Here is a 55,762-nt window from a genome sequence, read left to right on the forward strand (position 1 = left end):
CCAAGGGCTTTACCGTCATCGGCATTTCCACCGACGAGGGCGGCTCGGCCCTGGTGGCGAAATTCGTCGAAAAAATGGCGATCAACTATCCCGTGGTCATGGGCGACACCAAAACCCCCATGTCCTTCGGCGGCATCATCGGCATCCCCTCCTCCTTCCTCGTCAACAAACAGGGGCTCATCGTGAAGCGTTACGACGGCTATGTGGACCACCAGACCCTGACAAACGACCTCAACAGCATCATGCGGTGAGGAAGTATAAAAAATCAGGTTGACATCCATTGTCTCTTTCGTATATTTACTGAACGACGATTCATAATGTTTATTAGCAGGAACAATTTCATATAACACCTACTAAAGGAGAGACCCATGAGCAAGAAACTTATTTCTCTGGCAATGGCAGTGGCTTTCGTAGCTGGCACCGCGGCAGTTTCCTTCGCCGGCAAGTGCACCGTAACCGCGGTTGAAGGCAACATGGTCACCGTGGATTGCGACGGCACCGTATCCCAGGTAGAAGGCACCGCAAAGGTTGGCGACAAGGTCACCGTAAAAGACGGCAAGATCGAAGCCAAGAAGAAAAAAGCCATCGAGGGTTGCTGATCCTCCGAACAGGCCTGGCCTGTGTCTAAAAACCGCCTGGCCTCCGGTCAGGCGGTTTTTTTATTTCCTCCCTCCCGCGCTCGGTATTTACTTTTCCGCCTCTCTTCCGTATAGTGCCAAACCATGAACCTTCTTGAAGCAGCCATATTCGGGATCATCCAGGGGGCCACCGAGTTTCTGCCCGTCTCCAGTTCCGGTCATCTGGCCCTGGCCCATTATTTTTTCGGCAGCAAAGACACCGGCCTCGCCTTTGACGTGGCCCTGCACCTGGGCACCCTTCTTGCCATCCTGATCTATTTCCGGGACGACTTTCTGGAAATCGCCAAAGCGCTGCTGGGGCTTAACCGCGACCCGAAGGAAGCCGGACGCCTCAAGGGCATGGCCTTTTACATCTGTATCGCCACCATCCCAGGAGCCCTGGCAGGCCTGCTCTTCGGCGAGCTGGCCGAAAAATCCTTCCGTCATCCGGCCATGGTGGCGGTGGCATTGAGCGTCGCCGGCATCCTCCTGCTCGCCGCCGACCGGCTGGGCAAGCGGCAACGTGAATTCAAGGGGATCACCCTGCGTGATGCCTTGCTCATCGGCTTCTCCCAGGCCTTTGCCATTATCCCCGGCGTTTCCCGAAGCGGCATCACCATCACCAGCAGCCTCTCCCTCGGTCTCACCCGGCAGGCCGCGGTCCGCTTCTCCTTTTTGCTCTCGGCCCCCATCATTTTCGGGGCCGGGGTGCATGAAATGCCCAAAATAATTGAGACCGGTCTTCTCACTGATCAGCTTGGCATTTACAGCACGGGTTTTGTCGCCTCCGCCGTCTCCGGCTACCTCTTCATTGCCTTTCTCATGCAATTTATCCGGGCGAGAAGCTTTGCCATCTTTGCCTATTATCGCTTTCTGCTTTCATTCCTCGTTTTCGCGGCGCTCCTGCTCTGGTGAAGACGGACCGCTGCAAATCGACCGCTTCCAACGCCTATTCAAAGAGAATCCCATGGACCCCTCGCAACTGCCTGAAAAACAGTACAACATGCTCCGGGAAATCCGGAAAAAATACAAGGTGGATTTTTCGCCCCTCCAGCTGCGGGGCAAGGAAATTCAACTTCTGCAGGTGACCGATCTGGAAACCCTGCTGGCCGGCAAGGATCCCTTCAAAAACGTGCAGGATTTCCCCTTCTGGGTCAAGCTCTGGGAGGCGGCCATGGTCCTGGCGGACCTCATGCTCACCACCCCGCCCAGGAAGGAAGGCCAGAGCCTGCTCGAACTCGGAGCCGGCCTTGGCGCCCCGGGACTTGCCGCCGCCAGCAACGGCTACGCCGTGACCTTGAGCGACTACGAGCCGCATATCCTCGATTTCCAGCGGGTCAGTGCCGCCGCCAACGGCCTGAAGGGGATAAACTGCCGGCTGATCGACTGGCTGAAGCCGCCCTCCCTGCCCCGTTTCGACACCATCATCGGCGCGGAGATCCTCTTTCGCGAAGAATTTTTCGCCCCGCTCCTGAATGTTTTCCGCTCCCTGCTGGCCGACGACGGCGTCATCTACCTGGCCCACGATGTCCGCCGCAAGAGCCTGCCGCAATTCCTTCTCCTCGCGGAAAAGGAGTATGAGATCGCCGTGAGCGCCAGAAAGATGCGCTCGGACGACAAGGAACTGACCATCATCGTCAACCGCCTCACCCGCCGCGGCTGATCGTCGCGCAACCGCCATCAGGGCACGGCATGCGGTATCAGGATATCGACTGGAACAGAATGTGGCAGGAGGCGCGGGCCACCAAATCCTGGCAGAAGAAGAAAAGCTCGGACTGGGACAAGCGGGCCGCTTCCTTTGCCCAACGCAACGTCGACTCCCCCTTTGTCAGCACCTTCCTCGCCCATCTGCGGCTCAAACCGGAGTGGAGCGTGCTCGACGTGGGCTGCGGCCCGGGCACCCTGGCCCTCCCCCTGGCCCAACGAACCCGCAAGATCACGGCCGTCGACTACTCCGCCGCCATGCTGGCCGAGCTTGCCCAACGGGCCAGGGCGGCCGGCTTGGCCAATATCGAAACCATTCAGGCCTCCTGGAGCGACGATTGGCAACAGCTCGGCATTCCCCGGCACGATGTCGTCATCGCCTCCCGTTCCCTCTCGGTGGATGATCTCGCCGGCGCCCTTGCCAAACTCGACGCCTGGGCGGACAAGGCCGTTTACCTCGCGGACCGGGTCGGGGCCGGCCCCTTTGACCCGGACCTCTTCCACGCCATCGGCCGCGCTTTTTCCCCGGGTCCGGATTACATATTCACGGTCAACATCCTCTACACCCTGGGTATCCACGCCCATGTCGACTTCATCGGCCTGGATCACCCCCGCACCTATGGCTCCCGGGAAGAGGCCCTGCAGGCCTGCGCCTGGATGGTGGACAACATTACGGCCGAGGAAGAAAAACGGCTTGCCGAATACGTGGATGCCCGCCTCTGCCGGCTCGATGAAAAAATCTGGCGGCTCAACCGGCAGACCTCCCCGCAATGGGCTCTGATCTGGTGGCGCAAGGAGGGCTGATTTGCAAATTTCCGGCAAGCTGGCTATAATGCCGAACTTTTGCGGGCGAAGAAACTCCTCGGCCGCCCATTGCCATGAATCTCCGCCTTGCCTTGCGGACAATGCAGCAGAACGGGCCCAGCGCTTTTCCTTATTCCGAAGCGCCTGATTTTTTTTAGCAGAGGTTTTCCATGCGTATCATGATCGTCGGAGCGGGAATGGTCGGGTATCACCTGAGCGAAAAGCTCTCGGTGGAAGGCCAGGAGGTTGTCCTCATCGACCAGGACGAAACCAAGCTCCGCCGCCTGGAGCGGGATCTCAACATCCTGCCGGTGCGGGGCAGCGGCGCCTCGGCCCGGGTGCTTGAGGAGGCGGGCATCGACAAGACGGACCTCTTCATCGCCGTCACCGACAGCGACGAGGTCAACCTCATCGCCTGCATCATCTCGAAAAACTACAATGTCAAAACCAGGATCGCCCGGGTCCGCAACGACGATTTCTACACCCAGGGCACCTCCCATGCCGAAAAGGCCCTGGGCATAGATCTCCTCATCAGCCCCGACCTGGCCATGGCCGAGGAGATCATGCGCCTCATCAATGTTTCCGCCGCCTTTGAGGTGGCGGAGTTCGCCCGGGGCCAGGTGGAACTGCTCGGCTACATTGCCCAGGAAGATCACCCCTGCGTCGGCTCCACCCTCCAGGATCTCCGGGAGCTGCAGGGGCTCTACGACTTTGTCATCGTCGCCATCAGCCGGGCGGAACAAACCATCATTCCCCGCGGCCAGGACAAGATCGAAGCCGGCGACAAGGTCTACCTGGTCATGCGCAAGAGCGATGTGCCGGCGGTTGAACGCCTGCTCTTCAACGCGGCAAGCCAGCTGCCGAAAAACGTCTTTATCGTGGGCGGCGGCATCATCGGCCATCTGGTCGCCCGCCAGCTTGAGCAGAAGAAAATCAATGTCCGTCTGGTGGAGCAGGATCCCCGCCGCTGCGAATACCTTTCCGAACATCTCGAAGACACCGTGGTTTTGAACTGCGACGGCCTGGAGGCGCAGGACCTCCTTGACGAAGGCATCGACCAGGCGGACCTGGTCATCTCCGTCACCAACAGCGATACCACCAATATCCTCTCAAGCCTGCTCGCCAAGCACCATGGCGCCAAAAAATGCATCACCCACATCAACAGCCCCGGTTTTGTTCCCATGCTCGGCAAGCTGGGGATCGATGTGCCCCTGAGTCCCCGCCAGGTGGCGGCCAACATGATCCTCCGCTTCGTGCGCGGCGGCGGCAAGATCGTCAACGTCGCCACCCTGATGGGCAGCGATGCCGAGGTCATCGAGATCAAGGTACCCAGACAGGATCATTTTATCGACCTCCCCCTGAAACGCCTTGATTTCCCCAAAGGCTCCATTGTCGGCGCCATCATCCGCCACAATCAGGTGATCATCCCCTCCGGCGACACCAGACTGCAGCCGGGCGACAATCTGGTGGTCTTCTTCACCCAGAAGGCCCTTTCCGCCCTGGAAAGCCTTTTCGAAGCGTAGGGACCGAGACGAACCATGCGCACCGGCGGCGTTCTCAACATCTTCGGCAAGCTGCTGATCCTGATTTCCTTCTGCCTGCTGACCCCAATTCCCTTCAGCCTCTATTTCCAGGACGGCATGACCGCGACCTTTCTCCTCTCCGCCGGCTTCGGAACAGTGCTCGGCATTATCCTGCTCGCCCTCTTCGGTCCGGAAAAGGATCTCGGCTACCGGGACGGCTTCGCGGTGGTGGTCTTGAGCTGGCTGGGCTTGGCCTTTCTCGGCGCCCTGCCCTTTTATCTCTCCGGCAAAATGCCCCTGTTCGTCGATTGCTTTTTCGAGTCCATGTCCGGCTTCACCACCACCGGCTCCACGGTGCTCACCCAGGTGGAGGTGCTGCCGGAAAGCATCCTCTTCTGGCGGGCCATGACCCACTGGCTGGGCGGCATGGGCATCATCGTCCTCTCTCTGGCCATCCTTCCCTTGCTCGGCGTGGGCGGCATGCAGCTCTTCCAGGCCGAGGTGGCCGGTCCCACCAAGGATCGCCTCACCCCCCGCATCCAGGATACGGCCCGTATCCTCTGGGGGGTTTATTTTCTTTTCACCGCTGTGGAGACGGTACTGCTCATCTGGGGCGGCCTGAACTTCTACGACGCCATCTGCCATTCCTTCGCCACCCTTTCCTCCGGCGGTTTTTCTCCACACACAGCCAGCGTGGGCTACTTTGACTCCGCCTATATCGAGGCGGTGATCATCGTCTTCATGTTTCTGGCCGGCACCAATTTTTCTCTCCACCATCAAGCCTTGAGAGGAAAATTTACCGCTTATTGGCGCAATGAGGAGTTCCGCCTTTACCTTCTGCTTGTCGCCTTATCCGTATCGCTCATCGTCATGATCAACCTCTACCATCGACTCTATACAACCACCGGAGAAACCATCAGGACCGCCCTTTTTCAGGTCACATCCATCATAACCTGCACCGGCTTTGGCACCGCGGATTTTGACCAATGGCCAGCCGCTTGCAAGATCCTTCTGGTGGCCCTGATGTTCATTGGAGGCAGCGCAGGCTCCACCAGCGGCGGCATGAAGATTGTCCGCATTCTGCTCTTCTTCAAGTATGCCCGCCTGCAACTCAAGAACCTGGTGCATCCCCGCACGATCGCCACGCTGAAATACGGCAAGGCCAAGGTGCCCCAGGAGGTCATGGTCGGCATCCTCGGCTTTCTGGCGCTCTATATAGGCGTTTTCCTCTTGGGAAGTCTCTTGGTGGCCGCTACCGGCATCGACATCGTTTCCAGCACCACCGCCGTCATCACCGCCATGGCCAATGTCGGTCCGGGGCTCAACCTGGTCGGTCCTGCTCAAAATTTCGGGCACCTGCCTCCGTTGGCCAAAGTGGTTCTGAGCTTCTGCATGCTGGCCGGCCGCCTTGAACTCTATACGGTGGCGGTGCTCCTTACCCCGGATTTCTGGCAGATGGCCAGGCGACCGATCTGGCGCTGGCAGATGGCAAAAACCTCCTCCCCGGACAATTCTTCGCCCTACAGAACATAACCATGCCAATCTCTTTTCACTACGATATCATTGTCATCGGCGCGGGACACGCCGGCTGCGAAGCGGCTTTGGCCTGCGCGCGCATGGGCTGCCGCACCGCGGTCCTCATCGCCAATGCCGACACCATCGGCGCCATGAGCTGCAATCCGGCCATCGGCGGCCTGGCCAAGGGCCATCTGGTCAAGGAGATCGACGCATTGGGCGGCGAGATGGCAAAAAACATCGACGCAACCGGCATCCAGTTCCGCAGACTGAACACCCGGAAGGGCCCGGCGGTCTGGTCTTCCCGGGCTCAGGCGGACCGGCTTCTCTACCGGCTGCGAATGAAATCGGTGCTGGAACGGCAGGCAAACCTGCATATTCGCCAGGGCCTCGCCGACCGGCTGCTCGTCAAAGGCGATACCGTGACCGGGGTGGTCACCTCCCTGGAGGAGGAGATCACCGCCCGGGCCGTGCTCATCGCCACCGGCACCTTTTTAAACGGCCTCATCCACATCGGCCTCAAGAACTTCCCGGCCGGCCGCATGGGCGACGCCCCTTCCCTGCAACTGCCCCTGCACCTGAAAGAACTGGGTTTTGCCATGGGCCGGATGAAAACCGGCACCACCCCGAGGCTGGACGGAACCACCATCGATTACGGCGAACTTGAACCCCAGTACAGCGACGAGCCGGCCAACCTCTTTTCCTATGCCAACAAGGGCAAGAAACCCCTGCTGCCGCAACGGCCCTGCCACATCACCTACACAAACCCCAGCACCCACGACATCATCCGGGCCGGCACCAGCCGTTCTCCCATGTACACCGGCATCATCGCAGGAGTGGGCGCCCGCTACTGCCCTTCCATCGAAGACAAGGTCATGCGCTTTCCGGAAAAGGAGAGGCACCAGATCTTTCTTGAACCCGAAGGGCTGGATACGGTGGAGATCTACCCCAACGGCCTGCCCACCAGCCTGCCCATGGACGTGCAACTGGCCATGCTCAGGAGCATCAAGGGCCTTGAGCAGGTGCACATCATCCGGCCCGGCTACGCCATTGAATACGACTATGTGGACCCCCTGGAACTGCAGCCGTCCCTGGAAACCAAACGGATCCGGGGCCTCTTTCTCGCCGGCCAGATCAACGGCACCTCCGGTTACGAGGAGGCGGCGGCCCAGGGCCTGATCGCCGGCATCAACGCGGTCAGATACGTTCGCCGGGAAGAGCCGCTGATCCTGGACCGCTCCCAGGCCTACACCGGGGTGCTCATCGACGATCTGGTCACCCGCGGCACCAAGGAACCGTACCGCCTCTTCACCTCGCGGGCGGAATACCGCCTGCTCCTGCGGGAAGACAACGCGGACATGCGCCTCAGCGAGATCGGCCGCTCCCTCGGCCTGTTGACTGACACCGGCTACCAGGCTTTCCAGGCCAAAAAACGGGCCATCGAAGAGACCCTCAGCCTGTTCAACGGCACGGTGGTCCGCCCCAAGCCGGAGCTGAACGAAAAGCTCCTGGCCCTGGGCACCGCCCCGCTCAAAACCGCGGTCAGCGCGGCTGACCTCTTACGCAGGCCGGAGATCTCCCTGCTCGCGGTGGCGCAACTCTGCGATCTTATCCTGCCGGCGAGCGGGGAAGAGGTGATCCAGGAAGTGGAACTCACGGTGAAATATCACGGCTACATCGAGCGGCAAAGCGAGCAGGTTGAGCGGTTCAAACGCATGGAGTCGGTCCTTCTGCCGGAGGAACTGCCCTACCGTGAACTCGCCGGGCTGTCGCGGGAGGCAGTGGAAAAGCTTTCAAAAATCCAACCGCGCACCCTGGGCCAGGCCGCCCGCATCTCCGGCATCACCCCGGCCGCCATCTCCATCCTCCAGGTGCATCTCAAGAAGGAAAAGCTCATCTGACCGCATCCGCCGCTGCTTCCCCCTTTTTCAGGGAAAGCGGAATGCCGGCCGGCGGGCCCCGCTCAAGAAGTGGCGAGATACCGGAGAAAAAGCAGGACGATCTCCCGTCGGAAAAAAAGGTAGAGAAGGGCGCCCATGGCCAGAAACGGGCCATAGGGGATCACGGTTTTGCCGCCTTTTTTTTGCTTGGCCATGGCCCAGACGCCAACCAGCGTACCCATGAGCGAGCTGCTGAAGACCACAAAGGGAAGAGACTGCCAGCCCAGGAAAGCGCCGATCATGCCGAGCAGCTTGATATCGCCGCCGCCCATGCCCTCGCGCCTGGTGAGCAGATAATAGAGGAGGGCGAGGAGAAAAAAACTACCGGCCCCGAACAGAATCCCCAACCCGGCATCCTGCCAGGAGACGAAGGGATTGACAAAGGAGAGGGCAAAGCCGAGGGCGATGCCAGGCAGGCTGATCACATCCGGGATGAGCTGGTGCTGAAAATCAATGAAGATGATGACCAGCAGGGCCGCGGCAAAGACAAAGTAGATGGGATAGAGAACGGTCGGGCCGAAATGGCGGAACAACGCCAGGGAAAGGAGGGCCATGGCAAGCTCCACCGCGGGATACTGCCAGGAGATGGCGTGCCGGCAATGGCGGCATCTCCCCCGCAGGAGCAGAAAACTCAGGAGCGGGATATTATCGTGCCAGCGGATCCGTTCTTTGCAGAACGGGCAATGGGAAGCGGGGAAAACGATGGAGGCGCCTTCCCGGGGCAGGCGCAGGATGACGACATTCAGGAAACTGCCGACCAGGGCGCCAAAGACGGCGACAAAAAGATAGACCATGCTCTCGCTCATTGCCCTGCTTCCTCCGCCCCAGGTGCCATTGTGCCCGCCGCGCCTGCTCCCCCATCGCGGGCAACAGCGGCAAAGGCATTCTCCCGCCGCAACTGCCTGTTGCCAAACAGCAGAAATTGTTGCTATAGTACTATACAAAATTTCTAGTCACAATAGGGCATTGGCCCTGTTTGCCATGAAAAGAGCCCCTACGATTTCCGTCAGGGAAAACGAAAAAACGGCGCACTGACCCTGCCCTGTGCACCCGGCAATGCCTTTCCCGCTTGCCCATGTGCGTGCCGTTTCCGAGACAAGACAAAGGTTGCGGAGTACTGCCGGTGATATTTTCCATTGAAGAGTCCATCCAGAAATTGAAGATCGAGATTCTTTCCCAGGATTGGAGCCTTTCCCAAAAGAAGATCGAGCCGCTTGAGGCCGCCTTCACCTGTCTCAAGAATCGATTCAAAACCAGAAAAAACGCCCACGCGATTCTGACCATGGCGGACAGCGTTCTGCAGTTTGCCAAGAAGCGCGAAGCCCCATTGCCCCCGGAATTCATCGATTTTCTCAAGGAAACCATGGCCCATGTGGTCAATATGTACGAAGAAAGCAAGTTTGACCCGGAAAGGGACGAGGATCTCTTCAAAAGGGTTTACGCCAAATTCAACAAGCTCAAGGAAAAGGTCCGGGAAGAAAAAAACGGGGGGGACGCATCCGCGTCGCTCCGGCCCCCTGATGAATCAGCGCAAGCCGGAGTAACGAAGAGTGCCAACGATCCTCTTCGCCACGAACGCGAAGCCGTCTCCCCGCCGCCTTCCGCCCCTGCCCGGAAAACCCCCGCCCCGACCAAGGCGGCGCCGGAGTCGAAAACCTTTCTGCCCCAGACCGGCGCCCGGGTCCACAAGGTGAGCATCGGCGACCTGAGCATCGGCGTCCTGGCCGAGGATATTGCCCTGCTCAAGCCGTTGAAACCGAAAAAAAGAAAAAACTACATCAAGAACAGCCAGATCCCGCTCAAGGATCTGGGCGGGATCTTCCGCAGCCTCTCCGGCCAGCTGCAAGGCTCCCTGGCAACGCTCAAGGAGAGCCGGCTCAAAAAACTGGTCCTCCCCCTGGTGATCCCCAGAGGCATGGGCCTGCCCGCCATTCCGGACGAAGAGGCGGCCGCGCTTCTCGTCTTAAGCCACGCACAGTGGCACGGGGTGATCCTCTGCCGGCATGCCGAGGAGAACGCCAGGGAGCTGGTTTCCTTTGCCAAGGCCAAGAACGGCGATATTGCCGGCATCGCGAAAATCGCCGGGGAAACGGAACTGCCGCTGCTCAATGCCTATCAGATGCTCGAACGGGAGGGATTTCTCTCGGTGCCGGACTAGAAGCACCCGGAAAAACGCCCGGCACCTGAACACTCAGCAGGCGGCAGGCTGCCGGAAATTAACCCAAAGAGGGCTTTCGCATGGAAAACAAACGCAAAAACAGCAGAGTGCCGTTTCAGGCGACGATCAGCCTGGATTTCCCGGACCGGAGCCATGCCGAATGCGAAACCGTCGACTTGAGCCTCAAGGGCGTTTTTGTTGTCGGCGTCACCAGCCAGAAGGTCGGCGACCGCTGCCTTGTCTCCCTCCGACTGGCCGGCTCCACCAGCCATCTTACCCTGACCATGAAAGGCACGGTTGTCCGGGTTGAAAAAAACGGTCTGGCGCTCCATTTTGAGGAGATGGATCTGGACAGCTTTTTTCACCTGAAAAATATCCTCTATTACAACTCCGGGGATCCGGATCGCCTGGACGAGGAACTCGGCGAACAACTGGAAAGCGCCCGACGCGACAGCTGAGCAGGGGCCGAAAAAACACCACCAAGGCAACGGGAACGACCATGGCCATAATGCAGCTCACCATCATCCCCCTGGGCACACAAACTCCCAGCGTCGGGCAATATGTGGCGGACGTCCAGAAAGCCCTGCTGGATCAAGGACTTGCCTTTGAACTCACCGACATGGGGACCATCGTCGAAGGAGAGGCGCAGGAGCTTCTTGCCCTGGCGGCAAAGCTGCACGCCCTGCCCTTCAGCCGGGGCGTACAACGGGTGGTGACCCAGATTTCACTTGATGAACGCCGCGACAGGCCCGTGCACCTGGGCGAGAAGAAAGCGGCGGTACAGGCCCGGCTCGGCTAAAACTTTTTCTTACCGGTCAAACCATGCGCACAACTCCGAAAGACTCCCACAACGCCCGCCGGATACGGAAAGCCCCGTTTGCCGTCCTGACCTTCTTTCTCCTGCTCTGGCTGATCGGTGTCGCCACCGGCGAACCGGGCCGGGTCATGGAACAGGCCATCCAGGTCTGCCTCAGCTGTATCGGGATCGGCTGAGATGGAAGCGGTCAGAAAATGGTTTCAGGTCGTTGTCGCTTTCCTCCTGAACAGCTCCTGGACCTTTCCCTTCACCCGAACCATCTACCAGGGGCCGCTCAAGGTTATCTGCGCCCCTGGCCTCAACTGCTATTCCTGCCCGGCCGCCACCACCTACTGCCCAATGGGTTCCATCCAGCAGTTGATGGGCAATCTCCGCTTCGCCCTGGAAAACGGCCAACACTATTTCGGCTTTTCCGTCATCGGCATCATCGGAGTGCTGGGCGGCATGTTCGGCAGAATGATCTGCGGCTGGGCCTGCCCCTTTGGCTTTATCCAGGAGGTGCTGCACAAGATCCCCACGCGGAAATTCCGCATCCCTCGCATTCTCTCCCATGGCAAGTTCATGTTTCTCGTCATGTTTGTCTTTGTCCTGCCCCTGGTGCTGGTGGATGAATTCGGCGCCGGCAACCCCTGGTTCTGCAAATTCGTCTGTCCGGCCGGAACCCTTGAGGCGGGCCTGCCGATGATCCTGCTGCAGCCCAACCTCCGCAACTCATTGGGGCTTTTATTTCTGAATAAATTTGTTATACTGATTGCATGTTTGGTGTGGGCGATCTTCTCAAGCCGCCCATTCTGTCGCACCATGTGTCCATTGGGCGCCTTTTACGCACTGTTCAGCAGGGTCAGGCTGATTCGCCTTCACCTTGACGAAACCAAGTGCACCAACTGCAAAGCGTGTCACCATGTCTGTCCGATGGGTGTTAAATTCAATGAATCCCCGGACGACACGGAGTGCATCACCTGCCTGGCATGCATGAACAAAGCCTGCAAGTTTGACGCCATCTCGCTGGAAATCGGCGGGATTCCCCTGGCAGTATCGGAAAAGAAACTGTCTTCAACCCGCTAGCCGCAAGGCTCCAAAAACAAGCACCGGGAGGCTTTCCATGATCCGGCGACTCTGTTTAGGGATCGTTTTTGTCATTTGTTTCACCGCAAACGCGCACGCCGAGATGGTGAGCATCGCCCCCCCCAAGGTCAACATGCGTTCCGGGCCCGGGGAAAACTATGCCATCCTCTGGGAGATCGGCAGGGGCTACCCCCTAAAGGTCATCGCCCGCAAGGGAAACTGGCTCAAGGTTGCCGATTTTGAAAACGATGTGGGCTGGGTTTACAAAAAACTGGTTTCCCGAGAGGCTCACCTCATCGTCAAAAAGGAACGCGTCAATATCCGCAGCGGCCCGGGCGAAAAATACCGCCTCGTCGGCAAGGCCAACTACGGGGTGGTGCTCAAGACCGTCAAACGGGGGAAGGGCTGGGTGCGGGTCAGGCACGAAAACGGCCTCACCGGCTGGGTACTCCGTGACCTGCTCTGGGGGTGGTGACCCCTGCCACCGTGTTCCGGCGGAAAATCGTCGCTTGAAACCGTGACGAGGCCCATGAATCCGCGGCCGTTTCGCATCGAATTTGTGGACACGATGCTCCCTGTTGTTTTAAAATCGTATATTGTTGCAATCAACGGCACGACAAGACTTGCGGCGGACAAGGAGAGAGGCATGGTAAGAATCATCGAATGGGATCAAAAATTCTCCGTGGGGATCAAGGAAATCGACGACCAGCACAAAGTGCTGACCGAGATTCTGGACGATCTTTACAATGCCATGCTCAAGGCCAAGGGCAGGGAGGTGGCCCAGGCCACCCTCGACCGGCTATTTACCTACACCAAAACGCACTTCACCACCGAGGAACGCCTGTTCAAAAAATATTGCTACCCCGAGGAAGAGAAACACAAGGCCGAGCACGAGGCCATGCTCAAACGGCTCAATAAATTCCAAAGGGAATCCAAGGACGGCAAAGCCATCAGCGTTGACCTGATGCTGTTCCTGAAAGGGTGGTTCATCGACCATCTGCAGACCACCGACCATCGTTATGTGGAATTTTTCAAGCAGAAAGGGGTGTCGGATCTGCACTGAATCCTCATGTTCTTTACGGCCGGGAAATTCATGCCCGGCTCAGAACTCCGCCCCCCGCTCAGAGGGGAAGCCGGTACCGTTTCAATTTTTTGAGCAGGCCCTGCCGGGTTAAGCGGAGCAGTTCGGCTGCCCTTGTCCTGTTGCCGCCGGTTTTCCGCAAAGCCTGCTCAATGAGGGAAACTTCAAGATTCCGGACGGCATCGGGCAAGGAATAGCCATGTCGCTCCCTGCTTGTTTCCCGGCCCGGCCGGCCGCCGGCGGCAAGAAGCTCCTTGGAGCACTTCTCCAGGGGAATAACCGCCCCATCGGCGGTGAGCGCCACCAACCGCTCCACCTCCCGCCGCAACTGTCGGACATTGCCGGGCCAGCCATACTCCTCAAAGGCTTGCAGCACCTCATTGGAAAACCCCGCCACCTTCTTGCGAAAATGTTTGTTGATCTGGCCGAGAAAAGAAACCGCCAGGGGGACGATATCCTCACGGCGCTCGCGCAGGGGCGGGATATTGATCTCCACGGCAAATAAACGGAAATAGAGATCCTCCCGGAAGTTGCCCTTTTCCTTTTCCGTGAGCAGATCCTTGTTGGTGGCGCTGATCACCCGGAAATCATAGGTGTGGAGCTTGCTGCTGCCCAGGCGGGCTCCTTCCCCCTCCTGCAGGGCCCGCAAAAATTTAGGCTGGATCAGCAGCGGCATATCGGCAATCTCGTCAAGAAAAAGGGTGCCGCCGTTCGCCTCTTCAAAACGCCCCTCCCTGGCCTGATCCGCCCCGGTGAAGGCACCCTTTTCATAGCCGAAAAATTCGCTTTCCACCAGCCCCTGCGGGATGGAGGCGCAGTTGACCGCGATAAAGGGTCGATTTTTTCTGCTGCTCATTTCATGGATCAGACGGGCGATCAACTCCTTGCCCGTGCCGTTTTCCCCCTGCAGGAGGACATTGACCGGCGAGGCGCTTATCTCCCTGACAAGGGCCAGAATGTCCTGCATGGCCTGGCTCTCGGCCACCAGCAGATTCTCTTTCAACAGGCGAAAATCAAGCTCCTCCACCTCCCGATTCACCTGTTTTGAGATGCGCAGGATTTCCTGATTGAGGATGATACTTTCGATGGAAATGGAGAGGTAGTCGGCCACCTCTTCAAGCAGCATCAGATCTTCGGGGCCGAAGCCTTGGCCGGCACCCTCCTTGTTCAAAACTTGGATGGCGCCGGTGACCCCATGGCCGGTTAAACTCTTGATGGGGGCGCAGACCATGTTCCTGGTGACAAAGCCGGTTTCTTCGCCGACCTGGGCATGAAAGCCCTTCTGCCCGCTGAGATTGTTCTCGATGACGCTCGCCCCGGAAGAGATGACCCGACCGACCACGCTCCCTTTTTTGGGAGGCTCGATCTCCCTCTCCTCGATGCCGGTGCCGAAAATGGAACAAATCCGCTCGGTTCCCATCTCGATGATGAAAATGGTGCACCGCTCCGCGCCAAGCAATTTGGGCAGGGTTTTCACGAAAAGCTGCACAAAGGCCCGGTAGTCTTCCACGGTCCAGGCCTGCGTGACCTGGGTCAGACGCTGCCGGAGCAGGGCCAATCTTCGGCGCGGATCAAGGGATTCGCCCAGGCGCAAGGTCTCGGTGGGCATAAAAGCAAACCTCGTTCACAGTGGAGTAAACTTTATTGACACATCCATTGCCATCATATCGCAACTACTTTCCCCTGTCAAAAGAAGATGATCCCCAGCCTCCCCGTAGAAGTACCGGCCCGGGCTCCGCAAAATCACCGTGCGTGGTGTAAACTTTATTAACATATCTTCTCCATCAATCCCAGCGACACCGAGCCGGCCACATCTTGGTAACACCCTAAAACAAAAGGGAATATTAACAAAATAAATATTATTCTCTTCCTTGGCACCATAGTTGCTTTACAGGAAGACAACAGCCGCTCACAGGAAAGGGATGAAGCGGCCCCTGAGCCACGATTTTTTTTGCAGGAGGTGATTTATGAGTTCCGCCATACGGTTTTGCCTCTTTATCGCCTTTATTTTTTTCCTCATCTCCTTGCACACACCGGAAACCCGCCATGCGATGACAGTGGGCAATGTCCCCCAGGTCCTTCAGGAAGAGGCATCCCCGGGGGGAACCATGGTGCAGGATCCGGCAGAGGTTCCCATGGGGCCCAGGTAATTTCAGGGAACCATTGGGCGGGAAGTTGCGTTAAAAAAAACATACAGTTTCATCCCGGTTTTTTTCTCCAAACGGGCTGAAAAAGGAAGAGGGACAAAGGCGTGGTGTTGGAGGGTGGGTCGGTTTTCCTCCCCAGGTTTTTCCTCCACAATAAACTTTCTCTCCAACTCGGCGCTCAATCTTTCTTCCAACCTCCACAAATTCAAGGCAAGGCCTGAGGGGGGCCTTGCCTTGAATTTTCTCCGTTTTCTCCCGGCAAACACCGCCAGCACGTCATTTCTCAAGCATTTTCCCGTCCCAGACCGGTCATGCCTAACGACAGCGGAAAAATCACCAAACCGCTCACCCGAAAACCAGTCGCTCCTGGTCTGGATAACCGGTGCAAAGGCAGACAAAAAGGAAAATGATTCCGGAAAGGGGGGACGAGGCGCCGTGGAAAGCACAGAAAAAAAGCCGTTACGCAAATCATGCATAACGGCTTTTTTTCTTATACAAAATGGCGGAGAGAGAGGGATTCGAACCCTCGGTAGAACTTGTGGTCCTACACTCGCTTAGCAGGCGAGCACCTTCGGCCTACTCGGTCATCTCTCCGAAAGTGGGTTTTCATTTTTTTTTGGCGGAGGAAGTAGGATTCGAACCCACGGTACTTTCGTACAACGGTTTTCAAGACCGCCGCCTTAAACCGCTCGGCCATTCCTCCGTAAGGTCCGTCAGTTATGTACCATTTCAAAAATGCCCTGTCAATGCCTGATGGCTTGACCGCAAGGCCAAAAAATCGCAGACCCTTCAGGGCATTGGAATCGGCACCCCGCAAAAACCGTTGGCATCCTGTTCTTTCTGGCGAGGCCACCGACAATCAGCAGCCTGTCGGCCCGTTTTTCGAGGGGCTGACAGGGAAGCAGCCGGAGAGATCCGCAAGACAGACGCTATAACAACGCGGCGTCCAGCGCATCGGCGAGCTTGGCCACCCCGATGATCTCGATCCCCTTCAGCCCTCCCTTTGGCACGTTGGCCAGAGGGATGATCGCCCTTTTAAAACCATGCTTCACCGCCTCACGCAAGCGCTCCTGCCCGCTGGGCACCGGCCGGATTTCGCCGGCAAGGCCCACCTCGCCGAAAACAACCAGCTCGGCGGACAGCGGCTTATTCCTGAGGCTGGAGAGCACTGCCAGAAGCAGGGCCAGGTCGGCGCTGGTTTCGGAAACCCGCACCCCACCGACAACATTGACGAACACATCCTGATCATAGGTGGCGATGCTGCCGTGCCGGTGCAAAACGGCCAGCAGCATCGCCAAGCGGTTCTGTTCGAGACCCACCGTGACCCGGCGCGGGTTTTCGCTGTGGCTGTCATCCACCAGGGCCTGCATCTCGACGAGCAGCGGCCGGCTGCCCTCCCAGATCACCATGACCACGCTGCCCGGCATGGCTTCGTCGTTGCGGGAAAGAAAGATGGCGGAAGGGTTCTTCACCTCCCTAAGCCCCTTGTCGGTCATGGCGAAGACTCCCAGCTCATTGACCGCTCCGTAGCGGTTTTTCACGGCCCGCATCACCCGGTACCGGGAGTCGCCCCCCCCTTCGATGTAACACACCACGTCAATGATATGCTCAAGCACCCTGGGCCCTGCCAGGTCGCCGCTCTTGGTGACATGGCCCACCAGAAAGATGGTGGTGCCGGTCTTCTTGGCGAACTGGGTGAGCATGGCCGCGGATTCCCGCACCTGGCTGACGCTGCCCGGCGCGGACTGGCTTTCCGCCATCTGCATGGTCTGGATGGAGTCGATCACCATGACCTGGGGCTTTTCCTGACTGGCCGTGGCGCAGATATCCTCCACCTGGGTCTCTGCCAGGAGCAGCAGCGCCTGGTCCGGAAGGCCGAGCCGCCTGGCCCGCATGGCGATCTGCTGCAGCGACTCCTCGCCGCTCACATAGAGCACCTTTCTGCTCAGGCTCAGGTTGCAGCAGACCTGAAGAAGCCCGGTGCTCTTGCCCACGCCGGGGTCGCCGCCGATGAGCACCACCGACCCCGGCACCAGGCCGCCGCCCAGCACCCTGTCCAGCTCGCCCAGGCCGGTGGAAAAACGCGGGGCATCCTCCATGCGCACTTCGGCCATGGTATGCACCGGCGCCAGGTTGCCGGCATAGCCCCGAAACCTGCCCGGCCTTGCCGGCATACTGTTCTCTTGCTCGCCCAAGGTATCCCAGGCGCCGCAACCGCCGCACTGACCGGCCCATTTGCCAAAGACCGCGCCGCAGGCGGAACAGAGATAGGAAATCTTTTCTTTTGCCATCATTGCGATCCGGAAAGATGATTGTTCGCTTTCGCGCCATGCTCGGACAGGGCCGCCCGCACCGTTTCCGCCAGCCCCCGCATGGTAAGAGGCTTCATGACAAACTGGCCGACGCCGAGCTCTACCGCCTTCTCCTCGCTGATCGTCGCGCTGTAGCCGGTGCAAAGAACCACCGGGAAGCCGGGCCGGACAGCACGGACCTCCTGGATAAGATCGATACCGGAAATATTCGGCATGGTCTGGTCGGTAACCAGAAGATCATAATCCTGCGGATTGCGCTGGAACTCCTCCAGGGCCTCCACCGGATCGGTTTTTGCCGTCACCCTGTACCCCAGGCCGGAGAGCATGGCCTTCCCCATTTCGGCAATGGCCTGCTCGTCGTCCACAAAAAGAATCCGTTCCTGCCCGAAGGGCAGCCCCCCCTCCTGACTGCTTTCCCAGAGGACGCCTTCCCGGGTCTGGGGCAGATAGACCTCGAAAACCGTGCCGCGCCCCACGGAACTCGCCACCTTGATCATGCCGCCATAGCTCTTGACGATACCATGCACCACGGCAAGCCCCAGCCCGGAACCCTTGCCCACCTCCTTGGTGGTGAAGTAGGGATCAAAAATCCGCTGAAGCAGCTCCGGCTCGATGCCGCAGCCGGTATCGCCGACCCGCAGCAGCACATAGCTTCCCGGACCCATTGCCGGCTCCCCGACGAGATCGGCATCGCCAAGTTCGACGTTTTTGAGGGTCACGGTCAGGATGCCTCCCTTTTCCTCCATGGCATGGAAGGCGTTGGTGCAGAGGTTGACGAGAATCTGATGGATATTGGTGGGATCCCCCAACACGGCCCCTGTTTCCGCGGCAATCTCCTGCCGGATCTCGATGGAGGTGGGCAGGGAGGCCCGCAGCAGCTTGAGGGCCTCCTTGACCAGGAGCTGCAGAAAAATGGGTTTTCTCTCCTGTTCGTTTCTCCGGCTGAAGGCGAGGATCTGCTTCACCAGCTCCTTGGCGCGCATGCCGGCTTTCAGCACCTCCTGGATATCGGCCTTGGCCTCCTCCAACCCGCTGGCCGGCAAACACCGTTTGGCGATCTCCGCGTAGCCGATGATGGCGGCGAGAATATTGTTGAAATCATGGGCAATCCCTCCGGCCAGGGTACCGATCGCCTCCATCTTCTGGGCCTGACGCAACTGCTCCTCCAGCTGCTTCTTGCCGCTCACATCCCGGCAGATGGTAATGACCTCCGGGCCGGCATCTCCCTGCACCACGGTGGCGTTGATCTCCACCGGGGTCACCTTGCCCCCGGCATCCACGTAATCGATCTGCAGATGCCGGATGGCGCCCAGGCTGTAGCATTTTTTTATCGCTTCCCGGTTGCGGCGCAGATCATGTTTCGCCGTCCACTCCGTGACACGGCGCCCCAAAATCTCGGCTTGCCGCGCATGGCCGCTCAGGCGCACATATTCATCATTGGCGTCACGCACCCGCCCCTCGCTGTCGATGATCACAAAACCGGTGCCGGTCGTCTCGATGAGAGCCCGGTATTTTTCCTCGCTTTTGCGTACCCGCAGATCCGATTTCTTTCTCTCCGAGACATCCCGGACAATGGCGACCAGATGCTGCCGGCCCCGGCGCATGATGCTGGTGCCGGTCAATTCCGAGAGAAAGGAGGTGCCATCCTTGCGCAGCTCGGTTGTCTCGCCAAAGAAAAATCCCGTTTCCCGCGCCTCGGCAAGGAAACCGGCCCAGATCCGCCTGGAATCAGGATGGGCAAAATCATGCACCGCAAGGGCGGCGAACTCCTCGTCGGAATAGCCATACTGCTTCCTGGCCGCCGGGTTCACCTCGACGATCCGGCCATCGGCCGCGAGGATGATCAGGGCATCGGCGATGTTGGTATAGATCGACCGGTACTGCTGTTCTTTTTCCCGCAGCTCATCCTCGATGAACCGCCGCTCGGCAAGCATATGGTTTGCGGCGTCAGCCAGATGCCGGAATTCCTTGAAGGCGAGCATTTCCGAATCCAGCTCTCCCCGGCCATGGGTCGCCTTGTCAAAAAAGCTTTCAAAGGCGCCGAAGGAGCTCTGGATCTGCCCCGCCATTCGCCTGACCAGAAAAAGACCAAAGCCCATGGCGGCAATGGTCAGGAGTACGACCAGACCGACGACCCGAAAAATTTCCCGCTGCAGCCCCTGCCGGGCAGCCACGACGTCCGCCTCGATATCATCAAGATACATGCCTGCGCCGACATACCATTGCCAGGCAGGCACTCCCTGTACATAGCTGATTTTCAGATGATTGCGCTCTCCGCCCAGTTTCGGCATCACATACTGCAGGAAGCCTCCTCCTTTTTTAGCCAGGCCGATAAGCTCCTCGACGACCTTGACGCCTTTGGCGTCGGTCATTCCCAGCGCATTCTTCCCTTTGGCCGGATAGGTGAGGGAATGGCCGTCCCATTGTCCGGCAAAGACATAACCGCCCTTGCCAAAACGAATGCTTTCCACCCGGGCGAGCACTTCCCCCTTCACATCCTGCTCCATGTCATCCAGGTATTCGCCTGCGCCGATGAGCCAGTCGAGCTGCGGGAAATAGGCAATGAAGGAAATCTTCTCAAACTCCTGGCCGGCAGGTCGGCCCGGCTTGGGCCAGCGGTAGGAGACAAAACCCTCTTCCCTGCTCCTGGCAAGGGAGATCATCTCCCTGATGACAAAGGTTCCCTCCTCATCCTGCAGGGTGAGCAGATTTTTCCGTTCAAGCTCGGGTCTGGCCGCGTGAAGTTGCACGGTGCCGTCCATGGAGAAGATGAAAAAATAGCCCCGGTCCTTGCTGAAGCGCAATGGGCGCAGAGCTTCCCGCAGGATGGCCTCAAGCTCCTTCCGGTCATGGATCCCCCGGTTTACCCCGTAGAGATGGGAAATGAGGCCATGGGCCTGCCGGACTTGCCCGGCAAGTTCACGGCGCACCCGCTCTTCGATCTGTGATTTTTTGAAATCGATGTAGGAGATGGCTTCCGCAACCTGGGCCCGAAGCTGCTCTTTCCGCCCGGCAAGCTCCTCGGCCGACAATTGCTCGACCTGCGCGTTGAGGCGCCGATATTCCCGGACGATCTCAAAACCGCCAAGGACAAGCACCAGCGTTGCCACCACCAGGGACATGCTGACCAGTAATTTTCGGGAGATGCTGTTGTTCGGAATCATCGCTTCTCTGCGGAAACGCCCTTTCCCCTCACACCAAGCGGGTCAGAACCTGATTGGCCAGAGCAAGGCCTTTGCCCGTAAGCCACATTGAATCGCGCCCCACCTGGATGAGATCTTGGCCGGTCAATTCAGCTAAAATTTTCCCATAATAGTCCAGCGGCGTCAAACCGAACTGTTCACGCAACCGCGAAAAGGAAACGCCCTCAATCATCCTGAGACCCATGATGACACTCTCGCGGAAACGAGCGGCCAGCGACAAACATTCCGCTTCGGCAAAAGGGGAGATCCCTTTCTGGGCCAGGCCGGAATAGCGGACCGGCTCATTGACGTTTTTCAACCGCAGCCCGGAGAGGCAGGAAACAGCGCCGGCTCCCAAGCCAAGGTACGAACCGTTCCGCCAGTAGTTGAGGTTATGGCGGCAGACAAAGCCCGAGCGGGCATAATTGGAAATCTCATAGCGGCCAAGTCCCTGCCGGGCCAGCATCTCCCCGGTTGTTTCCGCCATGGCCACCACCTCTTCCTCCTCGGGCAGCGCCAGAACGCCGGCCTCGGCCCTCCTGGCAAAGAGGGTCTCCTCCTCAATGGTCAGTTCGTAACATGCCAGGTGTTCCGGAGCAAAATCAAGGGCCGCGGCCAGGGTCCGCCGCCAGTCGGCCAGGCTCTGGCCCGGCAGTCCGTAGATGAGATCGAGATTGAGATTGGCAAAACCGGCCTTGCGGGCCGCCGCGATCGCCGCGCCCGCCTCGGCCGCCGTATGGGTCCTGCCGATGGCGGCAAGGAGTGGATCGGCAAAAGCCTGCACCCCGAGGCTCAGGCGGTTTACCCCCCCCTGCCGCAGCTCGCCGAGATCCCGCTCTGTCACGGCGTTGGGATTGGCCTCCACCGTAATCTCCGGCGCGGCACAAAAATTGAACGAGGAAAGAGAACGCCCGACGAGGCGGGCAAGGGCGCTGCCGCCGTAGATGGTGGGAGTGCCGCCGCCGATGAAGAGCGTGGCGAAAGTACGCGCCTGGCACCAGGGATGCCCGGCCCAGAAATCAAGCTGCTTCTCCAGGGCCGCCAGGTAGTCGGCCGGCGGCTGCCGGCAGGGATAGGAGTTGAAGGAGCAGTAGCCGCACTTGCTCCGACAGAAAGGGATATGCAGATAGAGGCCCGGCGGCTCCTCGCCGCTGGCCGGCACGATGGGAGGCCGGGAGGCAGCGGTCATTCTCAGGCTCCGGCAAGCAGGGGCCGGCTCTCGCGGCGGATCTCTTCCATCAGACCCTGGTCGGCAAAACTGAAAGGCCTCTCGCCGCTGCCCACCACCAGATGATCAAGGAGCTGGATGCCGGCGAAGGCCAGGGCGACGAAAAGATGCCGGGTCAGCCTTTTGTCCTCTTCCGAGGGAGTAAGGCTGCCGGAGGGATGATTGTGGGCGATGACCAGCGAGGCCGCGTGTTTTGCCAAAGCGAGCTTGATCAGCTCCCGGGGGTGTACGGTATTGCTGGCCAGGGTTCCTTCGGCCACGATGACGCTGTCGATGATGCCCAGGGAGGAATCGAGGAAAACCGCCATGAGCACCTCGCGCTTGAGTCCCCGCATGGCATGGATCAGATAATCACCCACTTCGCGGGAGGAACGCAGGTACTCCTTGCCGGCAAGCCGCTGCTTGAGATAGCGCCGGGCCACGGCCTGCACCAGATGCAGGGCAAAGCCGTTTTTCGGGCCGATGCCCCGGACCAGCTCAAGCTCGGCCTGCCCCGCGTCGAGGACCTGGGCCAGGGAGCCGAACCGGGCCAAGAGGGCGCGCGCCTCTTCCTTGCAGTCCTTGCGCGGGGTTCCCAGAGTCAACAGCAGCTCCAGCACCTCGCTGTCGGAAAAGCCGTCAAGGCCGTGACCGAGAAAGCGGTCCCGCAATCGCTGCCGGTGCCCCTCCCCCTTTTTCTGCCAGTCGGTTTTATCCAAAAAAAATCCTCACCGCGCAAAAAAACACCGCCGTCTCACTTGCCAAGCTCCTGGGTGAAGAGGTCGTTCGCCAGCTGCGGATTTGCCTTGCCCTGGGTCTTTTTCATCAGCTGGCCGACGAAAAAACCCATGACCTTGGTCTTGCCCTCCTTGAACTGCTGGGCCTGCTCGGGGTTGGCGGCAACGATCTCCCGGACGATGGCGAGGATCTCGCCGCTGTCGCTCATCTGCACCAGATTCTTCTCCTTGACCACCGCCTCCGGATCCTTGCCGGTGGCCATCATCTCCTCAAACACCGTCTTGGCGATCTTGCCGCTGATGGTGCCCGCATCGACCATGGCGAGCAGGGCGGCCAGGTTTTGCGGGGAAACCGGGCACTGGCTGATGTCCAGGGCCTCCTCCCCCTTCATCAGCCGCATCAGCTCGGTCATCAGCCAGTTGCTCAACTTCTTGCCGTTGGGATAGCCGGCAAGGGCCGCCTCGAAATAATCGGCCAGCTCCCGGGCAGAGGTGAGCACCTCGGCGTCATAGTCGGGCAGACCGAGCTGTTCGACGAAACGCTTCTTGCGCTCGTCCGGCAGCTCGGGCATGGACTTTCTGATCTCCCCAATCCACGCCTCGTCGATCACCACCGGCACCAGATCCGGCTCCGGGAAGTAGCGGTAATCGTGGGCCTCCTCCTTGGAACGCATGGAGTTGGTCACCCCCCGGTCCGCGTCCCAGAGCAGGGTTTCCTGCACGATCTTTTCGCCTTCCAGGAGAAGATCGCGCTGACGGCGCACCTCAAACTCCAGGGCCTTCTGCACGTTTTTAAAGGAGTTCATGTTCTTGAGCTCTGTGCGGGTGCCGAACTCCTTCCGCCCCACGGGCCTGAGCGAGATATTGGCGTCGCAGCGGAAGCTGCCCTCCTGCATGTTGCCGTCGCAAATGTCGAGGTAGCGCAGGATGGCGTGCAGTTTCCTGAGATAGGCGGCGGCCTCTTCCGGCGAGCGGATATCCGGCTCGCTGACGATCTCGATCAGGGGCACGCCGGTGCGGTTGAGGTCCACATAGCTCTTGGGTTCCCGCTCGTCATGGATCAGCTTGCCGGCATCCTCCTCCATGTGGATGCGGGTAAGGCCGATCCTTCTGGTCGCGCCCCCCGCCTCGATTTCCACCCAGCCGTGCTCGGCAATGGGCAGGTCGAACTGGGAAATCTGATAGCCCTTGGGCAGGTCCGGATAAAAATAGTTCTTGCGGGCGAACTGGTTGACCTTGCCGATGGTGCAGTTGGTGGCCAAGGCCATCTTCATGGCATACTCCACCACGGTCTTGTTCAGGACCGGCAAGACGCCGGGCATGCCGAGACAGACCGGGCAGGTGTTGGTGTTGGGCGGATTGCCGAAGGCCGTGGTGCAGCCGCAGAAAATCTTGCTCCGGGTCTTGAGCTGGGCATGGACCTCAAGGCCGATGACGGTTTCAAACTCCATATCGCTTCTCCATAATCATCAAAAAACAGACACAACCCCCTGCGCCGTTCAGTTCTCCTTATGCACCCAGGCCCTGATCCGGGCAAGCTCCTGCTCCCAGCCGGCGCCGATGCGCAGATCTAAAAACATCCGGAAAAGCTGATCAACGGTGCGGACGATCATCTCGTGCAGGCCGATATGCTCAAGCAACCGGCCTTCCACCGCCTCCGCGTCGCCGCCTTCCTCGGATTGGGCCATGGTCTTGGGCGGAGCCACATTGCGGAACTCCATGAGCGTGGCCTTGAAGGAGAGATTCCATTCATACTCGCCCCGGCCCAGCCGGATGCGCGCCTGTTCGAGCTTCTTGCCCATGGCCAGCCCGGTGCGCGCCTCCTGCAGCTCGGTCTGCAGCCCACGGCAGATCAGTTTCTCGTGCGCCTCACCCTCGCCATACTCAAGCATCATGTGCTTTTCAAAGACCACCTGGATGTCCTCGCCCGCCTCGGGCAGGAAAATGGTGCCGCCACGCTCCTCGCTCTTGAACCAGAGCCAGGTGAGAAACTCCTGGCCGATAAAACGCTTCTCGTCGATCAGATCAACTAAATCCATGGATATGCCTCGCAGCTCAAATGAAAACGGTGGGCGTGATATTGGCCAGGGCTTGCCTGCCATCGGCATCGAGCAGGTGTTCGGCGGTGAGATAGGGAACCTGCAGCATGAGGCCCAGGTCAAAGGTCTCCTTGAAAAACTCCTCAACAAGCTCCTGCGCCTTCTGGCTGGTGGAAAAGAACAGCAGCGTGGATTCGGCAAGATTCCAGCAGAGATCGTAGACCGCCGGCACCGGCGCCGCCTTTTTCATCAGCATCAGCTTGACGTTCTCCTTGATCTCCACCCGCTGGGCCCGGCTCAACTTGGGAACCTGCCGCGCCTTTTTCAGCCGCTCCTCCTCCTTGAGACAGAACTTGTTCAGCACCTTGGGCGCGACCCTCCGTTCGTCAATGCGCAGGGAAAGCACGAGATGATCGCCGGCCGCGTAGGAGGCGTAGGCAAAGTCGCTGTCGAACATGTTCAAAACCGAAACCCAGCCCACGGAGCGCTCTTCGTAGCTCTCGTCGATATCGCGGAAGGAATGCCTGGCGATGCGCTCGGCGGCAAACTCCCAGAAATTCGCGGGCAATTCCCCCTCAACCGCATAGCGGACATAACTTGCCGATCTGGCCAGAAGACCCATGGCTCCCTCATCATGTCAAAATAAATAAAACCCGCCCTGCCTTGTCCGGCAGACCCCAGTAAACCTCGAAGATATAGCAGAGATACGCTGGCTCCACAAGCTATTTAAGGGAGGGCCCACGACACGGAAAACAGCAATAATCCCGCAACTTCATCATGATAATAATGCGCCCCCCGGGAAATGGGCCACGACAAAAAAGGAAAAAGAACGCAGCAAACACTTGACACGGAAAAGCGACTATTGTAAAAGAGCATTTCCTAAAGGTTGGGTCGTTAACTCAGCCGGTAGAGTATCTGCCTTTTAAGCAGAGAGTCGCGCGTTCGAATCGCGCACGACCCACCATTAGCCTTATGGACTGAAGTCCCCATCGTCTAGCCAGGTCCAGGACACCGGCCTTTCACGCCGGCGACACGAGTTCAAATCTCGTTGGGGACGCCAAGTATTATCATAGGGAATCAGCTGCCTTCAGCTGATTCCCTTTTTTTTGTTGACCAATCAGCCGAACATCGGGCAACGGGAAAACATCCATGGCCATAAGCGGGATTGCGTTTGCCGGAAGGCTGCCGAGGCGGATGGAACCGAGGCCCGAGGCCAGCTAAGGCCGTTTATTCAGTGGGATAATTCTGATGTTCGACGTGGTAGGCCTCCAGCTCGGTCTTGACGTTTTTCACATCCGTCAAAGCCGCACTGTTATAGGCCTTCACCCGGAACCGATTGAACTGGAGAAGGGCAACGGCGGCCAGGATCCCGATAATGGCGACGACGATCATCAGTTCCACCAAGGTAAAGCCGCAGGCTCCAGATTTTTTCATCGCGTCAATTCCTTAAGGATTAATTTTTTTTTTAATCCTAGCGCGTTCTCCTGGCCCCGGTCAAGGAGTTTAACGATTTGATTTTCCCTAAAAAACAGCCATTGGCCGCCTCCGCCCCGCAGGCCTGCCCGATTCCCCCCCCACCTTGCCCGCGTATATACTTCTGGGGTAGACGCCTGCCAACTATCCAGATACTATAATTTGTAATTCTTTCCAGATGAAGCTTCCCGCGGGCGAGAGATTGCGATGAAAAACGCTGGCGCACAGATTATCCTGATCGTGGACGACTCCGATGTCAACCGCGCCCTGCTCAGAAATACCCTGGGCAAGAGCTACCTGCTCGATGAGGCCGTGGACGGGGAGATCGCCCTGCACAAGGCCAGGGAAATCCTCCCCGATCTGATCCTCCTGGACATCCGCATGCCCAAGCTTGACGGTTTTGAGGTCTGCACCCGCCTCAAGGCGGACCCCAACACCAAAAACATTCCGATTATTTTCATAACCGCCCTCGATGAACCGCAGAATCTCAAGAAGGGTTTTGAAATGGGCGCGGTCGATTACATCACCAAACCATTTTCCCATGCCGAGGTCCTGGCCCGGGCAAAAACCCATCTGGACCTTGCCGCCAGCAGAAAGTCCGTGGAAGTCCAGAACGCCCTGCTCCGCAAGACGGTGCTCGACCAGGAGCTGAACATCGAACTGGCCCGCAAGATACTCAACTTCATCAACAGCAAGACTCCGCGGGCCGTGGCCCTGACCCCGGAAGCCAATCTCTGCGTCCATGTGGTTTCCGCACCCTGCAAGGCAGAGGGCGGCGACCACTATTTTGTCAAGTCCATCCCCGCCATCGCCCCCTCTCCGCGCAACAAAACCATTGTCAGCCTGAAGGATCAGTCTGGTCATTCCGTCAACTGCGTCCTGAGAAGCATTGTCACCGACCTCACCAACAACCTCCTGCTGAACGGCAGCCTTTCCCTTGAAGAGGTGGTCGAACGCCTGAACGACACCATCTGCCAGGCCCAGGTCTTTAAGGAAGACCATTTTTTCACCGGCATCCTCGCTGAAATCGAGCATGAAACCCTGCGGATGCGCTTTATCTCCGCCGGCCACCCCCCTTTCCTGCTGATCCGGGCCGGAGAGATTTCCCCCTGGCCGCCCGCGCCGGAAGGAGGAGGCAATCTGCCCGTCGGCGTGATGGCGGGCGCCAGGTTCGAACCGGCAGAATTGCAGCTGCGGATGGGGGACAAGCTTCTCCTGTATACGGACGGCCTCACCGACCTGCCCGTGCGAAACCAGCAGCAGCCCCTCGCCCTGCCGGACCTCATCAGCCATGTGCGAGGAATACTCAAGGAGCAGCCCGCCATCACCGTTACGGAACTTGTCGAAGTCCTGCTCAAAAATGTCGCCGACGAGGCAGGGGAAGAGCTTATCCCCTTCCTGCGCAACACCTCGGCCGACGACATTACCGTCATCGGCCTGGAGGTTGAGGATATCCGTGCCTGCCGGAGCAAGGAACTCGTCCCGGCCGACTTTGCCTCCATCGACGAAATGATCGACGCCTTCATGGCCGAACTGCGGCCGGCGCTTGCCGAGCACGGCTATGAACACCGCGAATTCCAGATCCAGACCGCGGCCAGCGAGGCCATTCTCAATGCCTGGAAGCATGGGCACCGCAAAAAACAGGATCTCCCCCTGACCGTCCGCTGGCGGTTCGGCAACGACCTCACCGTCGAGGTCCTGGACCGCGGCGACGGCTTTGACCTCCGCACCCTGCCCGATCCCACCGCCAGAAGAAATATCACCGCGGAAACAGGCCGGGGCATTTTCATCATCAGAGAATGCGCGCAGCATGTTGCCTGGCGGGATGCGGGCAGGCAGATCCAGATGATTTTCAACCATCTCCCCTTGAATCAGCTGGAACACGGCAATGAAAGCGGGAAAATGGTCTCCATGCTGGAACAGCTCGGGCATGTCCCTTTTTCCCCAAAAACCTGAGGTGATCGCTATTTTTCCCGCAGCAGCAAACAGAACCGGTGCCGCATGGACATAGACATACTCCAGGAGGAAGCGCGCAGCATTTTTTCCCTTCGGGGCGTGGTGGATGAACGGGGAGCGGAAATCCTGCACAGTCATTTTGATGCCGTCAACCCCCTCATCACCAGAGAGGTTGTCGTCGACTGCCAGGATCTCTCGTATATTGGCAGTTCCGGAATCGGCAAATTTCTTCTGTTATACAAGCGTCTTACCGCCATGGACGGCTCCTTGCGGGTGATCAATCTGCCTCGCAATATCTTCACCATTTTCAAAGAGCTGCGCTTCGACACCCTCTTTGCCATCTCCCAGCGGCAACAGTGAGATGGACCGGACGCGAAAGCATGCGCCTGCCGGCGAACACCCGAAAAGGCAACGGCCTCAGCCTCGTTGCGGTTCTCCCCGATGACCCCTGCCCAGGAATACCAGCAACTCCTTGCCGAGCTTGCCCAAAAAACACGCGCGCTCGCCGCCCTGCTTGCCGACACCCTGCAATGCCGTCCCGGCTGCGCTTCCTGCTGCATCCCCTTTGCCGTTTTGCCCATTGAAGCAGCGGCCATGCGCGCGGCCCTGACCGCGCTGCCCATGGACAGGAAAGACCGGATTTACAGCCAGAGCAAGACGGAAAGCACCCATTGCCCGCTCCTCGTCGACCAGCTCTGCGCGATCTACGGGGCGCGCCCCATCATCTGCCGCACCCAGGGCCTGGCTCTCGCCTATGTGGACGAAGAACGGCAGGCCATTGAGATCTCCGCCTGTCCCGTCAACTTCGGCGACGATTTTGCCTTCCGCGAAGAGCATCTTCTCTTCATGGACCGGATCAACGCCCGCCTCTTCGCCCTGAACGTGGAGTATTGCCGGGCCGAGGGATTGCCTGCGGACAAACGCGTGGCGATTCCGGATATCGCCAGGAAGGCGATTGCCGAATCCGCCTGAAGGGTCAACGCCGCGCCATCCCCTGGAGCGTGGCGGAGACAACGGGAAGTTGCCGCCAGTTGGTGGTGTAGGCAGGGGATTTCCGCTCCTGCCGGTTCTTCCAGCTTCGGGTGAAGCCGGAAGAACCGTATTGCACGGTATCGCGGCCCCATCTGGTGTTGATCCTGTCCACCGCCGCCATGAGCAACAGCCCCTCTTCCCCTTCCCCCGCGAAGAGATCGCCCTGCCGCCGCCCCTGCGGCAGGAGATCCGCAAGAATGACCCCAACTTTCTGGTAGACGAAACCAGGCCGGTAGATGGCCGCAAGACATAGCCTGGCGTGCTTCATCAGTTCCGGGGTGCAGGAGGATGGCGAGGGAAGAAGCACCGTCCTGCTGTTGCCATACTGCCGCCCTCCTTCCCGGAAACGGCTGGTGGCAAGGAAAACCTGCAGACACCCTGCCGCAAGCCGGGACTGGCGAAGCTTTTCGCCGGCAATGGCCACATAGGTCGCCAACGCCTCGGCAAGTTCCGAGAGGGTATGCACCGGCTTGCCAAAGGAGCGGGAACTGGTGATGGATTTTTTGGCCGGCGGCGCCAGGGACAGCGGCAGGCAGGAGACACCGCGCAACTCCATGGCGGTGCGAAGCCCCGTGATGGTGAGCGTTTTCCTGAGCCAGCCATCCTGGCAATCCCTCAGGTCACAGGCCGTCCGTACTCCGCAGGCGGTAAGGCGCCCGGCCTGCCGGTGCCCAATCCCCCAGACATCTTCCACCCCAAGAGATTGCAAAATCCCGTCCAGTTGCGGCTTATCGGGAAGAACGAACACGCCCCCGCACTCCTTGTTTTTTTTGGCGATACGGTTGGCGAGTTTGGCCAGGGTCTTGGTCGGCCCGATGCCGATGGAGACGGGAATTCCCACCCACTGCCGGATGGTGGCGCGGATCGTTGCGGCGATCTTCCCGGCCTCGGCGGCTGAACCGGTTGGCAGCAGGAGAAAGGCCTCGTCGATGGAATAGATCTCGACCCGCGGCTCAAGCGTCTGCAGCACGGCCATGACCCGCTGGGAGATATCGCCGTAGAGCGGATAGTTGGAGGAGAAAACCGCAACACCATGCTTGCGCAGAAAGCCTTCCCGCTTGAAAAAAGGCTCTCCCATTCCGACCCCCAGGGCCTTGGCCTCCTCCGAGCGGGCAATGATGCAACCGTCATTGTTGGAAAGCACCACCATCGGCTTGCCGGCAAGCACCGGGTTGAAAAGCCGCTCGCAGGAAACATAAAAATTGTTGCAGTCCACAAGGGCATAGAGTTGCGGCATGGGAGTCTTGAAGGGCTAAAGGAAAAACGTTCCGGCCTGCGTCGGCAGACCCGTTGCCAAGGAATTTGCCCCATGGGTCAGGGGCAGACCACCAGCATCTGGTTTCCCTTGGCCTCCCCGCAACTGATGAGGATGTCGCCGACCAGGGGTTCCGCGACCTCCCGCGCGGTGAAGGTCTGCCGCTCCTCAAAGGGCAGAACGGAAAAGGACTCCTCCCAGAGGATGCCGGCCGGAGAGGCCGAGACCTCGCAGGTTGTCAGCGAGGAATTATTCTTGAAACTCACCTGGGCACCTGCCTCCAGCACAAAAATTCCGACAGACACCTCTGCGTCGGAAAAGGCCAGCACCAGGCTGTCGACCTTGTTCATGCAATCGGTGGCCTCGACAGGATCATCTCCGCCCTCTCCGGGAGTTTCCGTGGCATCGGCGGTCACATTGGCTTCCTCACCGGCCGCCCCCTGCGCCTCCGCCGCTTCTCCCGCCTGCCGACCCTGGGCAGGCAAAGAGGACACCCCGCCAGCCAGCGCCAGAAAAATACCCAGCACAACAATTACCACCTGTTTTTTTCGCAGCATGGACACCCCCAGCAGAAAAGAATCATTCAACCCCACGGCGCCCCCTTTTCCATCGCTCAGAGAGGATGGATGACATAGGTGGCGACCCCCCATATCTCGCATTCGCCCCCCTCGGGAAGATCCAGGGGCGGATAGGCCGGATTTTCGGCGATGAGACGGCAGCGCTCTCCACTCTTCAGCAACCGCTTGACCGTCAGCTCGCCGTTCAGCACGGCGATGACGACCTTGCCGCTCACCGGCGGGAGCGAACGGTCCACCACCAGGATATCCTCGTGATGGATGCCGGCGCCGAGCATGGAATCCCCGGCCACCCTCACAAAAAAGGTGGCGGGTGGGTTCTGGATGATCAGCTCGTTCAGGTCAAGGGCCCGGTCGATATAATCGTCCGCCGGCGAGGGAAAGCCTGCGGAGACTCCCTCCAGGAACAGGGGCCGGACAATGCGGCCGCCCCGGGAAAAGCCGTAAACGGCGGCAATGGAGGCATCTGCTTTCATGGCTACGCACCTTTCCCCGGCCTAAGAAACGCAGGAGACAATAAAAAAGTTGCAACACCGGCTGACCCATGGTAAAAAAGAATTAAATGAAATACTCAAGCTCATCGTCGATGAACTTGCCTAACTCCATACCCTTTTTTTTCACCATCGCGCAAGCGATGTCCTTTCCTCCCCAAAAAAACGCCGGGCTCACACCCGGCGTTTTTTTTACCCCCCTGCCATGGAGGAAACTCATTCAGTACATCTTGCCGCCAGGCTCTTCTGCACCTCGCCGGGCACCGTCGCATACTCCTTGAAGCGCCGCTTGAAGCTGGCCCGGCCCTGGGTAATGGCCTTGAGCGAGGTTGTATACTTATACTGCTCCGCCAGGGGAGTCAGTGCCTTCAGGATCTGGTACCGCCCTTGGGATTCCATGCCGACGATGATCGACCGCCGGGCCTGGAGATCGCTCATCACGTCGCCCATCAGCTCTTCCGGCACCATGACCTCCATTTCATAAATAGGTTCGAGGATCAGGGGATCGGCCTGCCGAAAGGCCTCCTTGAAAGCCTGGGCCCCGGCAATCTTGAAGGAGATGTCGTTTGAATCCACCGCATGCATCTTGCCGTCAAAAACCATGACCCGCACGTCGCGGACATAGGACCCGGTGATCGGCCCCTCCTGCATCTTTTCCATCACCCCCTTGAGGATGGAAGGCAGATAGCGGGCATCGATCACCCCACCCACGATGCAGTTATAGAAAACGAGCTTGCCGCCCCAGGGCAGGTCGATCACCTCCTTGTTGCGCACATTGAGATCCGCCGGGTCGGGCGCCCCTTCCACATGGGGCTCGATGCGCAGATGCACCTCGGCAAACTGCCCGGAGCCGCCGGACTGCTTCTTGTGGCGATACATGGCGGTGGCCGCCTTCTGGATCGTCTCCCGGTAGGGAATCCGCGGTTCGACAAACTCCACCTTGATGCCGTAGACATTCTCCAGGCGCCACTTCACCACCTGCAGGTGCAGCTCCCCCTGCCCCCAGAGGATCAGCTGCTTCACCTCCGGCGCAAACTCGGCCTTCAGGGTCTGATCCTCGGCCTGCATGTCGCGCAACGCCTCGCTCAATTTCTCATCATCCTTCTTGTCCCTGGCCACGATGGCCGAACGGATACGCGCCTCGGGAAAAACAATGGGGGTAAGGCCGACGCGCAGATCCCGGCCATGCAGGGTATGGTTGGTGGCGGTTGCCTTGAGCTTCAAGGTGGCGCCGATATCGCCGGCCACCAGCTTTTTGACCTGGTTTCGTTCCTTGCCATCCATGATGAAGAGCTGATTGAGGCGTTCACTGTCGCCGGTCTGGTAGTTGAGCAGATCCACCCCCTCGCTCACCTCGCCGGAACAGACCTTGAAAAAGGTGATTTTGCCGAGATAGGGCTCCACCAGGGTCTTGAAGACAAAAAGGACCGGGGGGCCTGCCGGATCACAGACAAGCGCTTCGCCGTCCAGGGTCTGCTCGGGCAGCATTTCGCCGGCCGTCGGGGCCACGTTGTCGATGAAGCCCATCATCCGGCCGCTGCCCATGTTCTTCTTCGCGGACATGCAGAAGATCGGGAAAACCTCCCGGTTGCGCATGCCGATCTTCAGCCCCTTGCGCATCTCGTCCTCGTCGAGACTCCCCTTTTCAAAGTAGAGCTCCATGAGGGCCTCGTCGTTTTCCGCCGCCTTTTCCACCAGCTCGTTGTGCAGCCTGTCCGCCTTCTCCTTTTCGCTTGCCGGAATCGGCAGCTTCTCGGGTTTGCCCCCCGCGGACGGAAACTTGTACATGGTCATCTTCAAAAGATCGACGATGCAGTTGAAGCCGTCACCCTCCTGCACCGGATACTGCATGAGCACGGCGGCGTTGCCGAACCGCTCCGTCAAGGAAGCGACCGCCTCGTTGAAGTTGGCCTTGGCATGGTCCAGCTGATTGATGGCAAAGATGGTGGGCTTTCGAAACTGCTCCACATAATTCCAGATGACCTCCGTGCCCACCTCCACCCCGTACTGGGCATTGATCAGCATCACGCAGGTATCCGCCACCCGCAGGGCGGAGGCGATCTCGCCGACAAAATCATCCAGGCCGGGCGTGTCGATGATGTTGATTTTGTAGTCTCGCCATTCGGTATGCAGGGAGGTGGCATAGACGGAGTTGCCCCGATCATGCTCTATCTCGTGATAATCGGAAATGGTGCTTTTCTCCTCAACGCTGCCGCGCCGCTTGATGAGCCCCGCCTCAAAAACCATGGTCTCGGCCAGGGTTGTCTTCCCGGACCGGACACTGCCGAGCAATACGATGTTCTTGATGTGCTTGTCGTCATAAACTTTCATGCTGGACCACCTCTCTCCCTGATTAGGATTGTCAGCCGCGGCTTGCAACGGAGCCCCACGAAAACAGCCGGAACAGGGCAGGACTCACCCGAAAAGCCCGCCCGTGCGCGAGGCGCATATTACAATCAGGATAGCAAAAAAAGGGGGGAAACAAGCTAATTTTTTTTGCGCCCCACACGCCCGACGAAAACCCCTCCCAGGGAGCGCCCGTTGTCTTCCCCGCTCCGGCGGAAAGGAGAAAAAAGCTCGCTTCCCGGCTTGTTTCCTGGCACACTATCCTGACCGACTACCCATGAGGATCATTATGCAAAACAGTTCATTTCTGGCCATGGTGGTGAGCGAGACCGCTCCGGGCAACTACCGGCGGGAGATCGTCCGCAGAACGCTGGATGATCTGCCCAAAGGAGAGGTACTGGTCAGAGTCCGATATTCTTCCCTCAACTACAAGGATGCGCTCTCCGCCTCGGGAAACCGGGGGGTAACCAGACGCTACCCGCATACCCCCGGAATCGACGCGGCGGGCGAGGTCGTGGCGAGTTCCGTGCCGGCCTTTACTCCCGGGGCGGCCGTGCTCGTCTCCTGCTACGATCTGGGCATGAACACTCCGGGCGGCTTTGCCCAGTTCATCAGGGTGCCGGCGGCCTGGGTTCTGCCGCTGCCGGCAGGCCTCAGCCTGCGTGAAAGCATGATCTACGGCACTGCGGGTTTTACCGCCGCCCAGTGCGTCTCCCGCCTCATCGACCATCCGGTTCTGCCGGCGCAGGGAAAAATTCTGGTAACCGGCGCCACCGGCGGGGTGGGCAGCATGGCGGTGGCCATCCTCGCCCAAAGCGGCTATCAGGTTGCCGCCGTCACCGGCAAACCGGAGCAGGCGCAATTTCTCGCCGACCTCGGCGCCCGGGAGATCGTACCCAGGGAAAAGGCGGTGGACACCTCGGAGCGTATGCTGCTTAAGGGGAAATGGGCCGGCGTAGTCGATACGGTGGGAGGGCCGATCCTGGCCACCGCCATCAAATCCACCCGCTATGGCGGCGCGGTCACCTGCTGCGGCAACGCGGCCTCACCGGACCTGCCCCTGAATGTTTATCCTTTTATCCTGCGCGGCATAAGCCTCATCGGCATTGACTCCGCGGAGTGCGCCATGGAAACCAGAATCGCCGTCTGGAACAAGATCGCCGGCCAATGGCGCCTGCCGGGGCTGGAACGCTTTGTCACGGAAATTTCCCTGCCGGAGCTTGACCGCCACATCGAACTTATTCTACAAGGAAGAATAAGAGGACGAATCATTCTCAACCTTGACGCATGAGCCCATTGCCCCCCTGAGCATATAAACATGACCCCTGCCGCGCAACGCGCCATCCTGCTCCCTCTGCTCTTTCTCCTCGTCATCCCGGGCTGTTCCGGCATGCTGCCGGTTGCCAAGAGCACCGACAACTCCCAGTGGGACACCTTTGATCAGGTAAAATCCTCCTTTGACCGGATCACGCCCTTTGAGACCACCCTGGACGAACTGCAGGCCCTGGGGTTTGACCCTTACAGAACCCCAAACATGCAGATCCTCAACTACCTGGCCATCATCGAAAAATTCATGCCAAACACCAACATCACCAAGCAGGATCTGGACAACGGCCTGCGCGGCTGTATCGATGCCAAGACGGCCTGTATCGCCTACGAGCTGAAACTCCAGAAAATCAAGAGCAAACGGCAGGGCAATGTCCTGCTCGACATGCTGCGCTTCAAACGGGAAGCGCACCAGACCGGCTGGCGCTTCTCCGCCCTCATCGTGATGGTCGATGACGTGGTGGTATATAAACTCTGGGATGGCACGCCGCTCATCGACGGCGAGGTCTACAAGAAGAACCCCCTTGGCCCCCTGCAGGAACCGGCGGAGATTGCCACGGATGCCGCCCTGGTCGGCACCCTGTAATACCGTCGCAAGCAGCCGACCGCCGGGAGGCCTTGCCGGAGGGGCCGGACTACCGCTCCTCCTGCTTCGGCCTTTGCGGGGCACCCCGCTGGAGTTGCTCTTCCAATCCCCTTATTTCCTTTTCGAGTTTTTCCAACTCCATTGGCGCTACCCAGGGGTTCCGGGCGGCTTCGAAATAGTCGAATCGCCTGTTGAGAATCTTTCTGCGCAGTTCCACCGTGCTGTCCAGAAATTTTCCGCACTCTTCCCCACCTTGCGTGCCCAGGCAGCCGACGCAATCAGGCCCGATCATCCCCCCCGGACCCATTCCCGACCAGAGCCCGCAGTTTTGCCCTTGCCGTCCGAAAACCGCGCCAGGCCCCAAACCATACCCGCGGCCAAAGGCAAACTCATTGCCCGAGGTGACGGCGAACGCCACGGCCCCGTTCAGCACAAACGCGCACCAGAAAAACATGATGACTCGCCCCATGACTCCCCTCCATATTGGTCCGCGAAGTTCGCGGAGATACGTTCAGGATAAGGGCCACTTTCCCTTTCTGGCAAATAAAATTTCTTCTTTAAAATCGTCCGGCCGCCATCGGGCTTGGCGAGGAAAAAACTTGAAAAAAAACTTGCCGCTGGGTAAGATTTCCTGTAAAAATAGTAATTATTCCTACGAGCAATGAGGTGTAATTGTGGAGCAACTCGACCATCATAACCTACGCATCACCAAACAGCGGCAGCTCATCCTCGATGAATTATGCAGCGTGACCTCGCATCCGACCGCGGATGAGTTGTACCAGATGGTTCGCAAGCGCCTGCCTAAAATCAGCCTGGGCACCGTCTACCGCAACCTTGAGATCATGTCGGACTGCGGCATCATCCAGAAACTTGATATCGGCGGCACCCAGAAACGTTTCGACGGCAACGCCAGCACCCACTACCATGTGCGCTGCAGCCAGTGCGGAAGGGTAGACGACCTGAACATCCCGCCGGATTTCAATGTGGAAAAAACAGCAAGCAAGCTGACCCGTTTCAAAATCCTCCGCCATCGCCTGGAGTTCACCGGCCTCTGTCCGGACTGCCAGTCCTGACGATCACGGCCTGACCTTGCCGGGTCGCGATATTCCGCAGGCTTTCCAACCCAGGCGAAGGCCGTCGCTTTTTTTGGCTTGCTGACGCCGTCCCTGGCGGCATCCTCTCGCCAGCACGCAATCCGAAACCGGGCAGTGCGGGACGGTCTCCGGGCCGATGCTTTTTTTGCCCACAGAAAAAAAAATCCATGTACAATTGATACTGATTCGATCCGCTTTCACTTTACCCAATCCCATTTTCTCTGCAGGAGGCTACCCACATGGGCTCACTGAAAGGAACCCAAACGGAAAAGAACATTCTCACGGCTTTCGCCGGAGAATCCCAGGCCAGAAACCGCTACACTTACTTCGCCGCCCAGGCCAAAAAGGAAGGATACGTCCAGATATCAGACATCTTCACCGAAACGGCTGACCAGGAAAAGGAGCATGCCAAACGCCTTTTCAAGCTCCTTGAGGGAGGCGAGGCCCAGGTAACCGCACGCTTTCCGGCCGGCGTCATCGGCACCACCCTGGAGAATCTCGCCGAGGCGGCCGGCGGCGAAAACTACGAACACATGACGATGTACCCGCAATTCGCCAAGGTGGCCAACGAGGAGGGTTTCCCGAAAATCGCCGACATCTTCCTCGCCATTGGCGTTGCGGAAAAGCAGCACGAAAAGCGCTACCGAGACCTCATGGCCAATATTGAAAAAGGCCGTGTTTTCAAGAGAGAGAACAAAGCAACCTGGCGCTGTCGCAACTGCGGCTACCTCCACAACGGCAATGAGGCTCCGGAAAGATGCCCAGCCTGCGACCATGCCCAGGCCCATTTCGAACTTCTTGGTGAAAACTGGTAAAAAGGAGAATTGCCATGACGGAAAAACTGCAGGTCTACAAATGCGAAGTGTGCGGCAATATTGTGGAAGTCCTTCACACCGGCGTGGGCGAATTGGTCTGTTGCGGCCAGCCCATGACCCTGCTGACGGAAAACACCGTGGATGCCGCCAAGGAAAAACATGTGCCGGTCATTGAAAAGGTGGCCGGCGGCTACAAGGTGAAGGTCGGCGCCGTGGCCCATCCCATGGAGGAGAAACATTATATTGAGTGGATTGAGCTCATCGCCGGCGGCAAGGCGTACCGGCAGTTCCTCAAACCGGGCGAGGCACCCGAGGCATTTTTCGCCGTGGACGCGACCCAGGTGAGCGCCCGCGAATTCTGCAACCTGCACGGACTGTGGAAGGCATGAGCCATGTTGAGCAAAAAAATGGAAAGGGCTTTAAACGAGCAGATCAACGCGGAGTTTTATTCTTCCTACATGTACCTCTCCATGGCCACCCATTTTGATTCCGTGGGCCTGCCCGGGGCGGCAAAATGGATGCAGGCCCAGGCCCAGGAGGAATGGTTTCACGGCATGAAAATCTTCCGTTTTGTCGGCGAGCGGGGCGGCCGCGTCACCCTCAAGGCCATCCAGCAACCGCCCACCACCTGGAAAACAACCCTCAATGTCTTTCAGGATGTTCTTGCCCACGAACAGAAGGTGACCGGCCTGATCAACGATCTGGTCAATCTGGCCCTGGAAGAACGGGATCACGCCACCAACATCTTCCTGCAGTGGTTTGTCTCAGAGCAGGTTGAAGAGGAAGCCAATGTCGGGGCCGTTCTCGACAAGCTCAAGCTGATCGGCAAAGACACCACCGCCCTTTTTACCCTGGACGCCGAGCTTGGCACGCGGGTTTTCACACCGCCGCCGGCCAAGGGAGAGTAAGCAGAAAAAGATACTCTCGTTCTAGGCATTTCTTTGTAACCGTGGTAAAAAAATAAACCATGCCCATGCCGGCCGGAAACGGCCGGCAGTTTTTTATAAGCGAGGAAGATATGTCTGCAATCGAGATAAAAAAAGATATCTACTGGGTCGGCGCCGTGGACTGGAACATTCGCGACTTCCATGGCTACTCCACGGAAAAGGGCACAAGCTACAATGCCTATCTTGTCAAGGATGAAAAGATCGCCCTCTTTGACACGGTCAAGAAAGAACTGAAAAACGACCTTGTCCACCATCTCCATCAGGTTTTGGGCGACCCCGCCAAAATCGATTACATCATCGTCAATCATGTGGAGATGGATCACTCCGGCGCCCTGCCGGAACTGATCGACCTCATCCGGCCGGAGAAAATCTTCTGTTCGCCCATGGGCAAAAAGGCCCTGATCGAACACTTCCACCGGGAGGACTGGCCCTACGAGGTGGTCGCCACCGGGGACTCCATCAATCTCGGCAAGCGCAACGTCCAGTTCCTTGAAACCAAGATGTTGCACTGGCCGGACAGCATGTTTTCCTATCTGCCGGAAGAAAAGCTGCTCATCTCAAGCGACGCCTTCGGCCACCACTGGGCAACCTCCGAGCGTTTTGACGACGAAGTGGACCAGGACGAGCTCATGGCCCACACCGCCAAGTATTACGCCAACATCCTCATGATCTTCTCCCCCATCGTGCAGAAGCTCCTGGCCCAGGTCAGGGAGATGGGCCTTGCCATCGAGATGATCGCGCCCGACCATGGCGTGATCTGGCGCAAATCGCCTCAACGCATTCTGGAGGCCTATGACCACTGGAGCCGGCAGGAAACGAAAAGCAAGGCCGTAATCATTTACGACACCATGTGGCACAGCACGGAAAAGATGGCCAAATCCGTGATGAACAGCCTGCTTGCCAACGGAATCACCCATGTGAAAATGCTGCACGCCCGGAAAAACCATCGCAGCGACATCATCACCGAGGTGCTGGACGCCCGGGCCGTGCTCCTTGGCTCGCCCACCCTGAACAACAATATCATGCCCGCCATGGCGGATATCATCACCTACATGAAGGGCTTGCGGCCGAAAAACAAGATCGGCGCGGCCTTCGGTTCCTTTGGCTGGAGCGGAGAGGCGGTGAAACACCTCGCCGACCACATGGCAGAGATGGGTTTTACACTCGTCCACGAAGGCATCAAGATCAAAAACGTACCAGACCATGACGCGCTCAAAAACTGTGCGGAACTCGGCAATCTCGTTGCCGCGGCGATGAAGAAGTAATCAGGACGCGGCAAAGCCATGGAAATCACCAGGAAAGAACCTGCCGTCCGAAAAAGGGGGGCGTCCATGGCGCCTCCAGGCAACACCCGCGAATCCGCCGGGCGTTGCCCCTGGTGACCCGCTGCCGGTTCTTTGGCTTTTTATGCCCTGACGCAAGTTGCATGCTGCGCTGAGGAGTATGTATGCAGATATCCCAGAGGGGGCTTAAGAAGAAAATCAGCGCGCTGCTCAGCGCCGGCGAAGTCGACACCGTTCTGACCGCCCTGGCCCAATACCCCCCGGAAAAACTTCTCAACCCGCTTTTCTCGGGAATCTGCAGCGCTTCGGAAAAAACAAAATGGAATGCGGTTTCCGCCATGGGTGCCACCGTGGCCAGGCTCGCCGAACAGGATATGGAGGCGGCGCGCATCGTCATGCGGCGCTTCATGTGGAGCCTCAACGACGAGTCCGGCGGCATCGGCTGGGGAACGCCGGAGGCCATGGCGGAATGCCTGGCCCGCCATGAAGGACTGGCCCGGGAGTATACCCACATTCTTGTCGCCTTCATGCGGGAGGACGGCTTTTACCTCGAACTGCCCAGCCTGCAGCGCGGCCTGATGTGGGCCATGATCCGCCTTGGCCGGGTACGCCCTGAGTTGCTCATAAAGTGGCAGGCGCCACGCTATCTCCTGCCCTACCTTGATTCCGAGGATGCCGTGGTCCGCGGCCAGGCCGCCTATGCCCTGGCCTTGCTCAATACCGAGACCATAACGCCGCGCCTGGCGGAACTATGCCAAGACGCCACCAGCTTTTCCCTCTACCGCGACAACACCCTCACCTCCGTGACCGTCGGCCAGCTGGCCCGGGAGGCCCTTGAACGCTTCAACATTATGCCGGACTGACCCCTGCATGTCTCTCCTCCCACACCGGATAACCGCTCCGCCATTGTTTTCGCGTTCCCACTGCGCCGCGGCAACGCGAGGCCGGGAGGGCTGAGATGGAAGGATGTTCCGATATTGCCAAACGCCAGAAACTGACCGAGATCTTCACCAAGATAAACCTGGGCGAAATTCCGGCCATTTCCACCCATGTTCAGGAGGTTCTGGCGATAACCCTCAAAAAACAGGTGACCGCGGAAGAACTTTCCAGGGCCATCCTCAAGGATTACTCCCTGACCAACAAGGTTCTGCAGGTGGTCAATTCCGCCTATTATATACGCGGGGTGGCCATAACCACCATCGAGCGGGCGGTCACCGCCCTGGGAAACGACGTCATCCGTGAGCTGGCCGTCTCCATCAGCCTCATCGAGGAGTTTTTCCGCTCGGGAGGCGAAAAGGACAGCTTGAGCAAGCTCCTCGCCCTCTCCCTTGTCAGCGCCAACCTGAGCAGAACCGTGGCCGGCAGACACCGACTGCCCGTTTGCCAGGAAGAGGCATACATCTGCGCCCTTCTTCACGACCTGGGCCGCATTGTCATCACCCTCTATTTTCCGGAAATCGCCCGCCGGATCGAACTTGCCAAAGCCTCCGGCAGCTCGGAGGAGGCCATGTGCCGCCTGATGCTCAAGCAGCTCACCTACAATGAGATCGGCGGCGAAGTGGCCTGTTTCTGGAATTTTTCCGAAACGATCATCGCCTGCATGGAGACTGCCCCACCCGCGCCGCAGTCCCCGGCCGACAGCCTGCCGACCCTGCAAAACCTCGCCCTCTTCGCAAACCTTTTCGTCCGGGCCATCTGCGAGGAGCAGCCCCTGCAGCTGGTCACCCAGAGATTCCAGAATATCTTCCCCGTTGATCTCAACGGTCTCCTCGACATCTGCCTCCACATCGCCGACACGGTGGGCGGGGTATCCGGGGTGGTCCGCTACGGACTGATCAAGTTGAAATACCGGAGCAAACTGCTCACGGCCATGAAAAAATATCAGAAATTTCCCCAGCCCTGAACGTACGCCGGCGGCGGCACCTCCATCGAAGAGACGGCTTGAGGCCTTTACCCGCGGCCATCGTCTGGATAGAGAAAAACCCACCCGCCCAGCAAGCGCACTGGCCACGCAGGCGATGCCAAGCCGCTTGAAACCGGTCAGAAGTTTGCCGAGGTCACGGCACCTTTGCCTGAGGTCGAATTTTCTGTTGACAGAACCGGCCAACATCTTATATAAGACTAAAAATATCTTATTTATCCAAATTAAGGATCTGCCCATATGAGACTTACCCGCGCCGGGGAATATGCTGTCCGTTGCGTCCTGTTCCTTGCCAGGCGTGGCAGGGGGGTGCTTGTCAGCAGAATGGAAATCGCGGCAAGCACCGACATTCCGCCGCCCTTCCTTGCCAAGATCGCCCAGCAGCTCGCCAAGGCCGGAATCATCGAGATTCTGCAGGGCGCCAACGGCGGCTACCGCCTGCTGCGGGAACCGGCTTCGATCACCCTCCTTGCGGTGATCGAAGCGATCATCGGCGAAATCTCCCTGAACGATTGCGTGGGCAGGCCGGAATCCTGCGGCAAGAGCGCGGTCTGCACGGTGCATCGGGTCTGGAACAAAGCCAACCAGCAGCTGCGCGCCACCCTCCGGGAAGCGGACTTTGCAACGCTGGCGGAGGAAGAGACCTGCTGCCTCGCGACCTTCCCCAGGAACGATTTCAGCGCCAACAAATAACAAAGAAAAGGTTTGACCGGTCCGATGAACTCCATATACAACAATACTAATGAGATCGCTTATATCCGAAGGGGGGAGAACGAAAGCATGGCTTCACTTCCAGCACGGATCTATTTCTTTTATCGCGACGGCTTTCGCTCCATGGTGGTGGGCCGCACCCTGTGGAAGATCATCCTCGTAAAGCTGTTCATCATGTTTGCCGTACTCAAGCTCTTTTTCTTTCCCAATTACCTGAAAACTCAGTTCAACACCGACCATGAGCGCGCAGCGCATGTTCTGGAGAATCTTACCAGGACAGAGGCTGGACGCTGAAAGCAAAACAAACACTTTCGGAATTTTTCAACTTTGACGGCATTTGCGTTTGGCCGTCAGCAGACAAAAGGAGGTTGCTGTGGGAGACCAAATTCTAACCACGGTGGACTGGGCCAGGGCACAATTCGCCCTGACCGCGATGTATCACTGGATTTTCGTTCCGTTGACCCTTGGCCTTTCCTTCCTGGTTGCCTTTTTCGAGACCATCCATGTCAAGACCGGCAACGAGGAATGGAAAAAACTGACAAAATTCTGGATGACCCTGTTTGGCATCAACTTCGCCATCGGCGTGGCAACCGGCATCATCCTTGAATTCGAGTTCGGCACCAACTGGTCCAACTACTCATGGATGGTGGGCGATATCTTCGGGGCGCCGCTGGCCATCGAAGGCATCTTCGCCTTCTTCATCGAGGCGACCTTTTTTGCCGTGATGTTCTTCGGCTGGAACCGGGTATCCAAGGGCTTCCACCTCTTTTCCACCTGGATGGTGGCCATCGGCTCCAATCTCTCCGCGGTATGGATCCTGGTCGCCAACGGCTGGATGCAGTTCCCCACCGGCATGTCCTTCAACCCGGACACCGCCCGTTTTGAGATGCAGAACATCCTGGATGTCATCCTCTCTCCGGTGGCCGTCCACAAGTTCACCCACACCACCAGTTCCGCCTTCCTGCTGGCTTCTCTTTTTGTCATGGGCATCTCCGCGCTGTTCCTGCTGCAGGAACGGCACCAGCGCATGGCGAAACGCAGCATGGTGGTGGCAGCGGTCTTCGGCCTGCTCTCCTCCGGTTTTGTCGCATTCACCGGCGATGAAGCCGCCTTCAACGTGGCTCACAAGCAACCCATGAAGCTCGCGGCCATGGAAGGGTTGTACGACGGCCGGGAAGCGGCGCCGATCGTGGCCATGGGCATCATCAACGCCAGCAAGAAGCCGGGCGATGACCTGCCCGCCTTCTACCAGGCCGTCGAGATTCCCGGCCTGCTTTCCCTGCTGGCCAACCGCGACCCGGGCAGCTATGTGCCAGGCATCAACGATCTGGTCTTCGGCAATGCCGAGCGGAATGTCGTCGGCGCCGAGCAGCGCATGGCCACCGGCAAAATCGCCCTGGCCGAACTGGCCCGTTACAAATACGCCAGAGAGAAGGGTGATGAGGCTGAAGCCGCCGCGGCCCTGGCAGTCTTTGACCGGCACAAGCAGGATCTCGGTTACGGTTACCTGAACAGGGCCGCTGACGCCGCGCCGCCTGTCGCCACCACCTTCTACAGCTTCCATATCATGGTGGTTCTGGGCACCCTTTTCCCGCTGCTCTTTCTCCTGGTTCTCTATTTTTCCTTCAAGGGCACCCTGGAATACCAGCGCTGGCTCAACTACCTCAACTTTTTCGCCCTCTTCTTAGGCTACGTGGCGAGCCAGGCCGGCTGGGTCGTGGCGGAAGTGGGCCGGCAACCGTGGGCCATCCAGGGGCTGCTGCCGGTCGGCGTCGCCACCACCAACATTGCCGCCGGCCATGTGCAGGCCACCTTTTTCATCTTTCTGACCCTGTTTACCGCCCTGCTCGTCGCGGAGCTCTTTATTATGATCAAGCAAATCAAGATCGGACCGGAGGCATAAGACAATGATAGAAAACCTGGATCACGCAACACTTCAGCAACTTTGGTGGCTGATCGCATCGGTGGTGGGGTCGCTCTTCCTCTTCCTGACCTTTGTTCAAGGCGGCCAGACCCTGATATTCACCACGGCGGGCAGCGAAGAGGAAAAAGCGCTCATCATCAACTCCATGGGGCGCAAATGGGAACTCACCTTCACCACCCTGGTTCTTTTCGGCGGCGCCCTCTTTGCCGCCTTCCCGCTCTTTTACGCCACCAGCTTCGGGGGGGCGTACTGGGTGTGGATGCTCATTCTCTTCACCTTTGTCCTGCAGGCGGTGAGCTATGAGTACCGTAAAAAACCGGACAACATCCTCGGCAGCCGCACTTACGAAATCTTCATGGCTGTCAACGGCAGCGTCGGACTGCTCCTGATCGGCGCCGCGGTGGGCACCTTCTTCACCGGCTCCCAGTTCTCCCTGGACATGTACAACAAGGCGACCTGGCTGACCCCCTACCGCGGCCTGGAGGCGGCTTTAAACCCCTTCAACCTGGCCTTCGGTCTCTTTCTGGTTTTTCTGGCCAGGATTCTGGGCGCCATGTACATCGTCAACAACATCGCGCATGAGAACCTGAACAACCGCGCCCGCCGGGCTGCCTGGATCAACTTTCTCTGGGCCCTGCCTTTCCTGCTCACCATCGTCATCGGTTTCGCCACCATGGACGGCTTTGCAGTCAACCCGGCAAGCGGGGAAATTTTCTTGGAAAAGGGCAAGTACCTCAACAACCTGCTGGCCATGCCGATTGTCCTTCTTCTTCTCCTCCTCGGCCTTGGCGCCGTGATTTACGGAGTGGCGGCCACCCGTTTTCTCGGCAAAACCAGCGGTATCTGGTTCGGCGGCATCGGCACGGTCCTGGTCGGTCTGGCGATCTTTCTGGTGGCCGGCTACAACAACACCGCCTTTTATCCTTCGGCCGGCGATCTGCAGTCGAGCCTGACCATCCACAACGCCTCCAGCAGCAAGTATACCCTCACGGCCATGAGCTACGTGGCCCTGGCCGTACCCTTTGTTCTGGCCTATATCGCCTATGTCTGGAAGCTGATGGATGCGAAAAAGCTGACCCTGGCCGAGATTCAGGGCGAAGAAGCCAAGGAAATGTACTAAAAATCACCGCAAGGGAGCAACGAAACGATATGACGACGATTCTGCTGTTGGGCTGGGTGGTACTGGTGATTCTCTCCTACCAGGGCGCGGTCATCGCCCTCAAGAAGACAGATCTGCTGTAATCATACACCCCGACGTACATCAAAAAGGCGCAGGAGTTTATTCCTGCGCCTTTTTTTGTTGCCCGCCGTTCCTCACGCCGAACAATAGTTTGACGATCAAGCATCTTGACAACCAAACAAAAAGGCTCTACAGTGGCCCCTGATGGTCAGGCCAAATCCCGATACCCCTTTCCGCAAACAGGAACACCACCATGCACAGCCATTCCCTGCACCTCTGGCGGCACCAGCACGACTTCGCGGTCATCCACTCCCAGGGAGAAAAAAGAACCCGGCAGGTTCTCGCCCTCACCGCCCTCACCATGCTCTTCGAGATCGCGGCAGGCATCGCCTACGGCTCCATGGCCCTGCTCGCGGACGGCTGGCACATGGGTACCCATGTCGCGGCCTTTTTCATCACCATCTTTGCCTATCGCTACGCCAAAAAACACGCCGGCAACAGGGCCTTTGCCTTCGGCACCGGCAAGGTCGGCGTCCTGGGGGGCTTTGCCAGCGCCATCACCCTGGCCGTAGTCTCCCTGATCATGCTCATCGAGTCGGGCCAGCGCCTTATTTCCCCGCAGACCATCCATTTCAACGAGGCCATCGGCGTGGCCGTGCTGGGGCTTGCGGTCAACATCGCCTGCGCCTTTCTTCTTCAGGACCACCACGACCATGCCCATGAAAACGAAGATCACCGCCACGACCACAATCTGAAGGCAGCCTACCTGCACGTCCTGGCGGACGCTTTCACCTCTCTGCTGGCGATAGTCGCCCTGACGGCCGGCAAATATCTCGGCCTGCGCTGGCTTGACCCGCTCATGGGGATTGTGGGGGCGGCGGTGATCACGCGTTGGGCATACGGTCTCCTCAAGGAAACAAGCCCCATCCTGCTGGACGGGAGCATCGGGGGGGAAACGCTCGCCGCTATCCGGGAAAAAATCGAGACCAGCTTGGACAATCGGGTGGCGGACATCCATGTCTGGCGGCTGGGGCCGGCGGATTATGCCGCGATCATTGCCATCGTCACCCACTATCCGCAGCCCATGGAATTTTACAAAGGCCTGCTCTCCGAATTCCACGAGCTCTCCCACATCACCATCGAGCTCAACACCTGCCCAGGTGAACCCTGCCTCCCCCAGTGAAAAGGAGCAAAACAATGACGGCGATGGCAACCCTCTCCAGCCGGATCATCGAATTCTATGAAAAAATTTCCTCCTGGGAACATGATGTGGTGAAGGGCTCCGGGCTCTCTCCCGCCCAGATGCACACCATCGAAATCGTCGGCCATTCCGGGAGGCTGCGCATGAAGGAGCTGGCAAAAAAAATGGGGGTGACCACCGGCACCCTCACCGTGATGGTCGATCGCCTGGAGCAGCAGGCCCTCTTGAAAAGAGTGCCCCACGAACAGGATCGCCGCTCCTTCCTGATCACCCTTACGGAAAAAGGACAGCGCTTCTTCGGCGAGCACCACCAGTACCACCTGCAGCTCACCGAGGAGATCGCCGCCTCCCTTTCCGACCCGGAACAGGAACAGTTCAGCGCCATCCTCGAAAAAATTCTCCAGCGCCTGTAAGCCGTCAGCCCTTGACCACGATCTCCTGGCCCGCGGAAAGACGACCGCCCCGGATCACCTGGGCAAAAATCCCCTGTTTGGGCATCACGCAGTCGCCCACGGTCTTATGGATGGCGCACTTGCTGTGGCACTTCTTGCCGATCTGGGTGACCTCGAGTTCCACCTCGCCCACGACCAGCCTGGTTCCCACCGGCAGACTCGGCAGATCAATCCCCTGGGTGGTAATATTTTCCGCAAAGTCTCCGGGCTTGAGGCTTGCGCCCCTGGCGTTCATCTCTTCGATGCTTTCCACAGCCAGCAGGCTGATCTGCCTGTGCCAGGCGCCTGCATGGGCATCGCCGGTAATGCCGTGCTCCGGACGAAGATCCACCTGTTGCACTGCTTTTTTGCCGATCCCCTTACTGAGGCTCACATTGACGGATATGATCTTGGCCATTGCGCTGTCCTCCTTTCCTATTCATGCCTTTTGCCGCAGCCGATGAGAAAAATCCCGTAACTCGCGAGCAGATTGGGCAGAACCCGAACCGGCCTGCCCGCCGCCTGGTCGCGATTTGTGTTGATGGCAAGCTCCTTGAAAATGGTAATCCCCATCTCCCGGGCAAAAACCCGGAAATCCCGGAGGGTGATGACCCGGATATTGGGAGTGTCGTACCACTCATAGGGCAGCTCATGGCTCTTGGGCGCGTAACCGGCAAAAAGAAGCTGCAGCCGGATTCGCCAGTAGCTGAAATTGGGAAAGCTGACAATGACCTTCCCCCCGATGGCGAGCAGCTTGTGGAGCAGGACCACTGGCTCGTAGACCTGCTGCAGGGTCTGGCTCAACACCACGTAATCGAAGCTGCCCGCCGGATAATCGCCCACCTCCTGATTGAAGTCGCCCTGCAGCACCGACAGCCCCCTGGTGATGCAGACGGCAACCTCATCCTCATCCTTTTCGATCCCCGTCGCCCTGACCCCCTTGTGCTCCTTGAGATAGGAAAGCAACTCGCCCTCTCCGCAGCCAAGGTCAAGAACCCTGGAGCCGGGCTCGATCCAGGAGGCGATCACCTGCAGATCATAGCGCATGGCTTTCCTCCCTTGAGCCGACGCCTTCCCGCCGCACCCGAGCGAGAAAGGATGCAATAAGGCCATTCAGCCTTTCATGGGGCAGCAAAAAAGCATCGTGCCCCCAGTGCGAATCGATCTCGCAAAAACTCACGTCCAGGCCATTCTTCTTCAAGGCCTGCACCAGGCTCCGGGACTGATAGGTGGGGTAGAGCCAGTCGGAAGTGAAGGAAACGATCAGATACTTGGCCCGGGAGTTTTGGAAAGCGCCGGCCAGACCGCCGGGCGAACGCCCTTCCAGATCGAAATAGTCCGCCGCCTTGGTGAGATAGAGGAAGGAATTGGCATCAAAACGCTCGACAAATTTGCTCCCCTGATGGCGCAGGTAGCTCTCCACCTCAAACTCGGCATCGAAATGGCAGGAGAGCGCATTCCTGCTCCTGAGCTCCCGGCCGAATTTCTGACGCATGGACTGGTCGGAAAGATAGGTGATATGCCCGATCATCCTTGCCACGGCCAGGCCCAGGTCGGGCTTGGCGCCGCCGTAGTAGTTGCCGCCCTGCCAGTTGGGGTCGGCCATGATCGCCTGCCGGGCCACCTCATTGAAGGCAATGGCCTGGGCGGAATGGCGCGGCGTGGTGGCCAGTGGAATTGCGGCCTGCACCATCTCGGGAAACCGCACGCACCACTCGAGAACCTGCATCCCGCCCACCGACCCGCCCACCACGGCGAGCAGCCTGTTGATGCCGAGATGGCGCAGCAGCTCCCGTTGGGCTCGCACCATGTCGCCGATGGTGACCAGGGGGAAGGAAAGGCCGTACGGCTTGCCGGTGGCCGGGTTCAGCGAGGAGGGTCCGCTTGAGCCCATGCAGCCGCCCAGCACGTTTGCGCAGATGACGAAATAACGGTCGGTATCGATGGCCTTGCCCGGACCGACCATGATCTCCCACCAGCCGGGCCTGGCATCCTCCGGGGTATAGCAGCCGGCCACATGGGAATCTCCGGTGAGGGCGTGCAGGATGAGGATGGCATTGTCCCCGGATGCGCCCAACCGCCCCAGGGTTTCATAGGCAAGGGTCAGCGGACCGATGCGTTCACCGCTCTCAAGCTGAAGCTGGTCCGGAGGCGAGGCAAAGATGAAAAACCGCTTCTCGACAAAACCGGCCCCGGAACCACCAGCGCCGGCAAGAGCACACTCACCCATACACTAGAGACTCTCCAGGGCTTGGGTGAGATCGGCGCAGATGTCCTCCACCGCTTCGATCCCCACGGAAAGACGGATCAACTCCGGACTGATGCCGAGACTCGTTTTCAGTTCCACCGGAAAGGAGATGTACTGCGAGGAATAGGGGTGAATGACCAGGCTCTTGCAATCGCCGAGGTTGGCAAGATGATAGATGAGCTTGAGCTTGTTGATGAAGCGGAAGCAGGCCTCCTGATCGGCAAGCCCGAAGGCGAGAACGGCGCCGAAGCCTGCCCCCCCGAACTGCGCCCGGGCCACCCCATGTTGGGGATGCCCGGCAAGGCCTGGATAATTGACCCATTTCACCTCTGGCCTGGCCTGCAGAAATTCCGCCACCTTCTGGGCATTGGCCAGGTGCCGCTCCATGCGCAGGGCCAGGGTGTCCAGCCCCAGCATGGTCAGATAGGAGTGCAGGGGCGCGGCGGTGGTGCCGAAGTTGATATGCTGCTCGCGCCAGACGCGGTCAAGATAGGCCAGCTCCCCCTTGCGCTCGACAAAGGGCTTGAAATCGGCAAAGCGCGCGCCCGTCCAATCAAAAGCGCCGCCGTCGATAACCACCCCGCCCATGGCATCGCCATGGCCGCTCAGGTACTTGGTGGTGGAATGGATCACCACATCGGCGCCAAGGGCAAGAGGCCGGCAGAGGTAGGGGGTGGCCAGGGTGCTGTCCACCACCAGCGGCAGGCCGTGGCCATGGGCAAGCTCCGCGGCTTTGGTGAGATCGGGCACGTCCATCTTGGGATTGCCGATGGTTTCGAGATAGAGAAAGCGGGTTTTTTCGTTGATCGCGGCCGCAATGGCGGCCGGATCGGTGGGCTCGACAAAGCGGGCCGTGATGCCGTATTTTTTGAAGACGTTGGCAAAGAGGAGATAGGTGGACATGAAGAGCGAATTGCCGCAGACAAACTCATCCCCGGCCCGCAGCAGGGCCAGGCAGCCGTTGGCGATGGCCGCCATGCCGGAAGACATGAGCACCGCGCCTTTCCCCCCCTCCAGCACGGCGAGTTTTTCTTCGAGCACCCGGTTGGTGGGGTTGGTGAGCCGCATATAGATGTGTTCGGAAGACCTGCCGGCAAAGGTCTCGCTCAGGCCTTCCGCGGTTTCATGGCGATGGGAGGCGGACTGAAAAATGGGGGGAAGCGTCGCCCCCTGCCATGCCTCGGGGTTTGCGGCCGCATGAATCACCTGGGTCTGAAAACGATAATTCTCCTTAACTCCCATGCCGGTCTCCATTTTTTTCAGCGGATTGATGTTGGTCTGTTGCCCGTCGCACGACGAAATAATACCACAATGTGGTATTCACAAAAAGAAAAAACATGCTGAAAAAAATTGCCGCCCACAGCTCCTCCCGAAAAGGAGATCCCCGGAAACCGCTTCAACGCTGCCGGGAAAAATCCTTGAGCTGCTCGACCATCTCCCGGTGAATCCTGCCGTTGCTGGCCAGAAGTTCCGGAATATAGGGAGAATACTGCCCGCCGGCCAGGGTGGAAACAGCGCCGCCCGCCTCGCTCACCAGGAGGATACCCGCCGCCGTGTCCCAGGGCCTGAGATTAATCTCCCAGAAGCCGTCGGTCCTGCCGGCGGCGAGATAGGCAAGATCCACGGCCGCGGCTCCGGCCCGCCGCACCCCCTGCGTCCTGGTCAGAAACCGGCGCAGGGCCGCCACCACCCCTTCCACCTCCGACTCGATGGCATAGGGAAAGCCGGTGGCCAGCAGCGACTTCGCCAGGGCCGATACCTCGGAAACCCGCATCGGCTTGCCGTTCAGCCAGGCGCCGCCCCCCTGGCAGGCGCAGAAAAGCTCATCCTGCATGGGCAGATAGACCACGCCTGCCTTGGAGGTGGGTCCGTCGGCATAGGCGATGGAGACGGCAAAGATGGGAAAACCGTGGGCAAAATTGGTGGTGCCGTCCAGGGGGTCGATGATCCAGACCGGGCCAGCGGGAATCTGCTCGTAGGAGGCATGCGATTCTTCGGCCAGCACCCCGATCTCGCCGGGAAAGCCGCGCAGGATCTCAAGCACCGTTCTTTCCGCGACCACGTCCGCCTCGGTGACCAGATCGATGGCCCCCTTGTGGGTCACCTGATGGGGCTGATCATACAATTTGCGCAAGACCGCGCCCGCGGCCAGGGCGGCCCGCGCCGCCACCCGGACAATTTCCTTGAGATGCGGCGCGCCGGCGGCACAGCGTTCTACTCTCTCCATTGCTTCACCCCTTGACAGGCCGGGCAAATCCCCTTTGCAGGATCAGCCCGGGTGGTATAGATTACAATCAGCACGACAACCGTTTCCCTTTGCCCTTTACAACCGACGCATCCTCAACCTGAAAACCAGGATCATACCTTGTCTGCCGGCAAAAATAAATGGCTCACCTTCCTGCTTGTGGCCAGCGGCGTTTTCATGTCCACCCTGGACAGCAGCATGGTCAATATCGCCCTGCCCAGCATCATGAAGGATTTCAACAGCCCGCTCAAGGACACCGAGTGGGTGGTGATGATCTATCTGCTCACCATCACGGCCACCCTGCTCTTCTGGGGGCATCTTTCCGACCGCATCGGCCGGGGCAGGATCTACAGCACCGGCATGCTGATCTTCGGCGGCGGCTCCCTTGCCTGCGCTTACGCGCCCACCCTTGCCTTTCTGGTGTCCGCGAGATTGCTGCAGGCGTTGGGCGCGGCCATGATGATGTCCACCGGCCCCGCCATCATCAAGGAAACCTTCCCCCCCGAACAGCTGGGCCGCAGCCTGGGCCTCATCGGCATGGCCGTTTCCCTGGGACTGATGAGCGGCCCCAGCCTGGGCGGCATTCTCCTTGAACTCTACTCCTGGCGGGCCCTGTTTTTTCTTACCGTGCCCCTGGGGCTGGCCTTTGCCTTCCTGGGCGCCAGGATTCTCCCCGGCCCCAACCGCCATTTCTCCGCGCCCCTGGATTGGCTGGGCGCTCTCTCCTGGGCAACGGCCCTCACCCTTTTCTCGCTGGCCCTCACCCATGCCACGGCCGCGGACTGGTCATTGGGCAACCTGCTGCTTGCCTCCGGCACCGGCGCCCTGGCTTTCGCCTGTTTCCTCAAACTTGAAGCAATGGTGCCCCATCCGCTCCTGGCGCTGCACCTTTTCCGCCAGCGCCATTTCAGCATGGCCATTGTCAGCGCCATCCTCTCCTTCATGGTCCTCTTTGCCGTGATTCTGCTCACTCCGTTTCACCTCGACCGCGTTCTCGGGCTGACTCCGGCGAAAATCGGCCTGGTCATGCTGGCCATCCCTTCCTCCATCCTGGTGGTTTCCCCGGTGGCCGGCTGGCTTTCCGATTCGGTGGGGGCCCGGCTCCTCAGCACCCTGGGGCTCAGCATCTCCACCAGCGGCGTCCTGCTCCTGGCCAGGATCGACAGCCAGACCACCCCGCTGGTCATCGCCGGGCATCTGGTGCTCCTCGGGTTCGGCCAGGCCATGTTTCTTTCCCCCAACAGCGCCTCGGTCCTGGCCCACGTGAACAGGAACGAGGCAGGGGCGGCAGCCGCCCTTCTGGCAACGGCAAGAAACCTGGGCATGCTCCTGGGCATAGCCCAGGCGGCCCTGCTGTTCTCACTTTTTTTTCGGGAAAGTACCGGCGGCCTCGACCTGCGGGATTTCAGCCCCGCACACAGGGATTTTTTCATCAGCGCCCTGCACGCCGCCTTTGCCGGCGCAGGATGCACCGGCCTTATCGGCATCGTGCTTTCCTGGCGGCGGGGCAACGGGGAACCCGCAAAAACGGGGGAATGAAGATCAGGCCCTGAGATCGACAAGCCTCACGGCTTCAAGATCCAGCGCCTCTTCGACGCTTTTTTTCAGGGACTCGATGAGCCCGGCCTTGCCGGCACGACAGGAGAGGGAAACCGGGCCGTAGCCCAGGGAGACGAAGAGATCTTGCAGTTCGGGGAGCCGCGCCTCAAGATGTTTTTTCACCGCCTCTCCGGCCACGACAAACTCGCCGCGCAGGGCATCCCCCTTAACCTTGATCTGAACCTGCACCTCGCCCAAACGGCTCATCTCAAGAAAAAAGGAAAGGGTGTAGCCCTGCTCGCCCGTTCCCTTTTCCTTATCACGGTCCAGGGTAAAGAGCCACTGGCCCGCTCCGGCCCCCAGGGCGAAAAAACAGGGAAACAGCAGGAAAAGAGCCTGATTGGCCGCGGGCGGCAGGGCATTGAGTTCGTTTTGCAACTCAAGAAGCAGACCCAGCCTGTGCATGGCCGCGGCAGTGGTTTTATCAGGGATTGCGCCCCCGCCGGCAAGGTCGAGCAGCCGCAGCAGCTCGTGGAGTTTTTCCGGCAACAAGCCGGACGTTCCGTCGTCCGCCGGGGAGCCCCCCCCGCCCAGCATGGTCAGAAAACGGACGAGCTGCCCGGGATCCGCCTCCCGCCCCACCGCTGTTGCGGCAAGATTTTGCAGAAAATCGGCCTGCCCCTCCAGCGCCTTGCCAGGCAGCTGCTGAAAGGCCAGGCCAAGCAGGGCGCGCAGACCGCGGCCCATGGCGGAGGGATCGGCGAAATACTGGCGCAGAAATTCCTGGGCCGCCCCCTTCTTGTCCGCCAGCCCCAGCCAAAGGGGATCCTCCTGTTTCACCTCCAGCCAGAGGCTGCTGCCCGCCTTCAAGGCGACCTCACTGTGCGCCTCGACGGTCTGCCCGCCTATGGCCAGGCGCGCTTTCCCGTCAGGGGTAAATCCGAGCACCTCGCCCTTGAGCAACTGGCCATGGGCAAACAACAACCGCGCCGGCGTGAGCACCCCTTTGCCGGGATCATTTTTCCCCTCCGGAATCTGCTGCACCCCCTTAAAGGGAGAAGGTCCGCCGATTTTCATACCCTGTGATCCCTAAACGCAGGAAAGGCTGCCTGCGGGGTTCGCCAGGCAGGTCCGAGAGCAATGCCGGCTTTGCCGGCGGCAGAGGAGGGAAGCCCTGATCCGGGCCGCGGCCTAAGTCAGAGGAAGGACAACCCTGACCTCCAGGCCGCCGCCCGGATGAGGATTGAGGGAAAAACTTCCGCCATGGGCGTTCACGACCCTCTCCACCAGAGTCAGGCCCATGCCCGTCCCATATGTCTTCGTGGTGAAGAACGGGTCTTTTGCCTTATCCAGATACGTCTCCGGGATGCCGGGTCCGGTGTCGACCACCGAGGTGACAACCATGCCATCCTCGATGCGAAGGAAGATGGCAAGCCGGCCGCCCTCGGGCATGGCCTCCACCGCGTTTTTGAACAGATGGAGGAATGATTGCCTGATCTGGTGCATGTCCGCGTTGATCACCGGCTCCGGGGTGGGGCAGGAAAACTCCAAGGTCACGTTGTGTTTGTACATGGTGGACTGCAGGAGCATGACCGTTTTCTTGAGAACCGAACAGAGCGCGAACTCCTCCTTATGCAGCTCCCCTTGCGCCACAAAATCAAAAAGATCCTCCAGGGTGGACTCCACCCGCTCGGTTTCGTGGATAATCACGTTCAGATACTTGCCCCATTCCGCGTCCGCGGTCTTTTTACTGAGGATCCTGGAAACGCCGCCAATGGAGGTGATGGGATTCCGGATGGTGTGCACCAGCTGGGCGGCCATATGCCCCAGGGCCGAGTAACGCTCCGCCTCCACGAGAAGATCCTTGCTCCGGTCGAGTTCCTGATTCACCGCCTGAAGCTCGGCGATCTTTTTCTGCATGTCGTTGTACAGATGGCTCTGCTCAATGGCGAGACTTGCCTGGCTGGCGAAAAGCTCCAGGGCGCTGACATGGGTGTCGAGGATCGGCCGCCTGGTCACATAATTGTCGGCGATGATCACGCCGAAGGATCTTCCCGGCGAATAGAGGGGCACGACGACAAAGGAATCCTCGTCAAGCAGATTGATCAGCTCAATGGGTACCGGCAGGGGGCGGGAAAGGTCATCATCGCTGCTGCGTCGATCTAGAGAGACGACAAGATTTTTCTGATTGCCGCCGTTGCGGTTTCGCCGCTCCAGGGGAATGGGAATCCTGCCGTTTTCCGGAGTGACCCTGAAACTGCGGCGGCCCAACACGGAGCGGATCAGGATATTGTCCTTGTCCTCGGCTGGAATAAGCAGACTTCTGGCAATGATA

58 protein-coding genes and 4 tRNA genes (2 of these 62 running past the window's edge) are annotated in these 55,762 nt (G+C 59.2%); 37 read left to right on the forward strand and 25 right to left on the reverse strand.

The features are described 5' to 3' along the window. The 8 genes from ACUUL3_RS12265 to mnmG all read left to right on the forward strand — a co-directional run. Positions 1-251 carry the final stretch of a TlpA disulfide reductase family protein gene (locus ACUUL3_RS12265; protein ID WP_448551759.1) on the forward strand. The gene continues 256 nt to the left of window position 1, outside the view, so only the last 251 of its 507 coding nucleotides appear in the window; its start codon lies beyond the left edge, outside the window; its stop codon occupies positions 249-251. A gap of 117 nt (positions 252-368) precedes the next feature. Then, the gene (gene extJ, locus ACUUL3_RS12270) at positions 369-599 is read left to right on the forward strand and encodes a selenite/tellurite reduction operon protein ExtJ (protein ID WP_448551761.1); all 231 of its coding nucleotides are present in this window, start codon (positions 369-371) and stop codon (positions 597-599) included. A 123-nt stretch (positions 600-722) separates the two neighbouring features. After that, positions 723-1,532, forward strand: a complete 810-nt coding sequence (uppP, locus tag ACUUL3_RS12275) for an undecaprenyl-diphosphatase UppP (RefSeq protein ID WP_448551763.1) — start codon at positions 723-725, stop codon at positions 1,530-1,532. Positions 1,533-1,584: 52 nt separating this feature from the next. Next, positions 1,585-2,280, forward strand: a complete 696-nt coding sequence (locus ACUUL3_RS12280; RefSeq protein WP_448551765.1) for a class I SAM-dependent methyltransferase — start codon at positions 1,585-1,587, stop codon at positions 2,278-2,280. A gap of 29 nt (positions 2,281-2,309) precedes the next feature. After that, positions 2,310-3,125, forward strand: coding sequence for a class I SAM-dependent methyltransferase (locus ACUUL3_RS12285; protein ID WP_448551767.1), 816 nt, complete (start codon positions 2,310-2,312; stop codon positions 3,123-3,125). A gap of 170 nt (positions 3,126-3,295) precedes the next feature. Then, entirely contained in the window at positions 3,296-4,648 is a 1,353-nt protein-coding gene (gene trkA, locus ACUUL3_RS12290) for a Trk system potassium transporter TrkA (protein WP_448551769.1), read from the forward strand. Positions 4,649-4,663: 15 nt separating this feature from the next. Continuing rightward, positions 4,664-6,181 (forward strand): TrkH family potassium uptake protein, encoded by a 1,518-nt coding sequence (locus ACUUL3_RS12295; protein WP_448551771.1) that lies wholly within the window; start codon positions 4,664-4,666, stop codon positions 6,179-6,181. Between the two features lie 2 nt (positions 6,182-6,183). Further along, entirely contained in the window at positions 6,184-8,064 is a 1,881-nt protein-coding gene (gene mnmG, locus ACUUL3_RS12300) for a tRNA uridine-5-carboxymethylaminomethyl(34) synthesis enzyme MnmG (RefSeq protein WP_448551773.1), read from the forward strand. A gap of 62 nt (positions 8,065-8,126) precedes the next feature. Here mnmG and ACUUL3_RS12305 read toward each other — a convergent pair whose 3' ends face one another. Continuing rightward, entirely contained in the window at positions 8,127-8,909 is a 783-nt protein-coding gene (locus ACUUL3_RS12305) for a prepilin peptidase (protein WP_448551775.1), read from the reverse strand. A gap of 317 nt (positions 8,910-9,226) precedes the next feature. On the opposite strand from ACUUL3_RS12305, the gene ACUUL3_RS12310 reads away from it, so the two are divergent. The 7 genes from ACUUL3_RS12310 (at position 9,227) to ACUUL3_RS12340 (ending at position 13,206) form a co-directional block, all read left to right on the forward strand. Continuing rightward, positions 9,227-10,261: a hypothetical protein gene (locus ACUUL3_RS12310; protein WP_448551777.1), complete on the forward strand. Its 1,035-nt coding sequence runs from the start codon at positions 9,227-9,229 to the stop codon at positions 10,259-10,261. A gap of 80 nt (positions 10,262-10,341) precedes the next feature. Next, positions 10,342-10,719: a PilZ domain-containing protein gene (locus tag ACUUL3_RS12315; RefSeq protein ID WP_448551779.1), complete on the forward strand. Its 378-nt coding sequence runs from the start codon at positions 10,342-10,344 to the stop codon at positions 10,717-10,719. Between the two features lie 41 nt (positions 10,720-10,760). Continuing rightward, the gene (locus tag ACUUL3_RS12320; RefSeq protein ID WP_448551781.1) at positions 10,761-11,060 is read left to right on the forward strand and encodes an MTH1187 family thiamine-binding protein; all 300 of its coding nucleotides are present in this window, start codon (positions 10,761-10,763) and stop codon (positions 11,058-11,060) included. 23 nt (positions 11,061-11,083) lie between these two features. Then, positions 11,084-11,254 carry a CD1871A family CXXC motif-containing protein gene (locus tag ACUUL3_RS12325; RefSeq protein WP_448551783.1) on the forward strand — a complete coding sequence of 57 codons (171 nt, stop codon included), beginning with the start codon at positions 11,084-11,086 and terminating at the stop codon, positions 11,252-11,254. A gap of 1 nt (position 11,255) precedes the next feature. Next, positions 11,256-12,143 (forward strand): 4Fe-4S binding protein, encoded by an 888-nt coding sequence (locus ACUUL3_RS12330; RefSeq protein ID WP_448551785.1) that lies wholly within the window; start codon positions 11,256-11,258, stop codon positions 12,141-12,143. A 37-nt stretch (positions 12,144-12,180) separates the two neighbouring features. Next, positions 12,181-12,618 (forward strand): SH3 domain-containing protein, encoded by a 438-nt coding sequence (locus tag ACUUL3_RS12335; protein ID WP_448551787.1) that lies wholly within the window; start codon positions 12,181-12,183, stop codon positions 12,616-12,618. A 171-nt stretch (positions 12,619-12,789) separates the two neighbouring features. Then, a complete protein-coding gene (locus tag ACUUL3_RS12340) occupies positions 12,790-13,206 on the forward strand; it encodes a bacteriohemerythrin (RefSeq protein WP_448551789.1) in 417 nt (138 codons plus the stop codon). 58 nt (positions 13,207-13,264) lie between these two features. Here the strand turns inward: ACUUL3_RS12340 and ACUUL3_RS12345 are convergent, their stop codons facing one another. Beyond that, positions 13,265-14,833, reverse strand: coding sequence for a sigma 54-interacting transcriptional regulator (locus ACUUL3_RS12345; RefSeq protein WP_448551790.1), 1,569 nt, complete (start codon positions 14,831-14,833; stop codon positions 13,265-13,267). A gap of 358 nt (positions 14,834-15,191) precedes the next feature. Between ACUUL3_RS12345 and ACUUL3_RS12350 the strand changes: the two genes are divergently transcribed. Beyond that, a complete protein-coding gene (locus tag ACUUL3_RS12350; protein ID WP_448551792.1) occupies positions 15,192-15,374 on the forward strand; it encodes a hypothetical protein in 183 nt (60 codons plus the stop codon). 2 nt (positions 15,375-15,376) lie between these two features. Here ACUUL3_RS12350 and ACUUL3_RS12355 read toward each other — a convergent pair whose 3' ends face one another. The 10 genes from ACUUL3_RS12355 to rdgC form a co-directional block, all read right to left on the reverse strand. After that, on the reverse strand, positions 15,377-15,847 hold the full coding sequence (locus tag ACUUL3_RS12355) for a hypothetical protein (protein WP_448551794.1): 471 nt from the start codon (positions 15,845-15,847) through the stop codon (positions 15,377-15,379). 24 nt (positions 15,848-15,871) lie between these two features. Then, positions 15,872-15,965: transfer RNA gene (locus ACUUL3_RS12360), tRNA-Ser, on the reverse strand. A gap of 23 nt (positions 15,966-15,988) precedes the next feature. Beyond that, positions 15,989-16,074, reverse strand: a tRNA-Ser gene (locus tag ACUUL3_RS12365). A 226-nt stretch (positions 16,075-16,300) separates the two neighbouring features. Beyond that, on the reverse strand, positions 16,301-17,662 hold the full coding sequence (gene radA / locus ACUUL3_RS12370) for a DNA repair protein RadA (protein ID WP_448556484.1): 1,362 nt from the start codon (positions 17,660-17,662) through the stop codon (positions 16,301-16,303). Next, complete coding sequence (locus tag ACUUL3_RS12375) at positions 17,662-20,847, reverse strand: cache domain-containing protein (protein WP_448551796.1); 3,186 nt, start codon at positions 20,845-20,847, stop codon at positions 17,662-17,664. Before ACUUL3_RS12375 ends, radA begins: the two co-directional genes overlap by 1 nt. A gap of 28 nt (positions 20,848-20,875) precedes the next feature. Then, positions 20,876-22,054 carry a radical SAM family heme chaperone HemW gene (gene hemW, locus ACUUL3_RS12380; protein WP_448551798.1) on the reverse strand — a complete coding sequence of 393 codons (1,179 nt, stop codon included), beginning with the start codon at positions 22,052-22,054 and terminating at the stop codon, positions 20,876-20,878. Positions 22,055-22,056: 2 nt separating this feature from the next. Continuing rightward, positions 22,057-22,791: a RadC family protein gene (gene radC, locus ACUUL3_RS12385; RefSeq protein WP_448551800.1), complete on the reverse strand. Its 735-nt coding sequence runs from the start codon at positions 22,789-22,791 to the stop codon at positions 22,057-22,059. 35 nt (positions 22,792-22,826) lie between these two features. Continuing rightward, a complete protein-coding gene (gene gatB / locus ACUUL3_RS12390) occupies positions 22,827-24,260 on the reverse strand; it encodes an Asp-tRNA(Asn)/Glu-tRNA(Gln) amidotransferase subunit GatB (RefSeq protein WP_448551802.1) in 1,434 nt (477 codons plus the stop codon). Positions 24,261-24,308: 48 nt separating this feature from the next. After that, positions 24,309-24,848, reverse strand: a complete 540-nt coding sequence (locus tag ACUUL3_RS12395) for a hypothetical protein (RefSeq protein ID WP_448551804.1) — start codon at positions 24,846-24,848, stop codon at positions 24,309-24,311. Positions 24,849-24,864: 16 nt separating this feature from the next. Then, a complete protein-coding gene (gene rdgC, locus ACUUL3_RS12400; RefSeq protein WP_448551806.1) occupies positions 24,865-25,470 on the reverse strand; it encodes a recombination-associated protein RdgC in 606 nt (201 codons plus the stop codon). Between the two features lie 266 nt (positions 25,471-25,736). Between rdgC and ACUUL3_RS12405 the strand changes: the two genes are divergently transcribed. Both ACUUL3_RS12405 and ACUUL3_RS12410 read left to right on the forward strand, forming a co-directional pair. Further along, positions 25,737-25,812, forward strand: a tRNA-Lys gene (locus ACUUL3_RS12405). 18 nt (positions 25,813-25,830) lie between these two features. After that, positions 25,831-25,908 (forward strand) — tRNA-Glu (locus ACUUL3_RS12410). 167 nt (positions 25,909-26,075) lie between these two features. On the opposite strand, the gene ACUUL3_RS12415 is transcribed toward ACUUL3_RS12410, so the two are convergent. Further along, positions 26,076-26,282: a type IV pilin protein gene (locus ACUUL3_RS12415; RefSeq protein ID WP_448551808.1), complete on the reverse strand. Its 207-nt coding sequence runs from the start codon at positions 26,280-26,282 to the stop codon at positions 26,076-26,078. A gap of 246 nt (positions 26,283-26,528) precedes the next feature. On the opposite strand from ACUUL3_RS12415, the gene ACUUL3_RS12420 reads away from it, so the two are divergent. The 3 genes from ACUUL3_RS12420 (at position 26,529) to ACUUL3_RS12430 (ending at position 29,249) form a co-directional block, all read left to right on the forward strand. After that, positions 26,529-28,277, forward strand: a complete 1,749-nt coding sequence (locus ACUUL3_RS12420; RefSeq protein ID WP_448551810.1) for a SpoIIE family protein phosphatase — start codon at positions 26,529-26,531, stop codon at positions 28,275-28,277. Positions 28,278-28,322: 45 nt separating this feature from the next. After that, complete coding sequence (locus ACUUL3_RS12425) at positions 28,323-28,637, forward strand: STAS domain-containing protein (protein WP_448551812.1); 315 nt, start codon at positions 28,323-28,325, stop codon at positions 28,635-28,637. A gap of 81 nt (positions 28,638-28,718) precedes the next feature. Beyond that, positions 28,719-29,249 carry a YkgJ family cysteine cluster protein gene (locus tag ACUUL3_RS12430; protein WP_448551814.1) on the forward strand — a complete coding sequence of 177 codons (531 nt, stop codon included), beginning with the start codon at positions 28,719-28,721 and terminating at the stop codon, positions 29,247-29,249. Positions 29,250-29,253: 4 nt separating this feature from the next. On the opposite strand, the gene ACUUL3_RS12435 is transcribed toward ACUUL3_RS12430, so the two are convergent. The 4 genes from ACUUL3_RS12435 to ACUUL3_RS12450 form a co-directional block, all read right to left on the reverse strand. Then, positions 29,254-30,546, reverse strand: a complete 1,293-nt coding sequence (locus ACUUL3_RS12435) for a Y-family DNA polymerase (protein ID WP_448551816.1) — start codon at positions 30,544-30,546, stop codon at positions 29,254-29,256. A 77-nt stretch (positions 30,547-30,623) separates the two neighbouring features. Then, a complete protein-coding gene (locus ACUUL3_RS12440; protein ID WP_448551818.1) occupies positions 30,624-31,121 on the reverse strand; it encodes a hypothetical protein in 498 nt (165 codons plus the stop codon). Positions 31,122-31,177: 56 nt separating this feature from the next. Beyond that, positions 31,178-31,615, reverse strand: coding sequence for a LexA family protein (locus ACUUL3_RS12445; RefSeq protein ID WP_448551820.1), 438 nt, complete (start codon positions 31,613-31,615; stop codon positions 31,178-31,180). Between the two features lie 231 nt (positions 31,616-31,846). After that, positions 31,847-33,961, reverse strand: a complete 2,115-nt coding sequence (locus ACUUL3_RS12450) for an elongation factor G (RefSeq protein ID WP_448551822.1) — start codon at positions 33,959-33,961, stop codon at positions 31,847-31,849. 304 nt (positions 33,962-34,265) lie between these two features. Here ACUUL3_RS12450 and ACUUL3_RS12455 point away from each other — a divergent pair, with 304 nt between their 5' ends. Beyond that, positions 34,266-35,267: a YhdH/YhfP family quinone oxidoreductase gene (locus tag ACUUL3_RS12455; RefSeq protein WP_448551824.1), complete on the forward strand. Its 1,002-nt coding sequence runs from the start codon at positions 34,266-34,268 to the stop codon at positions 35,265-35,267. Between the two features lie 27 nt (positions 35,268-35,294). Then, the gene (locus ACUUL3_RS12460) at positions 35,295-35,888 is read left to right on the forward strand and encodes a hypothetical protein (protein WP_448551826.1); all 594 of its coding nucleotides are present in this window, start codon (positions 35,295-35,297) and stop codon (positions 35,886-35,888) included. Between the two features lie 49 nt (positions 35,889-35,937). Here the strand turns inward: ACUUL3_RS12460 and ACUUL3_RS12465 are convergent, their stop codons facing one another. Beyond that, positions 35,938-36,357, reverse strand: coding sequence for a hypothetical protein (locus tag ACUUL3_RS12465; protein WP_448551828.1), 420 nt, complete (start codon positions 36,355-36,357; stop codon positions 35,938-35,940). A gap of 205 nt (positions 36,358-36,562) precedes the next feature. On the opposite strand from ACUUL3_RS12465, the gene ACUUL3_RS12470 reads away from it, so the two are divergent. From ACUUL3_RS12470 to ACUUL3_RS12530, 13 genes are all read left to right on the forward strand, one after another. Further along, positions 36,563-36,961, forward strand: coding sequence for a Fur family transcriptional regulator (locus tag ACUUL3_RS12470; RefSeq protein ID WP_448551830.1), 399 nt, complete (start codon positions 36,563-36,565; stop codon positions 36,959-36,961). A 260-nt stretch (positions 36,962-37,221) separates the two neighbouring features. Continuing rightward, on the forward strand, positions 37,222-37,797 hold the full coding sequence (rbr, locus tag ACUUL3_RS12475; RefSeq protein ID WP_448551832.1) for a rubrerythrin: 576 nt from the start codon (positions 37,222-37,224) through the stop codon (positions 37,795-37,797). A gap of 14 nt (positions 37,798-37,811) precedes the next feature. Beyond that, entirely contained in the window at positions 37,812-38,186 is a 375-nt protein-coding gene (locus ACUUL3_RS12480) for a desulfoferrodoxin (RefSeq protein ID WP_448551834.1), read from the forward strand. A 3-nt stretch (positions 38,187-38,189) separates the two neighbouring features. Next, complete coding sequence (locus ACUUL3_RS12485) at positions 38,190-38,705, forward strand: ferritin (RefSeq protein WP_448551836.1); 516 nt, start codon at positions 38,190-38,192, stop codon at positions 38,703-38,705. A 110-nt stretch (positions 38,706-38,815) separates the two neighbouring features. Beyond that, the gene (locus ACUUL3_RS12490) at positions 38,816-40,009 is read left to right on the forward strand and encodes an FprA family A-type flavoprotein (protein ID WP_448551838.1); all 1,194 of its coding nucleotides are present in this window, start codon (positions 38,816-38,818) and stop codon (positions 40,007-40,009) included. 182 nt (positions 40,010-40,191) lie between these two features. Beyond that, positions 40,192-40,890 carry a DVU0298 family protein gene (locus ACUUL3_RS12495; RefSeq protein ID WP_448551840.1) on the forward strand — a complete coding sequence of 233 codons (699 nt, stop codon included), beginning with the start codon at positions 40,192-40,194 and terminating at the stop codon, positions 40,888-40,890. Positions 40,891-40,985: 95 nt separating this feature from the next. Then, positions 40,986-41,930, forward strand: coding sequence for an HDOD domain-containing protein (locus tag ACUUL3_RS12500; RefSeq protein ID WP_448551842.1), 945 nt, complete (start codon positions 40,986-40,988; stop codon positions 41,928-41,930). 258 nt (positions 41,931-42,188) lie between these two features. Then, complete coding sequence (locus ACUUL3_RS12505; RefSeq protein ID WP_448551844.1) at positions 42,189-42,641, forward strand: RrF2 family transcriptional regulator; 453 nt, start codon at positions 42,189-42,191, stop codon at positions 42,639-42,641. 87 nt (positions 42,642-42,728) lie between these two features. Continuing rightward, positions 42,729-42,953, forward strand: a complete 225-nt coding sequence (locus tag ACUUL3_RS12510; protein ID WP_448551846.1) for a DUF4492 domain-containing protein — start codon at positions 42,729-42,731, stop codon at positions 42,951-42,953. Between the two features lie 79 nt (positions 42,954-43,032). Next, on the forward strand, positions 43,033-44,562 hold the full coding sequence (locus ACUUL3_RS12515) for a cytochrome ubiquinol oxidase subunit I (protein WP_448551848.1): 1,530 nt from the start codon (positions 43,033-43,035) through the stop codon (positions 44,560-44,562). Positions 44,563-44,566: 4 nt separating this feature from the next. Then, the gene (cydB, locus tag ACUUL3_RS12520) at positions 44,567-45,703 is read left to right on the forward strand and encodes a cytochrome d ubiquinol oxidase subunit II (RefSeq protein WP_448551850.1); all 1,137 of its coding nucleotides are present in this window, start codon (positions 44,567-44,569) and stop codon (positions 45,701-45,703) included. A 313-nt stretch (positions 45,704-46,016) separates the two neighbouring features. Beyond that, on the forward strand, positions 46,017-46,946 hold the full coding sequence (gene dmeF, locus ACUUL3_RS12525; RefSeq protein WP_448551852.1) for a CDF family Co(II)/Ni(II) efflux transporter DmeF: 930 nt from the start codon (positions 46,017-46,019) through the stop codon (positions 46,944-46,946). 14 nt (positions 46,947-46,960) lie between these two features. Further along, positions 46,961-47,377, forward strand: a complete 417-nt coding sequence (locus ACUUL3_RS12530) for a MarR family winged helix-turn-helix transcriptional regulator (RefSeq protein ID WP_448551854.1) — start codon at positions 46,961-46,963, stop codon at positions 47,375-47,377. 4 nt (positions 47,378-47,381) lie between these two features. Here the strand turns inward: ACUUL3_RS12530 and ACUUL3_RS12535 are convergent, their stop codons facing one another. The 5 genes from ACUUL3_RS12535 to ACUUL3_RS12555 all read right to left on the reverse strand — a co-directional run bounded on the left by ACUUL3_RS12535 (position 47,382) and on the right by ACUUL3_RS12555 (position 51,870). Further along, positions 47,382-47,813, reverse strand: coding sequence for an MOSC domain-containing protein (locus tag ACUUL3_RS12535; RefSeq protein WP_448551856.1), 432 nt, complete (start codon positions 47,811-47,813; stop codon positions 47,382-47,384). 17 nt (positions 47,814-47,830) lie between these two features. Beyond that, the gene (gene metW, locus ACUUL3_RS12540; RefSeq protein WP_448551858.1) at positions 47,831-48,442 is read right to left on the reverse strand and encodes a methionine biosynthesis protein MetW; all 612 of its coding nucleotides are present in this window, start codon (positions 48,440-48,442) and stop codon (positions 47,831-47,833) included. After that, positions 48,432-49,625 carry a homoserine O-acetyltransferase MetX gene (gene metX, locus ACUUL3_RS12545; protein ID WP_448551860.1) on the reverse strand — a complete coding sequence of 398 codons (1,194 nt, stop codon included), beginning with the start codon at positions 49,623-49,625 and terminating at the stop codon, positions 48,432-48,434. Before metX ends, metW begins: the two co-directional genes overlap by 11 nt. A gap of 3 nt (positions 49,626-49,628) precedes the next feature. Further along, the gene (locus tag ACUUL3_RS12550) at positions 49,629-50,885 is read right to left on the reverse strand and encodes an O-acetylhomoserine aminocarboxypropyltransferase/cysteine synthase family protein (RefSeq protein ID WP_448551862.1); all 1,257 of its coding nucleotides are present in this window, start codon (positions 50,883-50,885) and stop codon (positions 49,629-49,631) included. 154 nt (positions 50,886-51,039) lie between these two features. Beyond that, positions 51,040-51,870, reverse strand: a complete 831-nt coding sequence (locus ACUUL3_RS12555; protein WP_448551864.1) for an inositol monophosphatase family protein — start codon at positions 51,868-51,870, stop codon at positions 51,040-51,042. A 138-nt stretch (positions 51,871-52,008) separates the two neighbouring features. Between ACUUL3_RS12555 and ACUUL3_RS12560 the strand changes: the two genes are divergently transcribed. Next, positions 52,009-53,427 carry an MFS transporter gene (locus tag ACUUL3_RS12560; protein ID WP_448551866.1) on the forward strand — a complete coding sequence of 473 codons (1,419 nt, stop codon included), beginning with the start codon at positions 52,009-52,011 and terminating at the stop codon, positions 53,425-53,427. 3 nt (positions 53,428-53,430) lie between these two features. On the opposite strand, the gene fliK is transcribed toward ACUUL3_RS12560, so the two are convergent. Then, positions 53,431-54,504: a flagellar hook-length control protein FliK gene (gene fliK / locus ACUUL3_RS12565; RefSeq protein WP_448551868.1), complete on the reverse strand. Its 1,074-nt coding sequence runs from the start codon at positions 54,502-54,504 to the stop codon at positions 53,431-53,433. 114 nt (positions 54,505-54,618) lie between these two features. Then, positions 54,619-55,762, reverse strand: partial view of a response regulator gene (locus tag ACUUL3_RS12570; RefSeq protein WP_448551870.1) — the 3' portion only. Its footprint extends 791 nt past the window's final position; 1,144 of the gene's 1,935 nt are visible here — the last part of the coding sequence; its start codon lies beyond the right edge, outside the window; it ends in the stop codon at positions 54,619-54,621.

The sequence above is a fragment of the Thiovibrio sp. JS02 genome (genome assembly GCF_053485635.1).

Bases quoted from the DNA above. Each gene is read 5' to 3' on its own strand.
- extJ (WP_448551761.1), top strand. From the start codon at position 369: ATGAGCAAGAAACTTATTTCTCTGGCAATGGCAGTGGCTTTCGTAGCT.
- uppP (WP_448551763.1), top strand. From the start codon at position 723: ATGAACCTTCTTGAAGCAGCCATATTCGGGATCATCCAGGGGGCCACC.
- ACUUL3_RS12280 (WP_448551765.1), top strand. From the start codon at position 1,585: ATGGACCCCTCGCAACTGCCTGAAAAACAGTACAACATGCTCCGGGAA.
- ACUUL3_RS12285 (WP_448551767.1), top strand. From the start codon at position 2,310: ATGCGGTATCAGGATATCGACTGGAACAGAATGTGGCAGGAGGCGCGG.
- trkA (WP_448551769.1), top strand. From the start codon at position 3,296: ATGCGTATCATGATCGTCGGAGCGGGAATGGTCGGGTATCACCTGAGC.
- ACUUL3_RS12295 (WP_448551771.1), top strand. From the start codon at position 4,664: ATGCGCACCGGCGGCGTTCTCAACATCTTCGGCAAGCTGCTGATCCTG.
- mnmG (WP_448551773.1), top strand. From the start codon at position 6,184: ATGCCAATCTCTTTTCACTACGATATCATTGTCATCGGCGCGGGACAC.
- ACUUL3_RS12305 (WP_448551775.1), bottom strand. From the start codon at position 8,909: ATGAGCGAGAGCATGGTCTATCTTTTTGTCGCCGTCTTTGGCGCCCTG.
- ACUUL3_RS12315 (WP_448551779.1), top strand. From the start codon at position 10,342: ATGGAAAACAAACGCAAAAACAGCAGAGTGCCGTTTCAGGCGACGATC.
- ACUUL3_RS12320 (WP_448551781.1), top strand. From the start codon at position 10,761: ATGGCCATAATGCAGCTCACCATCATCCCCCTGGGCACACAAACTCCC.
- ACUUL3_RS12325 (WP_448551783.1), top strand. From the start codon at position 11,084: ATGCGCACAACTCCGAAAGACTCCCACAACGCCCGCCGGATACGGAAA.
- ACUUL3_RS12330 (WP_448551785.1), top strand. From the start codon at position 11,256: ATGGAAGCGGTCAGAAAATGGTTTCAGGTCGTTGTCGCTTTCCTCCTG.
- ACUUL3_RS12335 (WP_448551787.1), top strand. From the start codon at position 12,181: ATGATCCGGCGACTCTGTTTAGGGATCGTTTTTGTCATTTGTTTCACC.
- ACUUL3_RS12340 (WP_448551789.1), top strand. From the start codon at position 12,790: ATGGTAAGAATCATCGAATGGGATCAAAAATTCTCCGTGGGGATCAAG.
- ACUUL3_RS12345 (WP_448551790.1), bottom strand. From the start codon at position 14,833: ATGCCCACCGAGACCTTGCGCCTGGGCGAATCCCTTGATCCGCGCCGA.
- ACUUL3_RS12350 (WP_448551792.1), top strand. From the start codon at position 15,192: ATGAGTTCCGCCATACGGTTTTGCCTCTTTATCGCCTTTATTTTTTTC.
- ACUUL3_RS12355 (WP_448551794.1), bottom strand. From the start codon at position 15,847: ATGCATGATTTGCGTAACGGCTTTTTTTCTGTGCTTTCCACGGCGCCT.
- radA (WP_448556484.1), bottom strand. From the start codon at position 17,662: ATGGCAAAAGAAAAGATTTCCTATCTCTGTTCCGCCTGCGGCGCGGTC.
- ACUUL3_RS12375 (WP_448551796.1), bottom strand. From the start codon at position 20,847: ATGATTCCGAACAACAGCATCTCCCGAAAATTACTGGTCAGCATGTCC.
- hemW (WP_448551798.1), bottom strand. From the start codon at position 22,054: ATGACCGCTGCCTCCCGGCCTCCCATCGTGCCGGCCAGCGGCGAGGAG.
- gatB (WP_448551802.1), bottom strand. From the start codon at position 24,260: ATGGAGTTTGAAACCGTCATCGGCCTTGAGGTCCATGCCCAGCTCAAG.
- ACUUL3_RS12395 (WP_448551804.1), bottom strand. From the start codon at position 24,848: ATGGATTTAGTTGATCTGATCGACGAGAAGCGTTTTATCGGCCAGGAG.
- rdgC (WP_448551806.1), bottom strand. From the start codon at position 25,470: ATGGGTCTTCTGGCCAGATCGGCAAGTTATGTCCGCTATGCGGTTGAG.
- ACUUL3_RS12415 (WP_448551808.1), bottom strand. From the start codon at position 26,282: ATGAAAAAATCTGGAGCCTGCGGCTTTACCTTGGTGGAACTGATGATC.
- ACUUL3_RS12420 (WP_448551810.1), top strand. From the start codon at position 26,529: ATGAAAAACGCTGGCGCACAGATTATCCTGATCGTGGACGACTCCGAT.
- ACUUL3_RS12425 (WP_448551812.1), top strand. From the start codon at position 28,323: ATGGACATAGACATACTCCAGGAGGAAGCGCGCAGCATTTTTTCCCTT.
- ACUUL3_RS12430 (WP_448551814.1), top strand. From the start codon at position 28,719: ATGACCCCTGCCCAGGAATACCAGCAACTCCTTGCCGAGCTTGCCCAA.
- ACUUL3_RS12435 (WP_448551816.1), bottom strand. From the start codon at position 30,546: ATGCCGCAACTCTATGCCCTTGTGGACTGCAACAATTTTTATGTTTCC.
- ACUUL3_RS12440 (WP_448551818.1), bottom strand. From the start codon at position 31,121: ATGCTGCGAAAAAAACAGGTGGTAATTGTTGTGCTGGGTATTTTTCTG.
- ACUUL3_RS12445 (WP_448551820.1), bottom strand. From the start codon at position 31,615: ATGAAAGCAGATGCCTCCATTGCCGCCGTTTACGGCTTTTCCCGGGGC.
- ACUUL3_RS12450 (WP_448551822.1), bottom strand. From the start codon at position 33,961: ATGAAAGTTTATGACGACAAGCACATCAAGAACATCGTATTGCTCGGC.
- ACUUL3_RS12455 (WP_448551824.1), top strand. From the start codon at position 34,266: ATGCAAAACAGTTCATTTCTGGCCATGGTGGTGAGCGAGACCGCTCCG.
- ACUUL3_RS12460 (WP_448551826.1), top strand. From the start codon at position 35,295: ATGACCCCTGCCGCGCAACGCGCCATCCTGCTCCCTCTGCTCTTTCTC.
- ACUUL3_RS12465 (WP_448551828.1), bottom strand. From the start codon at position 36,357: ATGGGGCGAGTCATCATGTTTTTCTGGTGCGCGTTTGTGCTGAACGGG.
- rbr (WP_448551832.1), top strand. From the start codon at position 37,222: ATGGGCTCACTGAAAGGAACCCAAACGGAAAAGAACATTCTCACGGCT.
- ACUUL3_RS12480 (WP_448551834.1), top strand. From the start codon at position 37,812: ATGACGGAAAAACTGCAGGTCTACAAATGCGAAGTGTGCGGCAATATT.
- ACUUL3_RS12485 (WP_448551836.1), top strand. From the start codon at position 38,190: ATGTTGAGCAAAAAAATGGAAAGGGCTTTAAACGAGCAGATCAACGCG.
- ACUUL3_RS12490 (WP_448551838.1), top strand. From the start codon at position 38,816: ATGTCTGCAATCGAGATAAAAAAAGATATCTACTGGGTCGGCGCCGTG.
- ACUUL3_RS12495 (WP_448551840.1), top strand. From the start codon at position 40,192: ATGCAGATATCCCAGAGGGGGCTTAAGAAGAAAATCAGCGCGCTGCTC.
- ACUUL3_RS12500 (WP_448551842.1), top strand. From the start codon at position 40,986: ATGGAAGGATGTTCCGATATTGCCAAACGCCAGAAACTGACCGAGATC.
- ACUUL3_RS12505 (WP_448551844.1), top strand. From the start codon at position 42,189: ATGAGACTTACCCGCGCCGGGGAATATGCTGTCCGTTGCGTCCTGTTC.
- ACUUL3_RS12510 (WP_448551846.1), top strand. From the start codon at position 42,729: ATGGCTTCACTTCCAGCACGGATCTATTTCTTTTATCGCGACGGCTTT.
- cydB (WP_448551850.1), top strand. From the start codon at position 44,567: ATGATAGAAAACCTGGATCACGCAACACTTCAGCAACTTTGGTGGCTG.
- dmeF (WP_448551852.1), top strand. From the start codon at position 46,017: ATGCACAGCCATTCCCTGCACCTCTGGCGGCACCAGCACGACTTCGCG.
- ACUUL3_RS12530 (WP_448551854.1), top strand. From the start codon at position 46,961: ATGACGGCGATGGCAACCCTCTCCAGCCGGATCATCGAATTCTATGAA.
- ACUUL3_RS12535 (WP_448551856.1), bottom strand. From the start codon at position 47,813: ATGGCCAAGATCATATCCGTCAATGTGAGCCTCAGTAAGGGGATCGGC.
- metW (WP_448551858.1), bottom strand. From the start codon at position 48,442: ATGCGCTATGATCTGCAGGTGATCGCCTCCTGGATCGAGCCCGGCTCC.
- metX (WP_448551860.1), bottom strand. From the start codon at position 49,625: ATGGGTGAGTGTGCTCTTGCCGGCGCTGGTGGTTCCGGGGCCGGTTTT.
- ACUUL3_RS12550 (WP_448551862.1), bottom strand. From the start codon at position 50,885: ATGGGAGTTAAGGAGAATTATCGTTTTCAGACCCAGGTGATTCATGCG.
- ACUUL3_RS12555 (WP_448551864.1), bottom strand. From the start codon at position 51,870: ATGGAGAGAGTAGAACGCTGTGCCGCCGGCGCGCCGCATCTCAAGGAA.
- fliK (WP_448551868.1), bottom strand. From the start codon at position 54,504: ATGAAAATCGGCGGACCTTCTCCCTTTAAGGGGGTGCAGCAGATTCCG.